The following is a 55,460-nucleotide window of genomic DNA, read 5'->3' as shown; positions in this document are numbered from 1 at the left end:
GTAGAGGCCGGAGGCGGGCAGCGCCACATGCCGCATGCCGTACGCGCCGATCCAGCCGATGGCCAGCCCGATGGCGGCACCGATCGCCAGCTCCAGGGCGATCTCGCCCATCAGCAGGTACCAGTGCTCGAACGGCCCGGAGGCGGAGAACGCGACGACGAGGATGACCACCGGAGCGTCGTTGAAGCCCGATTCGGCTTCCAGGACACCGGTCAGCCGTGAGGGCAGCGGCACACTGCGCAGCACGGAGAACACCGCGGCGGCGTCCGTGGAGGAGACCACGGCGCCGATCAGCAGTGCCTGCCGCCATTCCAGGCCGGCCAGATAGTGGGCGCCGGCCGCCGTGACGCCCACACTCACCGCGACGCCGAGCGTGGAGAGCAGGGCGGCCCGGGGCAGCGCCGGCCTGATCTCCTTCCACTTGGTGCCCAGGCCGCCCTCGGCGAGGATCACGACCAGGGCGGCATAGCCCAGGAGTTGGGTCAGCCCGGCGTTGTCGAAGACGACTCCGCCGAGCCCGTCCTGCCCGATGGCGATGCCGATCCCCAGGTAGATGAGCAGGCTGGGGAGCCCGCTGCGCGAGGAGAGTCGTACCGCGGCCACCGCGACGAGCAGTACGAGCGAGCAGATCAGCAGGAGTTCGTTGAGGTGGTCGACAGTCAGGAGCTGATCCTTCCGCGTGCGGTGTCCTGGGTGGGCATTCCTTACCGTATCTAGTTACTGAGTCTAACAATTTACCATTACTTGAATATTGAATGCGCTGGCGATGCCTCCGCCTGGGGAGCGTCGAAGCGGTGCGCCTATGGTTGCTCCAGCACTCCCACCCTGCCCCTCGAAGGACAGAGATGCCCGCCAACAAGTCCGGCCCAGTCCCCAAAAAGAAGAAGAAGGGGCGGCGCGGCCGCCTCGTCGCGATCACGGTCGTGCTGCTGCTCGTGGCGGGCATCGGCTCGGGCGCGTACTGGGGCGTCGACGCCGTCCGCGCGTCCTTCCCCGAGACCACCGGCTCCCTCAAACTCCCGGGTCTGTCCGCTCCGGTGGACGTCACCCGCGACGCCAACGGCATCCCGCAGATCTACGCGGACACCGACGAGGACCTCTTCCGCGCCCAGGGCTTCGTCCAGGCCCAGGACCGCTTCTGGGAGATGGACGTACGCCGCCACATGACCTCGGGCCGGCTGTCGGAGATGTTCGGCAAGAGCCAGGTCAAGACCGACTCGTTCCTGCGCACCCTCGGCTGGCACGACATCGCGCAGAAGGAATACGACACCAAGCTGTCGGCCGGCACGAAGAAATACCTCCGGGCCTACTCCGAGGGCGTCAACGCCTACCTCAAGGACCACGAGGGCTCGGCGCTGTCCCTGGAATACACGGCGCTGGACTTCGAGAACGACTACGCGCCGGAGAAATGGACGCCCGTCGACTCGGTGGCCTGGCTCAAGGCCATGGCCTGGGACCTGCGCGGCAACATGCAGGAAGAGATCGACCGCTCCCTGCTGACCAGCCGCTTCACCCCGGCCCAGATCAAGCAGCTCTACCCCGGGTACCCGTACAAGCGCAACAAGCCGATCGTCGAGGGCGGCGCGGTCGACCCCGCCACCAAGGAGTTCGGCCCCAAGACCCCGGCCGCCGGAGCCCGCAACGGCACCGGCCCCACCGCCGGCCTCCAGTCGCAGCTCTCGTCGCTGTCCAAGACCCTGGACGACATCCCGGCGCTGCTGGGCCCCAACGGCAACGGCATCGGCTCCAACTCCTGGGTCGTCTCCGGTGAGCACACCACCACCGGCAAACCGCTGCTGGCCAACGACCCGCACCTGGCGCCCCAGATGCCCTCGCTCTGGTACCAGATGGGCCTGCACTGCCGCAGCACCGGCGACCGGTGCAACTACGACGTTTCCGGCTTCACCTTCTCCGGAATGCCCGGCGTCGTCATCGGCCACAACCAGGACATCTCCTGGGGCATGACCAACCTCGGCGCGGACGTCTCCGACCTGTACCTGGAGAAGATCGACGCCGACGGCTACATCTACGACAACAAGAAGCGGCCCTTCACCATCCGCAAGGAGACCATCAAGGTCGCCGGCGGACCCAGCCGCGACATCACCATCCGCGCCACCGACAACGGGCCCCTCGTCTCCGACCGCGACCCCGAACTGTCCGACGTGGGCAAGGACGCCCCCGTCGGCAACGCCGCCCCCGACCGCGGCGACGGCTACGGCGTATCCCTGCGCTGGACCGCGCTGAGCCCCGGCAGGTCCATGGACGCCGTCTTCGAGCTCAACCGCGCCAAGGACTTCACCGGCTTCCGCAAGGCCGCCGCGCACTTCGAGGTCCCCGCCCAGAACCTCATCTACGCCGACACCAAGGGCAACATCGGCTACCAGGCCCCCGGCACGATCCCCGTCCGCGGCAAGGGCGACGGCACCTACCCGGCGCCCGGCTGGGACCCGGCGTACCGCTGGACCGGCTACATCCCGCAAAAGGCCCTGCCCTACGAGTACAACCCCGCGCGCGGCTTCATCGTGACCGCCAACCAGGCCGTCATCGACGAGGAGAAATACCCCTACCTGCTCACCAAGGACTGGGGCTACGGCTCCCGCAGCCAGCGGATCAACGACCTCATCGAGTCGAAGATCAAGGACGGCGGCAAGGTCTCCACGGACGACATGCAGACCTTCCAGAAGGACAACAGCAGCGAGATCGCCCGGCTGCTGACGCCCTACCTGACGAAGATCGACATCAAGGACCCGTACGTCCGCGGCGCCCAGCAGCTCCTGGAGGGCTGGGACTTCACCCAGGAGCCCGACTCCGCCGCGGCCGCCTACTTCAACGCCGTCTGGCGCAACACCCTCAAGCTCGCCTTCGGCAACAAGATGCCCAAGGAACTGCGGGTCGACGGCCAGTGCCTCAACGTCCGCCCGGCCAACGAGACCGGCCCCGCCGACGACCTCGACCAACTGGTGCGCGAATGCGGCGAGCGGGCCGCGGACTCCGCGCAGCCCGACGGCGGCGACCGCTGGTACGAAGTGGTCCGCCCGCTCCTGGAGGACCCCGGCAACGACTGGTGGAAGACCGAGGACCGCCCCGGCCGCCCCGGTGACGAGAACCGCGACCAGCTCCTGGCGCACGCCATGAAGGACGCGCGCTACGAGCTGACCTCCAAGCTCGGCAAGAACATCGACAACTGGAGCTGGGGCCGCCTGCACCAGCTCTTCCTGAACAACCAGACGCTGGGCACCGACGGACCCGGAATGATCCAGGGCCTGTTCAACCGCGGCCCCTGGAACGTCGGCGGCGGCGAGGCGGCGGTCGACGCGACCGGCTGGAACGCCGCGGGCGGCTACAAGGTCACCTGGGTCCCGTCGATGCGGATGGTCGTCAACCTCGCCGACCTCGACAAGTCCCGCTGGATCAACCTCACCGGCGCCTCCGGTCACGCCTACAACGCCCACTACTACGACCAGACCGACAAGTGGGCCAAGGGCGAACTGCTGCCGTGGGCCTACAGCGCCGAGGCCGTCAAGAAGGCGGGCAAGGACACGCTGACGCTGTCGCCGTAAGGCGGCGGGGGCCGCGCACCCGGCGGGATGCGCGCACACCGCCACAGCGCACGCCGCGGGGCGGGCCGGGAACTTCCGGCCCGCCCCGCGGCTTTCGTGGCGCTCAAGAGCCGCCCTGCCTCAGCCGCGCTCCCCGTGGTGCGACCGCGCGAACCGGTGCACCCCCGACGGCGTCACCGCCGCGTGCACCTGCCGGTCGTGCGCCTCGGCCGGCACCCGCTCCAGCACCTCCGTGTCGTACAGCAGCACCACCAGCGCCGGATCGGCCCCGGCCCGCTCCAGCCGCGCCAGCACCCGGTCGTAGGAGCCGCCGCCGCGCCCCAGCCGCACGCCCCGGCCGTCGACCGCCAGGCCCGGCAGCAGCACCACATCGGCCTTGGTGACCGCCTCGGGGCCCAGCCGCGGCCCGGCCGGTTCCAGCAGCCCGCGGCCCGCCGGCCGCAACCGCCCGGCGCCCTCGTACGCCGCCCAGTCCAGGTCGTTGTCCGGCAGCAGCACCGGCAGCAGCACCGGCGCCCCGGCCGCCCACAGCCGGTCCAGCAGAGAGCGGGTGGGCGGCTCGTTGCCGATGGAGACATAGGCGGCGACGGTCGGCAGCGCGGCCGCCGCGGCCGGATCCCGGGGCTCGTCCATGACGTGCGCGGCGCCGGTCTGCCGCGCCGGCCGCAACTCGTCCAGCTCCAGCGCCCGTCCGGCCAGCGCGACCCCCGCCCCCGCCACGTCACCCGGCGGCAACGATCTTCTTACCTCCAGGAGATCGCGCCGCAACCTGCGCTTTCTATCGTCGTCACTGCTCACTGTGTGCCCTTGCTCCCGCTCTCGTGCTCTATTGACCGGACCCTCATCATCCTTCCGATAGGGCCGGTTATGGTGTCGCGCATGACTCCATCGCACACACGGATCAGCAAGGCTGTCATTCCGGCGGCCGGCCTCGGTACGCGCTTCCTGCCCGCCACCAAGGCCACACCGAAGGAGATGCTGCCGGTCGTCGACAAGCCCGCCATCCAATACGTGGTGGAGGAGGCCGCCGCCGCCGGCCTCTCCGACGTCCTGATGGTCACCGGCCGCAACAAGCGCCCGCTGGAAGACCACTTCGACCGCAATTACGAACTCGAAGAGGCCCTGCACCGCAAGGGCGACGAATCACGCCTCGCCAAGGTCCAGGAATCCAGCGACCTGGCGACCATGCACTACGTCCGCCAGGGCGACCCCCGCGGACTGGGCCACGCCGTCCTCTGCGCCGCCCCGCACGTCGGCGACCAGCCCTTCGCCGTCCTCCTCGGCGACGACCTCATCGACCCCCGCGACCCGCTGCTCCAGCGCATGGTCGAGGTGCAGGAGCAGCACGGCGGTTCCGTCGTCGCCCTGATGGAGGTCGACCCGGCGCAGATCCACCTCTACGGCTGCGCGGCCGCCGTCCCCACCGGCGAGGACGACCTGGTCGTCGTCTCCGACCTGGTGGAGAAGCCCGACCCGGCCGAGGCGCCCAGCAACCTCGCCATCATCGGCCGCTACGTCCTGGACCCGGCCGTCTTCGAGGTGCTGCGCAAGACCGAGCCGGGCCGCGGCGGCGAGATCCAGCTCACCGACGCGCTCCAGGCCCTGGCCGCGGACCCGGCGCTGGGCGGCCCCGTCCACGGCGTCGTCTTCAAGGGCCGCCGCTATGACACCGGTGACCGTGGCGACTACCTGCGTGCCATTGTCAGACTGGCATGCGAACGTGAGGACCTGGGACCGGACTTCCGGACCTGGCTGCGCAGTTACGTCACCGAGGAGATGTAAGACGTTGAACGGCACCACCGACCAGACCAGCCACCAGGACCGCGTCTGGTCGGTGGCCGAGCACCTCGACGACGTCCTGTCCAAGATCCAGCCGCTGGAGCCGATCGAGCTGCAACTCCTCGACGCCCAGGGCTGCGTCCTGGTCGAGGACGTCACCGTCCCCCTCGCCCTGCCGCCGTTCGACAACAGCTCCATGGACGGCTACGCGGTCCGCGTCGCCGATGTCGCGGGCGCCACCGAGGAGTTCCCCGCCGCCCTCACCGTCATCGGCGATGTCGCGGCGGGCAGCGGTGACCTGCCGGCCGTCGGCCCCGGCGAGGCGGCCCGCATCATGACCGGCGCCCCCCTCCCGCCCGGCGCCGAGGCCGTCGTCCCCGTGGAGTGGACCGACGGCGGCACCGGCCAGGGCCCGGCCGCCACGATGCGCGCCCACAGCGCCGCCCCCCAGGACGCGGCCGGCGAGGTCCGCGTCCACCGCCCGGTCACCGCGCGCGCCCATGTCCGCGCCCGGGGCAGCGACGTCGGCGCGGGCGAGCCGGCGCTCAAGGCCGGCACGGTGCTCGGCCCCCCGCAGATCGGCCTGCTCGCCGCCATCGGCCGCGGCACGGTCCGGGTCCGCCCCCGCCCCCGCGTCGTCGTGATGTCCACGGGCAGCGAACTCGTCCAGCCCGGCGAGGCGTTGGGGCCCGGCCGCATCCACGACTCCAACAGCTTCCAGCTCACCGCCGCCGCCCGCGACGCCGGAGCCATCGCCTACCGCGTCGGCGCGGTCGCCGACGACGCCGACACCCTGCGCGCCACCCTGGAGGACCAGCTCGTGCGCGCCGACATCCTCGTCACCAGCGGCGGCGTCAGCGTCGGCGCGTACGACGTGGTCAAGGAAACCCTCACCGACCTGTCCGCCGAAGAGGGCCGGGTGGAATTCCGCAAGCTCGCCATGCAGCCCGGCAAGCCGCAGGGCTTCGGCCTCATCGGCCCCGACCGCACCCCGCTGCTCGCGCTGCCCGGCAACCCCGTCAGCGCCTACGTCTCCTTCGAGCTGTTCGTCCGCCCCGCCATCCGCACCCTGATGGGCCTGCCCGAGGTGCACCGCACCACCACCCGGGCCGAGTGCACCGATGCCCTGGCCTCCTCACCCCGGGGCAAGCGGCAGTTCCTGCGCGGCTCCCACGACCCGGCCGCCGGCACGGTCACCCCCGTCGGCGGCGCCGGATCCCACCTGATCAAGGCCCTGGCGCACGCCAACGCCCTCATCGTCGTCCCCGAGGACGTCACCGAGGTGGCGGCGGGCGACGCCGTCGAGGTCGTCCTGCTCGGGTAGCGCCGGGCCGCTGCGGGTACGGTGTCGTCGCACAGGCGGCAGTCCGGACCGGGAGAACGATGAGCAGCGGCCAGCACCACCTCACCCACCTCGACGCGGCGGGCGCGGCCCGGATGGTCGACGTCTCGGGCAAGGACGTCACCGCCCGCACCGCCCGCGCCCGCGGCCGCGTCCTTGTGTCGCCGCGCGTGATCGAGCTGCTGCGGGGGGAGGGCGTCCCCAAGGGCGACGCCCTCGCCACGGCCCGCATCGCCGGCATCATGGGCGCCAAGCGCACCCCCGACCTGATCCCGCTGTGCCACCCGCTCGCCGTCTCCGGCGTCACGGTGGACCTCACCGTCGCCGACGACGGCGTCGACATCACGGCCACGGTCAAGACCACCGACCGCACCGGAGTCGAGATGGAGGCCCTGACCGCCGTCTCGGTGGCGGCCCTGACCGTCGTCGACATGGTCAAGGCCGTCGACAAGGCGGCGGTGATCTCCGACATCCGCGTCGAGGAGAAGACCGGCGGCAAGTCCGGCGACTGGAGCCGGCCGTGACCTCCCCCCGCGCCCTGGTCGTGACCGCCTCCAACCGCGCCGCGGCCGGCGTCTACGAGGACAAGGGCGGCCCGCTGCTCGTCGATGGCCTGACGGCCATGGGCTTCGCGGTCGACGGACCACGGGTCGTCCCCGACGGCGACCCCGTCGAAGAGGCCCTGCGCGCCGCCGTCGCCGCCTCCTACGACGTGGTGCTGACCACCGGCGGCACCGGCGTCTCGCCCACCGACCGCACCCCCGAGGCCACCCGCCGGGTCCTGGACTACGACGTCCCCGGCATCCCCGAGGCGATCCGCGCCGCCGGCCGGGAGAAGATCCCCACCGCGGCGCTCTCCCGGGGCCTCGCGGGCGTCGCCGGCCGGACCCTGATCGTCAACCTCCCCGGCTCGACGGGCGGCGTCCGCGACGGCCTCGCCGTCCTCGCCGCCCTGCTGCCGCACGCCGTCGACCAGATCCGCGGCGGCGACCACCCCAGACCCTCCGGGAGTCCGAGCTGAACGCGCCCTGGCCGGTGGTCCTGACGGACGGAGAGGTCACCCTCCGCCCCATAAAGCTGCGCGACCAGCGGCTCTGGCGCGAGGTCAACCGGCGCAACCGCGACTGGCTGCGGCCCTGGGAGGCGACGGTCCCGCCGACCCCGCCCGGCGTTCCCCCGCCGCACCGGCCCACGTACCGCCAAATGGTCCGCCACCTGCGCGCCGAGGCACAGGCCGGACGGATGCTGCCCTTCGTGGTGGAATACCGCGGCCGACTCGTCGGACAGCTCACCGTCGCCGGCATCACCTGGGGGTCCATGTGTTCGGGCCATATCGGCTACTGGGTGGACCGGGACGTCGCCGGGCGCGGCGTCATACCGACCGCGGTGGCGCTCGCCGTCGACCACTGCTTCCGCACCGTCGGCCTGCACCGCATCGAGGTCTGCATTCGGCCGGAGAACGTTCCCAGCCGCCGCGTGGTGGAGAAACTCGGCTTTCGCGAGGAGGGCGTCCGCCCGCGCTATCTGCACATCGACGGGGCCTGGCGCGACCACCTCGTCTTCGCGCTGACGGCGGAAGAGGTGCCGGAGGGCCTGCTCAACCGCTGGCGCCGCGAGCGCCCCGGCACACCCCATAAATGAAATAAACGTTCGATTCCAATTCACGGCTTGACCGGATTCGTGAACTGCTGATCTCAACAATCACAAAAAAAGTTCGAGATATCAGCCAGATCGTGCGACACACCGGCTCAATTGGCGGATGGCCCCACGCAAACCCCTCTACCGTGTGAGTTGTGAGAAGCAGCGGCCTCATCTACGCAGTCATCGTCGGGGCCTGGGCCGCCTATCTGGTGCCGATGTGGCTCCGTAGGCAGGACGAGCTCAACGAGGCCCGTCCCACCGAGCGCTTCAGCACTGCCATCCGGCTCCTGTCGGGACGTGCGGCCATGCAACGCCGCTACGCCAAGGGGCTGGAGGAGTGCCCCGCCGACGATGACGGCGACGAGCAGGACCCGGACGCCGCGGCCGACCAGGCCGGCGCCCGGTCCTTCGGCGACCCCGCGCCCGCCGCGCCGCCCGCACTCGCGGACGAGCCCGCGGACCCGCCCGCCGCCACCCACACCCGCGTCCAGGCCACCGCGCCGCGCCCCTCCGCCGCCGAGCGGACCAAGCGCGCCAAGGTCCTCGCCCGCCGCCGGCGCACCATCACCGTCCTCTTCCTCGCCTTCACCGTCGGCGCCATCGTCGCCGCGGTCGGCGGCATCGCCTTCCTGTGGGCCCCCGCCCTGCCCGCCCTCCTCCTGACCGCGTACATCATTTACCTCCGCGCCCAGGAGCGCCGCCGCTTCACCTTCACCATGGACCAGCGCCAGGCGGAGGCCGCCGCCCAGCGGCTGCGGGAAGGCCGCGCCCGCCCCCAGCAGGCGGCCGAGCAGCCGCTCGCCGACGACCACCCCGCCGACGACCCGGCCGCCCACCCCCGCTCCGACCTGCCCGCCGCGGCCGACCCCGCCCCGCCGCCCGCGCCCTCCGCCGGCCGCCGGGCGCTCGTGGAGGAGACCGACCACGCCGAGTGGGTCGACCAGCAACGCGAGCGCGAGCGCCCCCGCCCCGCCTCCGGGAGCTGGGAACCGGTCCCCGTCCCCCTGCCCACCTACGTCACCGCACCGGTCGCCCCGCGCGCCACCAGCCACGTCGACCTCGACGCCGACGGCGCCTGGAGCTCCGCCCGCTCCAGCGCCGCCCCCGACCACCCCGAGGCCGCCGCCCAGGACCGCCCGGCCGCCCCCGGCCGCCGCACCCGCGGCCGCACCCCCCTCTTCGACCAGTACGAAAACGAGGACCGCCCGCGCGCCGCCAACGAGTGACCCCCTCCGCTGACCAGCACCGGAAGCGATTTCCGAGCACCGCGACCGAGATGCTAGAGTTTCACTCGTCGCAAGGGCCTGTGGCGCAGCTGGTAGCGCACCTCGTTCGCAACGAGGGGGTCAGGGGTTCGAGTCCCCTCAGGTCCACCGCACGTCAAAGCCCCCACCAGGGAGATCTGGTGGGGCTTTTTCGTGCTGTACAGCAGCGAAGTACAGCAACTACGTGGGACCCGCCTGGTTGCCAAGGTGCTTGCCCAGCTTCCGCAGAGCCTTCCGCGTCGACGCCGACGGCACGTGCGTGTAGATCTCCATGGTCACCGCGATCTTGCTGTGCCGCAGGATCTGCATCGCGATCCGAGGGTGTACGTCGAGTGCGGCGAGGAGCGATCCGCAAGTGTGCCGGGTGTCGTGCAGACGAATCTTCCGAACGCCGGCCTTGGCCGACCGGGCAGCGAACTCCCGGTTGAAGTTCCTCGGCTCGATGGGGGTGCCGTAGCGCGTGGTGAACACGAAGCCGGAGTCCGTCCACAGTTCGCCGGCTGCCTGCTTCACCGCTTCTTGCGCCTCCTGGCGGAGCTGAAGGGCCGTCACGCAGATGTCCGGCAGCGGCAGCATCGCGGTTGATGCCTCAGTCTTGGTCTCGTCATGCACCAGGCGCCGGGCAACCCGCTGCAACTGCCGTTCCACCGTAACCTCTCCCGCATCAAGGCCCGCGCACGGCGCGGGCGCGCGCCGCCTCTGCGGCGCGGCCTGCCTCCTGTCTCCGCCCCGGCTGGCCGCGCCCGGCGGCGCGCTACGTGCAGCGGGCAGAGTGGGAGAAACCCTCTGTGGCTGGGGCGGTCGGCTCCACGGCTTTAGGCAGCCACTGTGGGGCGAGCCTCTAAGATCATGGCCCCGATTCGGGCTTTTGCGGGCAGGCTAGGTGCTGCCCGAATCGCGGCCAGCGTAAGGGGCCATGATCACTCGCCCCAAAGCAGCTCCAGCCCAAAGCCGCTCCGCCGACCTACATCTTCGTCATCCGCGAGCGAACCAATAGCTGGGACGATCTTGACGGCGCATGCGAGCCTTCCGTGCATCAAACTTGAGGCGAGCCAGGAGCGCCTTCTCCGCCTCAGCGAAGTTCCAAACGGGCTTGAACTTATTCCGGTCTCGGAGGCCAGTGATGGCCGCGTGCGTGAGGAAGCTGTGCTGGAGGCCAAGCGCCATTACGGCCTGCATGGCGGCCTCCTGCTCGGCTCCCCCCACAGGCGGAACACGGATCTGCACTGCATCAAGGACCTGATCGATTCGAAGCAGGGTCGGCTCGTCGATCGGACCTGGCACCTGGGCGGCCAGGACTGTTCGCAGTTGGTCCGCCAGAACCCCTGTCTGCAGCAGCGCCTCCAGGGCGGACCCATCGCTCACCACAGGCTCGCCACGTGCGTGGGCACGACTCATGAGCTGAACGAACGAGGCAGCGAGGCGGGCATCAGCCTCGGCGGCCGCGACACGGGCCAGACGACGCTCCTCACGCCACTTCCCCATGAACTGAAAGAGCGCTACCAGCACCGCAGCGGAGATTGTGGCCGCGCCGGTGACGATTGCTGTGGTGATCTTCGGATCCATCCTCCGAAACGTATCCGAGCCAAGTAGATTTTGTTATCGCCTTCAGAGACCTCGGGGCCGTCGCCGGGGAACTTCTCGCTGGGAAGCCGGTCAGCTGCACACCAGCGACCTAGAAGTGCCCGTGCCCGGCCGTGCCCGATCGGGCGGGAACTGACGGGGATCTGTAGCGTAGGTACACGCTGCTAGAGGATCGGGGTGACCTTGAAGGACACGATTACCCAGGTAGTTACAGCCTTCTCACCGGTTGTGATCGCGCTGATTACTGGGTTCTTCGGGGCCCGTCTGGGGCGTCGAACAAGGTCAGACAAGATCATGGAGCGGCTGAAGGCTGAGATCGAAGCCTCGGACACACTGCCTGATGGGTCGGTGGCCAAGGAGGCGCTGCTGACTCAACTCGATGCCACGGCAAGCAAGTACAAGGAAACGTGCAAGCACGAGGACACGTTCCGTCGAGACTCGTTTGGCGTCATTCTGGGGCTCATCCTCGGTGGAGTGGGCATTGCTCTCGGGAGCTGGGCTGCCCTTGCCGGGGGTGCTTACCTGTGGTGGTGGGTGCTCGCCATTCCTCTGATCATCTTCGGTGTGCCTGGATTCTTCTATGAGATGGCAGGCGGGAAGAGTAGAGAGGCACCCGCGACGGCTCCGACCGAGTCTGACGCTGCGAGCACCTGATCCTAGGTGCCGCGAGCCACACACCCGCCTGGACAGGGCAGGGCGACTACCGCGCTTGGAGACTCTCTGTCAAGACCGTCCGCGAGTGCTGACATCAAGCCTGACACCAACGAGCCCGGACGCTTGCGTTCGTTCCGGGACGTCGCTGAACAGCACGCGGCTGAGTAGCGAGGTCTGACCGATGCCAGTTGGTCCCCATGATCGACCTGATAAGGATGAGGCTCGAACCTGTTCCAGGCGGGGCGCCGCCCAATCGGTGGGCGACGCCCCGTTGGCTTGACTCGGCCATTGAGACTCCGCCGACCGCGCGGAGATGCGCGGGCGATTGGGCCATCAGCGCCCCAACCGCCCACGTCTGCCCGCTACTTCCGGCGCAGAAGGACGCGAAGGACTTCAGTGATGTCCTTGCGGTTGCAGCGCAGGAGAGCCAGTGGCGGGGCGTCGCAGCCATGGCCGTGATCGCGGCGGTACTGCTGCCGGCGCTGACGGCCTTGGGCCTGCGTTTCTTCAAGCCGTCGGTCTGGTGAAACGGCAACGGCAGTATTCGTAGCAGCCGGGCACGCGATCCGCTTCACCTTTCCGGCCGCTCTCGCCTTGTGCGACCTCATACGCGAACGCAGCCACGCCGCCCCGCGCATCGGGGCTTTTTCGTATTCGCGTCGCCGGGTGTGCTGAAGGAGTGTCAGGTGGAGGAGAAGGCAGTCGGGGTGCTGGGGTGATCACGCGGTACGGGCCTTCGGGAGCGCCTCGGTCACCCTGGAGAGGCCGTCCTCGGTGGTGAGGTGGTGGGCGGCCCGGGTGGCGGATTCGCGGTAGGTGGGGTCGGTCGTGGCCTGGGTGAGGGCCGCGGCCAGGCGGGTGACGGCGTCCTCGTCGGGGAGCCGGCTGCCGGGTGCGCCGGTGAGGGTGGCCAGGGGGAGGGGCGCGGGGGCGGCGCCCAGGGAGGCCAGGCGGGCGGCCCAGAAGGGTTGGTCGGCGGTGACCGGTACGGCGACGGTGGGCACGCCGGCGCGCAGACCGGCGGCGGTGGTGCCCGCGCCGCAGTGGTGCACGACCGCGGACATCCGGGGGAAGAGGAGGGCGTGGGGGAGGTCGCCGACGGTGAGGATGTCGGGGGTCTCCGAGGCGGGGGCGGCGGACTCGGTGGTGAGGCCGGCCCAGCCGGACTGGAGGATGCCGCGGACCTTGGCGCGGCGCAGGGCGCGTACGGCGAGTGCGCCGAGCCGTTCGCCGTCGCCGGCCGCCATGCTGCCGAAGCCGATGAACACCGGAGGCGGGCCGGCGGCCAGGAACTCCTCCACGGCGGGCGGGAGTTGGGCGTCCGGGGCGTGCCATGGCCACCAGTTTCCGACGACGTCCAGGCCGGTACGCCAGTCCGCGGGGCGGGGTACCAGGACTTCGCTGAAGCCGTGCAGCACCGGCCAGTGGGCCGCTTCGGTGCGGCGGCGGACGGCCGCGGGGGTGGCGGGCGGCAGGTCGAGCCGGGTGCGCAGATCGCGGACGGCGTCCGCGTAGAGGCGGTCGACGACGCGGAGGGAGAGGCGGCCGGCGGCGCGGTTCGCCCAGCGGCCCAGGGAGCGGCCGCCGCTGACGACCGGGGCGAAGTCGCCCGTGGGGGCGTTCGGTTGGAGGGCCAGGCCGAGGGACGGGATGCCCTTCGCCTCGGCGAGGTGCCAGCCGAGCGGGGCGGTGGTGGAGGAGAGCAGGAGAAGGTCGGTGTCCTCGGCGACGGCCTCGGCGATGCCCCCGCCCAGTTCCCGGATGAAGGCGGCGGCCCTGCGCATCAGGTCCCGCTTGCCGGCGGTGGCCGGCGTACCGGCCCGCTCGCCGTCCGGGCGGGCCGCGCGCGGGTCGGCCGGCAGGCGGCGGAACTCCAGGCCGGCGGCCCGTACGAGCGGGGCGTAGGTGTCGTGGGTGGCGAGTGTGACGTGGTGGCCGGCTTCGCGGAGGCGGGCGCCGACGCCGGTGTAGGGGGCGACATCGCCGTACGATCCGGCGGCGGTGAGGAGGATGTTCATGGGGTGTCCGGGTGTCCTGAAGGGAGGAGGCCCGGCCCGGTTTTCGGGCTGGGCTTCGGCGGGGCTCGGGCGCGTGCGGGCGGGGCGGTCGCGGGGGCCGGGCTCAGGTGGGGCGCGGGGTGGCCTGGCGGACCGCGTTGGCGTGTACGGCCGTGCGGAGATACGCCGCGAGGCCGGGGCGCTGTTCGGTCGGCGGGACGATCAGGGCGAAGGCGCGGGGGTCGGCGGCGAAGTCGTCGGCGATGCGGCCGTGCATGTCGGTGGGGCACGGGGTGAACCAGCGGCTGACGTGCCGGCGGTGTTCCTCCGCGAGGTCCATCGCGCGCGTGCCGTCCGCCGGTTCCTCGGCATCGAAGGCGGCGGTGAGCCGTCCCCGCCATGCGGCGGCCTCGGCCATGATCCGCGTCCAGTCCTCCTTGGAGTGGGCGGCGGCCCGGGCCATGGAGTTCCGGTGGCCCTCGCTGTGCCGCCACTTCAGGTGGGCCTCGGTGGCGTAACTGAGGTCGAAGGTGACCTCGCCGAAGACCTCGAACCGTTCCTCGGGCGTCAGTTCCACACCGGTCTGCTGGACCTCGATGGCCTGTTCCGCGACCTCCACGAGCCGGCGCAGTTTGGCGATCTCCTCGTTGAGGAGGCGGTGCCGGGCGCGGAGTTGGTCCAGGGCGTTGGCCTGGGGGTCTTCCAGGATGGTGGCGATCTCGTCCAGGGGGAAACCGAGTTCCCGGTAGAAGAGGATCTGTTGCAGCCGGGCGAGGTCGGCGTCGCTGTAGAGGCGGTAGCCGGCGGGGGTGCGGTCGCTGGGGGAGAGCAGCCCGGCCTTGTCGTAGTGGTGCAGGGTGCGCACCGTGATTCCCGCGAAGCGGGAGACCTGTCCGACCGAGTAGCTCATCGCGGGGCCCTTCGTCCTGTCCGTCCGTCGTTCCGGCGTCGCCCAGGTTGCGGCCTGACGTGGGGTGAGGGTCAAGGGAGGGAGGGCAGGTGGAGCCCAGCGGACGAGCCGGCGGAGGATCCCGCCGTCCCGGTTCCCGAACGACCGCTTCAGTCCTGCGGATACCGGTCTTGCAGGACCGAGTTCAGCAGCGCCTGGACGTCCTCGCGGTCCAGGCCCTCGGTGCGGGCGCGGTCCATCCAGGAGCGCAGTTCCTCGCGCAGGAGGGCGTCCGCGGCGGACTTGGGGCGGGCGAGGGTGCGGCTGACGAAGGTGCCCAGACCTGGGCGGGGTTCGACCAGGCCCTCGCGTTCCAGCTCGCGGTACGCCTTGAGCGTCGTGTTCGGGTTCACCTTGGTCGTGGCGGCGACCTGCGCGGCCGTCGGCAGGCGGTCGCCCTCGACCAGGATGCCCAGCCGCAGGGCCTGCTGGACCTGTTGGACGATCTGGAGGTAGGTGGCGACGCCGCTGCGGCGGTCGATGCGGAACTCGATGGCGCTCACCACCTCTCTGTCTCTTCCGCCGGGGCGGCCGGCTCTTCCGCCGGGGCGGCTGTCTCTTCCGCCGGGGCGGAGGCGGCCGGCCGGTCCGACCGCTTGATGATCGGGCCGCCGGTGCGGGGTGTCAAAGCGCCGTCCGGGGTGGGGCGCGGGGCGCCGGACGGCCGCGCGGCCGGGTCGCCGCCGACCGCCCGCGGTCCGTCGTACGCGGGGCGGTTCAGAGCGGCCGCCTACGGGCCTGCCACACGACCAGCGTGAGGACGACGGCGGTCAGCGCCAGCAGGATGCCCGCGCCGAGCCACTGCATGCCGGCCATCTGGTCGTAGCCGAAGTACTGCGTCAGCCGGTTGACGATGCCCAGTTTGGCGCGGCAGGCGTCGGCGTCGGCGTTGACGCAGGTGCCGTAGCCGAAGAGCTTGCCGTCGGCGGTGGCCACCCAGTCGTCGATCCGTACGGCGCCGGGCGGGAGGTCGGGGCCGTCGCCGTTGTAGGGGTAGGTGACGCCGCGCAGCGAGCCGAGCTGGTCGCGTACCTTCTCGGCCCAGATCATGCTGGTCACCGCGGCGAAGACGGCGGTGGCGACCATCGCCGCGACCACCCGCTTGATCAGCATGCCGAGGGCGATGCCGCAGACGGTGAGGAAGAGGGTCTTGGCGACGAGGACCGGGCCGGTGGTGTCGAAGGGGCCGTCGTTCAGCCAGTCGCCGGAAAGGGCGAGCTCGTGGGCCGGCTCCCACAGCCAGTGGAAGGTGAGGGACAGCAGGGTCGTGCACAGCACCACGACGGCCAGCGGCAGGCCGAGGGTGACGGCGAGCCAGCGGCCGCGGCCCGTCGACTGCGTGGAGACGAGCTTGATGGTGCCCTGCTCCTGCTCGCTCGCGATCAGCGGGGCGCCGAGGAAGACGCCGAAGAGGGTGGGCAGGTACCCCAGGAACTGGACGTCGCCGCTGAACGTGGAGTTGAACCGGCTGTGGAACTCGGCGAGCAGGGTCTCGTCGTCCGGCGAGGAGCCCTTGGTGTGCAGGAAGTCCATCACCTGCATGCGCTGGTAGGCGTAGAGCGCGCAGGCGGCGACGGTGAACAGCAGGGCGAGGCGGAGGGCGCCGCGGTGCCGGCGCCAGACCAGCCAGGGCAGGCCGCGCAGCGGGCCGGGGCGCGGGCCGGGGTTCGTGGCGCGGTTCGTGGCGCCGTCCGTGGCGGGGCCCTTCGCCGGTGCGGTGCCGTCGGCCGGCGCGGCGCTCGTCATGCTCGTACCACCCATGCTGTCCGTACTGTGTGAGCTGCTGCTCGTGCTGCCCGTGGTGTTTGGGGTGCTCGTGGTGCTCGTGGTGTTTGGGGTGCTTGTGCCGTTCGGGCCGGGGTCCTCGCTCGCGCCGTTCACGCCGCGGCCTCCCCGGTTCCGTCGAGGCAGGCCTCGTCCGTGATCAGAGTGGGGGCCTCGGGCGAGCGCAGGTACGCGAGCAGGACCTCCTCCATGCTGGGCGAGAGGGCTTCCCAGCTATCGGGGAGCGGGCCGCCCGGCCGGATGAGGGCGGTGAACTGCCGCCCGGTGACGCGGGATTCGACCACGGTGTGCAGCCGGGCCAGTTCGGCGGGGACGCCGCCGTCGTCGGCCACGCCCGTCACCAGCCGGTGCGCGGGCACCAGGTCGTCGGTCCGGCCGGCCATCCGCAGTCGGCCCTCGGCCAGGACGATGAGGTAGTCGCACATGTCCTCCATCTCGGAGAGCATGTGGGACGACATCAGGACGGTCGTGCCGTGCTCGGCGGCCTCGGCCATCAGCAGTCCGGACAGCTCGTGCCGGGCCAGCGGGTCGAGGTCGGACAGCGGCTCGTCGAGCAGCAGCAGCTCGGGCCGCTTGCCGAAGGCGAGGGCGAAGGCGACGCGGGTGCGCTGGCCGCCGGAGAGGGTGCCGACGCGCGCGGTCAGCGGCACCTTGCCGGACCGCACGATCCGCTCGGCGAGCGCCTGGTCCCAGCGGGGGTTCAGCTCCCGGCCCAGGCGCAGGGTCTCGGCGACGGTGAACCGCGGGTAGAGGGGCTTGTCCTGGGCGAGGAAGGCGACGCGCTCCAGGACGGCGGGGTCCGAGACGGGGACGCCGAAGAGCTTCAGCGTCCCGGTCGTCGGCTGCACCAGCCGGGTCGCGGTGCCCAGGAGCGTGCTCTTGCCCGCGCCGTTGGGCCCGACGAGGGCGCAGACGTGGCCGGCGGGGAGGCGGAAGGAGCAGGCCCGCAGTGCCCAGCCGCGGCGGTACTTCTTCCCCAGGCCGTCGGCCTCGATCGCCCATGGGATCGGGTCGCTCACCATGAGTCCCCCCTTTAGCTAGTTGATTAGTGGAATGAGTATGGGGAGCGGTTCGGAGGGCTGTCAAACAGCAAGGGTGATCAGTCGTCCGACAAGGGTGATCGGTCGCCCGACAAAGATGATCAGTCGTCCTACAAGGGTGATCAGTCGTCCTGCAAGGGTGATCAGCCGTCGAGCAGCGACTTCGCCATGCAGCGGCTCTGCTCGTACGTCCGGTAGAGGCCGAACTTCTCGACCAGGCGATAGCCGCTCGACGCGTACAGCGCGAGGGCCTCCGGCTGCTCGGTGCCGGTCTCCAGCACCATGCGGGTGCGGCCGGCGGCCCGCGCGTCCGCTTCCAGGGCCGCCAGGATGCGGCGGGCCAGCCCCCGGCCGCGGGCCTCCGGCAGCACGAACATCCGCTTGATCTCGGCGTCGCCGACCGCGTACCCCTCCGCGGCGTCCTCCTGCCGCCGCCAGCCGCCGGTGGCCAGCGGGCGCTCGTCCTCGTAGGCCAGGAGGTAGATGCCGTGGGGCGGTATGAACATCCGCGGGTCCAGCGGGGTCATGTCGCCGTCGCCGTAGCGGCGGACGTACTCCTGCTGGACCAGTTCGGCGAGCTTGACCGCGTCGGGGTGGTCATAACGGACCGGGCGAATCTCCATTCGAGGAATCGTACGGGTGAGCGGGTGGGGCTTGCGAGAGTGCCGGCGGGCGGCTCGGTCGAGGCCCTAGCGCACGGGGTGGGGCGGTCTCGTGGGGCGCGGGGGTCTTGCCGGCGGCGGGGCCGCCGGCGCGGGTCTCCCGGTCGCCGGTCTGCCGGGGGACTCCTGGGTGAAGCGGGCCCGGTCGTCGAGGGACGGCTCGTAGCGCGCCCGGCCGCCGGTGCACGAGCACGTCCAGTGCCACTCCCTCGGGCTGCGGTAGGTCGCGGTGGTGTCCTTCCACATGAGCCGGCCGCAGCGCGGGTCCGGGCAGGTGGGTGGCAGGCGCATGGCGTCTCTCCTCGGGGGCGCGGGCGGGCGCGCTCACGGCGTCCGGCGTCCTCAGCGTCCAGCGCCCGCCCGCCGCCGGGGGTGCGGAGCGCGCCGCACTCACTCGAAGGGGTGGCGGGCGGACCGGCGGCGCGCGGGGCCGGCCGGGTCGGTATCGTGCCGGGATGCTCACCGTGACCTCTGTGAATGTGAATGGACTGCGTGCCGCGGCCAAGAAGGGCTTCGTGCCGTGGCTGGCGGGGACCGACGCCGATGTGGTGTGCCTTCAGGAGGTACGTGCCGAGACGGCGCAGTTGCCCGAGGAGGTGCGGGAGCCCGACGGGTGGCATGTGGTGCACGCGCCGGCCGCCGCCAAGGGGCGGGCCGGGGTGTCGCTCTACAGCCGGCGGGAGCCGGAGCGGGTGCGGGTGGGCTTCGGGTCGGCGGAGTTCGACGGGAGCGGGCGGTACGTCGAGGCGGACCTGCCCGGGGTGACCGTCGCCAGTCTCTACCTGCCGTCCGGCGAGGTGGGCACCGACCGGCAGACGGAGAAGGAACGCTTCATGGCCGACTTCCTGCCGTACCTCGTCGCGCTGCGGGAGCGGGCGGCGGCGGACGGCCGGGAGGTCGTGGTGTGCGGCGACTGGAACATCGCGCACCAGGAAGCGGACCTGAAGAACTGGAAGGCGAACCAGAAGAAGTCCGGCTTCCTGCCGGAGGAGCGGGCCTGGCTGAGCGAGGTGCTGCGCGAGGACCGGGGCGGCTACGTCGACGTGGTGCGCGGCCTGCACCCGGGCGTCGAGGGGCCGTACTCCTGGTGGTCCTACCGCGGCCGCGCCTTCGACAACGACGCCGGGTGGCGCATCGACTACCAGATCGCGACGCCCGGGCTGGCAACGAAGGCCGTCAAGGCGTACGTCGAACGGCCCGCCACCTATGCCGATCGATGGAGCGACCACGCGCCCGTGACGGCGGTATTCGACCTGTAAGCGACAGAAGAAAGCCCCGCCCGGCTGTCTTGCTCGCCGTCACTGATCCGGTCGGGGGACTTACCCGAGCGTCCGCCACAGGGATGACGGTCGTCGGGGGCTTCTACGCATGCTTCACGGCATCTGGCGGGACCGACCACTCAGTGCCGCCGCCTTCGGGCCACAAGAACGCCGTAGACCGCTCACGGCGCTCTCCGGGCGGGTCTGCCGGGTCCACGTAGTCCGGGATGACATCCCGCAGGATGCCGACTCGTCCGGCCGCGTCTTCCACACGCCTGCCAATATCAGCACGCGTGATCATCAGTGCCCCTCTGGATGACGCCGCAAGTACACGTTGCAGTCGGACACCGTGGTCATGTCGCCGCCCGCTCGCGCACGGTCGCGCACGGCGGCGAGTTCAGTGCAGCCGGCGCATCCCGCTACAGGCTTCGGTTCATCCCTCGGCAACACGAGGTGAACCGGTGTGCTCATGGTCGTCTTTGGGTCCGCCATCGCGCGCTCGCCCATCCTCTCCGCTGACACCGTGACTTCGTGATCGTCGCTGTGGTCACGGGGACGGGGGAACCTCGCACGTTCCCCATTTCGGGACGTCCTGCACCGGGTAGAACGTCCCTACCAGCGCCTGGATTTGGGGGAGACACTGACCATGCCGAACGAACGCCTGCGGGCCGTCATGGCGTCCGGAGGGTGGACGCACGCAGACCTTGCCGCCGCAACGGACGTTGATCCGAAGTCCGTTGAACGGTGGGTCAATCTCGGACGCACCCCACGACGGGCGACAGCACTGAAAGCCGCCGAAGCATTGGGGGAGGAGGTCCACGCATTGTGGCCAGCACTCCGGCAGGCGAGAGCCGCGAGGGCTGTCAGCCCGGAACTCGTCACGCTGTACGAGCAGCGGGCCGACCTTCCTGTGTCGGTCTTCGTTGAACTCCTCGCACAGGGGCGCCAGCGGATTGACGTGCTGGTGTACGCGGCTGTCTTCTTGCATGAGGCGTACCCCCGGCTCAACGACCTGTTGCGCGAGCGAGCCGCCGAAGGCGCCACGGTCCGGATCGCTCTGGGGGACGCAGACAGCCCCAACGTCCAGCAGCGAGGCCGCGAAGAGCGGTTCGGCCACGGTATCGAGTCACGTTGCCGCCTCGCGCTCCTGCACTACCGGCCGTTGATCGGCACGCCCGGCATCGAGCTGCGGACGCACGGCACGACGCTCTACAACAGCTTGTATCGCGCCGATGATCAGGTGTTGGTCAATGCTCACGTGTGGGGCGTCAACGCGTACGCGGCGCCCGTGTGGCACCTGCGACGCACCAGGGAAGGGGGCATGTTCGACACCTACGCGGAGAGCTTCCATGCGGTATGGGAGACAGCCCGACCAGTGGAAGGCTGAACGTATGGGACGGACCGAGTATTACGACGACCCCCACGCGCCGAAGCCCAACAGTTTGGTTGTGGCGGCCTCTGCCGTGGTCACTGACGACAAGGGCCGCATTCTGCTTCAGCGACGGCGAGACAACGATCTGTGGGCTCTGCCGGGTGGTGGCATGGACATGGAAGACTCACTGCCCGGTACGGCCGTGCGTGAGGTCAAGGAAGAGACCGGCCTCGACGTGGAGATCACTGGCCTTGTCGGTACGTACACCGACCCCCGACACGTCATCGCGTACAGCGACGGGGAGGTACGCCGACAGTTCAATGTGTGCTTCACGGCACGCGTGGTCGGTGGTGCATTGGCCATCTCGGACGAGAGCACGGAACTCCGCTTCGTGGGCCATGGAGAACTCGACTCGCTGCCCATGCACCACACACAGCGACTCCGGCTTGAGCACTTCCTAGAGCACCGGAAAACGCCGTACTTGGGGTAGAGAACAAGACGCTTCGGCAGTGGGGAGCTTGAGCCGGGGTCGCCGGCTGCGTGTCCGCTGAACGCCTCCGGGCGAAGGGCAGGGCTTCGGGCGAGCCGCACGGGAGCCGCTGGTGGAGAGCTGGTGGGGAACGGATTTCCCGCGGGTCCCGCACGGTGGGCGTAGGTGGCAGACGCCCACCGGAGGCCCTAGCGTGTATTGCCGTGTACATGACGCGGCTGTGGTCCGCCGCCATCCAGGGGGTCTTTTCTTCATGCGTTCGGCAACCGTACTTCTGCTGCTTGCCGCCCTGCTCGGGGGCGCACCGGCCACGGCCGCGTATGCGGCGCCGCCGAACGACTCGGTCCCGTACGTCGCGTACGGGCGGGGCGGGAGCGGCAGCCACGGTGCTCCCCTCGGCCGTCACAGCGATCTCGGCGGCGCCGGCGTCAGCACGGTGGAACTCGCCTACAAGAGCCGCAGAATAGGGACGGGCGGTCACTCCCACAGCCTGAAGGAGCCGTGGGAGGTGATCCTGGTCCTCGTCGTTTTCCTCGGCTTTTTCGGCTACGTGGGCTACCGCGGCGTCCAGAAGGTGCGAGGGCTCTTCCGGCGGAACGGCTGACGCCTGACGCCTGGCGCCCGGGGGCCCCGGGCGGTGGGCGGGCGCCGGCCGGATGGTCGGCCTTCGGAGTATCGGTGGCTTTCGGCACGCTGCTCGCGTCGTTCATATTTGCGCGAGGGGTGGGGCGGGCCCGCACGTAATACAGGGTGCAGGGTCGTCGCGGCGTGGGTGTGACGGGCTGCGGACCGCCGATGTGAACCGGGGGCGTTTGTGGATGCCAAGAATCTCTTCGAGACCAAGACCACATCTCTCTTACACCGACTGGAATGGCTCGCCGCGCTCGCCGTGGCGGTGACGGCCGCATTGCTGCATCTGTCCGAGATCCGGTGGTGGCTTTTCCTCGGGCTCTTTCTGATCATTGACGTGGTGGGTTACCTTCCCGGTGCCGTCGCTTATCGCAGAAGCCCGGACGGGCGTATCGGGCGGGGTTTCTACGTCGCCTACAACGCGATGCACAGCCTGTTCACCTGGGCCGTGTTCGCGGGGCTGTGGGCCTGGTGGGTGGGGCCGGAGTGGGCACTTCTGGCGCTGCCGATCCATTTGCTGGGCGACCGCGCCCTGTTCGGGAATTCACTGAAGCCGTTCGGGGTTCCTTTCGAGCCCGTGGCGCATCCCGCGTTCGACGCTTTCGAGCGGGCGTACGCGGCGGCGGACCGGCCGGCTCCTTCGCGTGACGAGGGGAGGCGGCATGCGGTCGGCGCTCGCGGCGATCTCGGCGCACGGTGACAATCCCAGCGCGTTCCTGGCACTCAACGGCGGCAACGAACACTTCCGCGACGAGCGGTTCGACGGCGTGTGCGCCTACCGCGCGGCCGGGCGGCACGTCCTCCAGTTCGGCGGGCCGTTCGCGGCGCCCGGACAGCGCGCGGAGCTGCTGGACGCCTTCGTCGCGCACACCGCGCCGCGCCGGGTGATCGCCGTCCAACTCCAGGAGGACGACGTCCGGTTGTACGCCGAGCGGGGCTTCACGGTCAACCAGCTCGGGGCGTCCTACGCCGTCGATCTGGAGCGCTTCACGCTGCGCGGCAAGCCGTTCGTCCGCCTCCGGAACAAGATCTCCCGGGCCCGTCGGGCCGGGGTGGAGGTCACCGAGCTCACGCCCGGGCAGCCTTGCGCCGACCTCGACCGGATCGACCGGGACTGGCTGCGCGGAAAAGGCCGCGGCGTGAAGGAACTGCAATTCCTGGTGGGCCAGCGCAAGGGCCCGCACAGTGCGCACCAGCGCATTTTCGTGGGTCGAATCGAAGGGCGCGCGGTCGGCTACATCAGCTATTCACCGGCGTACGGGAGCCGGCCCGGCTGGTTGCACGATCTCAGCCGCCGCGACGCCGAAGCGCCGCCCGGAACGATGGAGGCGCTCAACGCCACCGCGATCGAGCGGATGACCGCCGAGGGAAGCAACTGGCTGCACTTCGGATTCACTCCCTTCGTCGGTCTCGACCCGGCCTGGGAAATGCCCGGCGCCAGTAAGTTCTTCGCCCGGTGCGTACGGCTGCTCGCCGAGCACGGTGAGCGGATCTACCCGGCCGCCGCGCAGCTCGACTACAAGGAGAAGTGGGCGCCGCACGTCACGCTTCCCGAATACATCGCCTTTCACGGCGGATTGCGCCCCGGCGCCCTGTGGCGACTGGTCCGGGAGACCAACGCGCTGTAATTCCTTCCCGCTCACGCGCGGTGCACCTTCTCTTAAGGAACGAAGCATGAGATTTCTTGACCGTGAACGGGCTGCCCTGACGCGCCTGTTGCCCGGCCTGGGGGAAGCCCTTTCCGCCTGTCCGCTGATGGATTTGGAACAGCCCGGCGGACCCGGTATCGAATTGTTCCGCAAATTCGGCGGGCCCGGCCTGCTCGTCCCCACCGAATACCGGGGACGCGGCGCGACCGCGCTGGAGGCGCTCCAGGTGCAGCGCGCGCTCGGCGCCCTGTCGCCGTCGCTCGCCGTGGCGACGACCATGCACCAGTTCTCGATGGCGTCCCTGCTCGGGCTCGGCCAGGCCGGCGACGGCCTGGAGTGGATGCTGGTCGAGGGGATCGCCGCCGACAACCGCGTCATGGCGTCCGGCTTCGCCGAGGGCCGTCCCGGCGGCGGCATCCTCAGCCCCACGATGACGGCCACACAGACGCCCGAAGGCGTACGGATCAGCGGCGTCAAGCGGCCGTGCAGCCTGGCCGGCTCCATGGACCTGCTCACCGCGAGCGTCCTGGTGCCGCGCGAGGACGGCGAGGGCCAGGAAATGGCCGTGGCGATGGTGCCGGTGGGCAGCGAGGGACTGACCGTCGAGCCGTTCTGGAACAGCCGGTTCCTCGCCGGCGCGGAAAGCCACCAGGTCACGCTCACCGACGTGCTGGTGCCCGGCGAACTGGTGGTGCGCACGGACGCGGGCCCAGGACAGCTCGACGCGTTGCAGACGGCCGGGTTCGTCTGGTTCGAGCTGCTGATGACCGGCAGCTACCTCGGGGTCGCCAGTGCCCTGGTCGAGCGGGTCCTGCGCAACGACAAGGTGCCCGAGCCCGACCGGATCCGCCTGCTGGTGGAGATCGAGGGCGCGATGGCCGCGGCCGAGGGCATCGCCCGCCGCGCGATGGCCGAGGACGGCCTGGACGAGACGGCGCTGGCCGACTCCCTGTTCATGCGCTACAGCGTCCAGGACGCCCTGGCCCGGGTCGTGCCGCGCGCCGTGGAACTCCTGGGCGGCATGGCATTCATGGGCGGCGACGAGGTCGGCTACCTCGCCGCCTGCACCGGCGGCCTCGGCCTGCACCCGCCCGCCCGCACCAAGATGACCGGCCCGCTGGCCCAGTGGCTGGCCGGCGGCCCACTGACCATCACCTGACAGGGGGACACCACCATGACATCGAGCACCGCACGCCCCACGCTCCTCCTCAGCGGAGGCACCGGGGTCGTGGGCCGCGCCCTGATGGACGAGCTGGCGGACGACTACGACATCGTCTGCCTGCGCCACCGCACGCCCGTCGAGGACCCGCGGGTACGGGCGGTCGAGGCCGACCTGACCGCGCCCGGCCTCGGCCTGGACGCGGCGGCCCGCGACCGGCTGGCCGCCGAGGTGGACGTGGTGCTGCACTGCGCCGCCGCCACCAACTGGCGCGCCGAACCGGCGGAGATCCGCCGGATCAACCTGGCCGGCACCACCACCATGCTGGAGATGGCCGCCCGGGCCGGCGCGCCGCTGTACTTCATGAGCACCGCCTTCGTCGCCAACCCGCTCTCCGCCGCCGACGCCCGGCGCTTCCCCGGCGCCGGCGCCTACCTCGCCTCCAAGGTCGAGGCCGAGCAGGCCGTACGGGACGCCGACGTACCCGGCGTGATCCTGCGCCCCTCGGTCGTCATGGGCGACTCCCGCACCGGCCACATGGCCGGCGCGCAGGGCTTCACCAAGGCGTTCGGCGCGGTCATCAAGGGACAGGTGCCGGTGCTGCCCGGCGCCCCCGACGCGCGGATCGACGTCATCCCGCAGGACCTGGTGGCCACCGCCACCGCCGACCTCATCCGCTCGGGCGTCACCGCCGGGGAGTTCTGGCTGACGGCGGGCGAGCACGCCATCCGGCTCGACGAGGGCGTCGAGATGTGCCTGGACTTCGCCGAGAACTACGGGCCGCGCCCGCACCCGCCCCGGCTGATCCCCATCGAGGCGGTCGACCGGCTGCTGCTGCCGATGCTGGAGGGCGCCAACCTCCCGCCCTCGATCCGCACCCGGTTCCGCGAGTACACCGAACTGCTGCTGGTCTTCCAGCAGGAGCTGCCGTTCGCCTCCTCGCTCGGGCAGCCGCACTGCGGCAGCGCCCCGACCCGCGAGCTGATCCGGTCGGCGCTGGAGCTCACCGTCGAGCAGTGGGCGCGCGGCCCGCGCGGTCTGCCGGCCGCCCGCGCCACCGTCCCCGCGGGCAACGCGACCACCGTGCTGGGGGCGACGGCGTGAGCGTCCTCGGCAGCGTCGAGCACACCACCGGGCCCGTCGAGGCCGAGGTGCTGGAGCAGTACCGCGCCCACCTCGGCCGCGGGCGCGCGGTGGTGGGCTCCGTCCTCGGCGGCATGGTCGAGACGGGCTCCGAGGGGGCGTGGGTGAGCGTCGCGGACGGCCGCCGCTTTCTGGACCTGGGCGGCTACGGCGTCTTCATCCTCGGCCACCGCCACCCCGCCGTGGTGGCCGCCGTCCACGCCCAGGTGGACCGGCACCCGCTCGCCACCCGCCTCTTCCTCGAACCGGTCGCGGCCCGCGCCGCCGCCGCCCTCGCCGAGCAGGCGCCGCCCGGCCTGGACCAGGTCCACTTCGTCAACTCCGGCGCCGAGGCCACCGAGGCCGCGCTGAAACTGGCCCGGGCCGGCGGCCACCACGCCCTGATCACCACCCGCGCCGGATTCCACGGCAAGACGCTGGGCGCGTTGAGCGTCACCGCCAACGCCACCTACCAGAGCCCCTTCGAACCGCTGCTGCCGGACACCACCCAGGTCCCCTACGGCGATATCGGCGCACTGCGCGAGGCGCTGGCCGCGCGCGGCGAGCGGGCCTGCGTGATCCTCGAACCGGTCCAGGGCGAGGGCGGCGTCCGCATCCCGCCGCCCGGCTATCTGCGCGCGGTCGCCGATCTGTGCCGCTCCCACGGGGCGTTCCTGATCGTCGACGAGATCCAGACGGGCCTGGGGCGGCTCGGCTCCTGGTGGGGCGTCGACGCCGAAGAGGTGGTGCCCGACGTCCTGCTCGTGGGCAAGGGGCTCAGCGGCGGCGTCGTCCCGGTCGCCGCGATGCTGGCGACCGAGAGCGCCTACCGTCCCTTCGGCCGCGATCCCTACCTGCACACCTCCACCTTCGGCGCCTCACCGATCGCGTGCGCCGCCGCGTACGCCGCCGTACGCGCCATCGACGAGGAGGGCGTGGTGGAGCGCGCCGCGGCGCTCGGCGAGCGGCTGCGCTCCCAGGTCGAGGCGGTCTGCGCGCCGTACACCGGCGGGCTGGTGCGGGAGGTGCGCGGCCGCGGCCTGCTGATCGGCGTGGAGTTCGCGCGGGAGCAGGCGGTCGGCGAGACGGTGCTGGAGCTGGTCAACCGCGGCGTGCTGGTCAACCACTCGCTCAACTCCAACCTGGTCATGCGGCTGACCCCGCCGGCCGTCCTGAGCGAGGAGCAGACCGAGCTGTTCGCCTCGGCGCTGGCCGAGTCCCTGGCCGCCGTCGCCACCCGCATGGCGCGCTGAGCACCGCCGCCGGGGCGCCGCTCAGGCACCCGCGATTTCCGATACCCGACACCAAGGAGCACCGCCATGCGTGAGGTAACCATCCGGGTGGCCACCCGGAACCGCTCGGCCCTGGCCGCCTACGAACTCGTCAGCGACTTCCGCCGCTACCCCGAACTGACCGACAAGGTCTCCGAGATCACCGTCCACCCGCCCCAGGCCGACGGCTCCCTGCTGTCCGACTGGAGCGTCATCTTCCGCAACGGCCTGATGCGCTGGAGCGAGCGCGACACCTTCTCCCCCGAGCGGCTGACCGTCACCTTCGAGCAGACCAAGGGCGACTTCGACGTCTTCCGCGGCTCCTGGGTGTGCGAGCCGGACGGCGACGGCGCGACGGTGACCTTCACCGCCGCCTTCGACCTCGGCATCCCCACCCTGGCCGAGATCCTCGACCCGGTCGCCGAGGACACCCTGCGGGAGAACATCGTGCGCATTCTGGAGGGGCTGCTGGGGGAGATCACCGTGGTCGAGCTCGCCGACGCCCGCCATGGCTGACCCGGCGGTGGCGCTGCGGGCCGGGCCGCACGACGCCCCGGCCCCCGCCGCGCCGGCGCCCGGCGCGTGCCTGGACCTGTACGCCCAACTGGCGTCCGGCGTCTGCGTCGTGACCGCCCGGGCGGAGCACGGCCCGGTGGGCGCCACGGTCTCCACCGTCACCTCCCTCTCGGCCCGGCCGCCCCTGCAGTCGCTGTGCCTGGACAACGGCTCGCGCACCCTGGCCGCGATCCGGGCCGCCGGCGCCTTCGGCGTCCACCTGCTGCACGAGCGGCAGCGCGGCTGGGCACGGCGCTGCGCCGACCCCTCGGTGGCGGCCGCCGAACGCTTCCGCGCGCTGGACGTGCGCAGCGTCCTGGGCGTGCCGGTCCGGGCGGATGTCCTGGCCTGGTCGGTGTGCTCGGTGGAGGACCTGCGCCGCTACGGCGACCACCACCTGGTCGTCGGCCGGGTGCGCGCCGTCCACGTCGGCGCGGGCGAACCGCTGTTGTGGCACGACCGCGGCTTTCACGTACTGCACCGGCCGGCCGTACGCGCCGTGCCCTACGACGACGGCCCGGGCGGGCCGGGGGGAGAGGAGAGCGGATGAGCACCGCGCATCCGCCGTCCCCGGCGGGCGCGGCCCAGTTGGTCCAGGGCCCGCCCTGGCAGCGCGGCGGCCCGCCACCCGGCGCGCCCGCCACCCTGTCCGCGCCGCCCGTGACCGGCGCGCTGACCGCGGACGTCACCGTGGTCGGGGCGGGCCTGGCCGGCCTGTCCACGGCCTACCACCTGGCGCGCCTCGCCCCCGGCACCGACATCGCGGTCATCGACGCCGCGGGTCCGGCGGCGGGCGCCAGCGGCCGGGGCACCGGGCTGCTCGGCCCGCGCGCCGGGCCGCCGGCCGACCGTGCCGTACGCCGCTTCGGCCCGGCCGTGGCGCGGCGGATGCACCGGGCCAGCCAGGACGCGGTGGCCCGTACCACCGAGCTGTGCGCCGCGCTGGGCGTCCCGGTGCGGGCCGGTGAACAGATCGTCGCGGCCCGGTCGGCCGCGGGCCTGGCCCGGCTGTCCCGCCAGGCGCGCGCCTATCAGGCGCTGGGACTGGACGTCCCGGTCCTGGGCGCCGCCGACATCCGGCGGCGGGTGGACCTGCCCTACCAGGCCGGTCTCCTCTACCGGGAGGCGGCCACGCTCGACCCGGCGGCCCTGACCACCGCTCTCGCGCACGCCTGCGCCGCCCAGGGGGTGCGCCTGTACGGCGGTTCGCGCCTGGTGGCCTGGCACGCCGGGCGGCCGCGCGGTGCCGAACTCGCCTTCCCGCACGGCGGGATCCGCACCCGCGCCGCCGTCCTCGCCGTCAACGCGGGCGCCGCGGCGCTGGACCTGCCGGTCGGCACGGTGCTGCCCCTGGACGTGCACGCCCTGGCCACCGAACCGCTCGCCCCCGAGGCCGTCGCGGCGCTGGGCGGACCGACCGGCAGCGCGCTGATCGGCGCCGTCCCCCTGACCCCGTACTTCCGGCTGACGCCCGACGACCGGCTCGTGATGGGCGGCGGTCCCGCCACCCTTCCCGGCGACGACACCACCGCCGCCCGGCGATGGCTGGAGGAGCGGCTGCGGTCGCTGCACCCCCTGCTGGCCGAGGTGGTGGTCAGCCACCGCTGGACCGGCCGGATCGCCATGACCGGCGACGACCTGCCGGTGGTCGGGCCGCTCGCCGGGGCGCCGGACATCTGGTACGCGGGCGGCTGCTGCGGGCACGGCCTGGCCCTGTCCGTCGCGCACGGCGCCCACCTCGCCGAACGGCTGCTCGGGCGCCTCCGGGGCGCCGCCCCCGCGGACGACACCGGCGGCGGGCGGGACCTGCCCTGGCACCGCGCCGCCGCCCCCACGCTCCCGGTGGGCCGCGGCCCGGGGCGGGCCGCACTGCGCGGCTACCTGGCCGCCCTGGAGCGCGCCGCGCGTCGCGCGCACTGACCGGCGGGCGACTCCGGATCCGTCCGAGGGTGCGCCGCGCACCGACCGTAAAACCAGTGAGAGACAGGAAAGGGGAACGGGGATGCCCGGCACGATTGCCAGAAGTCCGCACGACGTGCTCCAGGACAACTTCCGCAAGCCGGACGGGGTGGCCGGCGCGCTGGTCGGGCACCTGATGACGGTGCAGCACCGCAGCCTGACCCGGTGGACGATCGAACACCTCGACGTCCGCCGCTCCCATCACGTCCTCGACATCGGTTGCGGCAGCGGCATGGCGGTCGAGCTGCTGTCCCGCCGCGCCACCCTGGGACACGTCGCCGGCGTCGACTACTCCCCGGCCATGGTCCGCCAGGCCGTACGCCGCAACGCCGCCGGCATCGCCCGGCGGCAGGTGACGATCCAGCAGGGCGACGCCGGCCGACTCCCTTACCCCGACGCCACGTTCGACCGGGTCAGCGCCATCGAGACGTTCTACTTCTGGCCCGACCCGATGCGGGGACTGGCGGAGGCGCTGCGGGTGCTCAAGCCCGGCGGGCGCCTCGCGGTCACGCTGGAGATGAGCAAGGAGGCCGCGGACCGGCCGACACCCGTGCAGCGGGCCTTCGGCAAGCGCTTCACCGAGCGGTCCGAGCGAGACGGGCTGCGCATCCTCTCGGGCGCGGAGCTGACCGGCATGCTGGACCGCGCCGGATTCCAGGACACCCGCCATGTCGCGGAGCCCCGCCGGTCACTCGGCTGGGTCTGCGCCCTGGGCCGCAAGTAAGGGCGGATCATGCCGACACAGACCCTCACCGAACTCCCCGGCCTGCGCCAGCCCGCGCCCGAGGTGCGCGGACTGCCCGTGCTGGGCAGCGTCCTGGACTTCCGCCGCGACATCCTCGAAGCCCTGCACCAGGGCTGGCAGGAGCGCGGCGACCTGGCCCGCTACCACCTCGGCCCGGTGCCCGTGCACGGCGTCTCCAGCCCCGAGCTGGCCGGCGAGGTCCTCACCGACAGCCCCACCTACGGCAAGCTCGGTGCGGACAACCCGCTGCGGCTGGTGCTCGGCGAGGGCCTGCTGACCAGCGACAACCACGAGAGCTGGCTGCGTAATCGGCGGATGATGCAGCCGATCTACACCAAGCAGGCCATCTCCCGGATGTTCGGCACCATGTCCGCGGCGGTCGAGGACCACATGGCCCACCTGGCCGCCACCTACCGCACCGGCGACCCCGTCGACCTGCACACCGAGCTGATGCGGGTCACGCTGGACATCGTCAGCCGGTGCATGTTCAGCACCGACATCACGGACGACCTCGGCGATATCGGGCCCGAGGCCGTCGAGGTCGCCGTCAACTACGCCTTCGACCGCCTCCAGAACCCCTTCAGCCCGCCCACCGCGTGGCCCACCCCGCGCAACCGCAGGTTCCAGCGGGTGATGGCGGCCATCGACGAGCTGATCTTCCGGATCATCGGCGAGCGGCGGGCCGAATCCGGCGACGCCGGCCGCGGCGATCTGCTGGACATGATGCTGGCGGCCCGCGACGAGGACACCGGCGAGGGCATGAACGACCGGCAGCTTCGGGACGAGGTGATCACCACCTTCGCCGCCGGCCACGAGACCACGGCCGTCACCCTGAGCTGGACCTTCTACCTCCTCTCCCGGCACCGGGACGTGCTGGCGCGGGCCCAGCGGGAGGTGGACGAGGCGCTGGGCGGCCGTACGCCGACGGCGGAGGACCTGCCCGCCATGCCCTTCACCCTCCAGGTCTTCGAGGAGTCGATGCGGCTCTACCCGTCGGCGCCCATCGTGCCCCGACTGGTCCTGAAGGACACCGAGTTGGGTGGCTTCCGCCTGCCGCGCGGCTCGCGCGTCCTGGTCGACCTCTACAACATCCACCGCCACCCGGCCCACTGGAGCGACCCCGAGCGCTTCGATCCGGACCGTTTCGGGGTGGGGGCGCGCAAGGGACGGCACCGCTTCGCCTACCTGCCCTTCGGCGCGGGACCGCACCTGTGCATCGGCAAGCACTTCGCGCTCATGGAGGCGCATCTGCTGCTGGCCGCGATGATCCAGCGGTACGAATTCCGCCATGTGCCCTCGCACCGCGTCGTCAACCACGCCACCATCACGCTGCGGCCCCGCTACGGCATGGTCATGACGATGCATGAACGGCGCGGCACCCGGGGAGGCAAGGCCGAGGCCCCGCCGGCACCCCCGGCGGGGGCGAGCACGCCGCGCTGACCACCCTGCCGCCCGCCCCGCGCACCCAGCAGAACGGAGCACCCTCGATGGCGATGGAAACCGACAGCGCGCACACCCTGCCGCTCAACACGATTCAGTACCGCACCGGCCAACAGGCCGGCCACTACGAGAGCTTCTACCAACGCGGCAACCACCCCACCGAACCGCGCGCGTTCTGGATCAGGTACACGATCTTCAGCCCCGCCGGAATGCCGGACGCCGCGATCGGCGAGCTGTGGGCGATCTACTTCGACGGCGTCACCGGCCGGCACGTCGTGGCGAAGGAGGAACACCCGCTGTCCGACTGCGAGTTCACCGCCGGCTCGTTCGGCGCGCGGATAGCCGACCGGGTGCTGGAGGCGGGCCGGCTCAAGGGCGAGGCGAGCGGGCCCAACGGCAGCATCGGCTGGGACCTGCGCTACGACGGCGGGGAGCCGCCGCTGTTCCTGCTGCCGCGCGGGATGTACTCGGGCGGATTCCCCAAGGCCAAGAGCCTGGTCGGCATGCCGCTGGCGCGCTACGAAGGCAGCCTGGACGTCGACGGCGAATCGATCGCGATCGACGGCTGGACCGGCAGCCAGAACCACAACTGGGGCAGTCAGCACACCGATTACTACGCCTTCGGGCAGGTGGCCGGGTTCGACGACGCGCCCGACAGCTTCCTGGAGATCGTCACCGCCCGCGCCAAGATCGGTCCGGTGCGCACGCCGCTGGCCACCTTCGCGGTGCTGCGGCACGAGGACCGCGAATACGCGCCGGTCTCGCTGCGCAGGGCGCTCGGCGCGAAGGCCCGGTTCGGCTATTTCTACTGGGACTTCGCCACCGGCGACGACACCGTCGCGATCCGCGGCCGCTTCAGCGCCCGCGCGGAGCAGTTCGTCGGGCTCAACTACTACAACCCGCCCGGCGGTATCAAGCACTGCCTCAACACCAAGATCGGCTCGTGCGAGCTGGAGGTCCGTAACAAGGTCACCGGCAAGGTCAGCAGGCTGCGCACCGAGCACCGCGCGCTGATGGAGATCCTGACCGACGACCGGGACCACGGAATCGAGATCCGGGCATGAGCGGTGGCGCGGGGCAGCCGTTGGTGGTGTCGGAGAGCATCGTGGCGCGGGTCGACGCCGCGGAGGCGTACGCCACCGTCAGCGACGTCGCCCGTATGGGCCGCTGGAGCCCGGAATGCCGGGGCGCGTGGGTGGTGGGCCGCGACCGCACGCCGCGGGTGGGAATGCGCTTCATCGGGCGCAACCGGGCGGGATGGCTGCCGTGGGCGACGTCGTGCCGGGTGGTGGAGGCCGAACCGGGCCGCGCATTCGCCTTTCGGGTGTCTTTTCTCGGGATCGGGCTGGCGCAGTGGAGTTACCGGTTCGCCGCCACCGCCGACGGTTGCGAGATCACCGAGGAATGGCTGGACCGGCGGGCGGGAATCCTCGCCCGCGTTCTGGTGATCCTCACTCCGCTGGTCACCGGAGTGGTCCGGCGCGTCGACCGTAACCGCGAGACGATGCGGGCCACGCTCCGGGCCCTGCGGGACGATCTGGAATCCCGGAGCGGATGACGGCGGGCGCCGCGTCGCCGGCCGTCGGCCTTCTTCCTTGAGCCGCAGTTCCCTCCGGGGGCTGCGGCTCTCGGCTTGTCAAATAAATAAACCCTTGAGAGTCAATGCTCCGAATGTGGATGGGCTGTGGAAGATTGCGTAACAAGATCTACGAGCTCCCCGACGCCCCGGGTTGCTTGATAGGGTTGTCTATAGAAAAGGTAAAGGGGGCGGTCGGCCCCGGGCTGTGGCGTAGGTAGCGTAACGTTCTGCATTGGGGGAGTGTTGAATTTACGGGGTGGCGCACTCGGATATTCTGCCGCAGATTGCGGAGAACCCCGGACGCGTGTGCCGTGGTGTGAAATCATCGCCCATCGCGACCGGCTCACAAGAATTGTCCGCAGACGCCTTTCCGATCCTCAGGATGTCGAGGACTGCGTCCAGGAGACGATACTGCGGGCCGCGTCCAGCGCGGACCTCGACCGGTCGCGTATCGGGCAGTTCCTGACGTCGGTGGCGCTCCGGCTGTGTATCGACCAATACCGCTTCGTGGATCGCAACCGCCGCCTCGCCCAGCGAGCCGCGCCCGCCATGGAATCGGAGGGGCCGGAGGAGTCGGTCTGCGACGAAGCCTTCGGCCGCTGGCTGTTTTCCCAGCTCACCCACCTCAAGGGGCGTGAACGTGAGGTGATGCTGGCCCGGGTGCGCGGTATTTCCACCGCCGAATTCGCCCGGCACAACAATATTACGGTCAAGGCCGCCGAATCCGCTTTCACGCGGGCCCGGGCCCATCTCAGCCGCGTTTCACGAAGAGAGTTGTACGCCGCCTGAGCCGGGCCCGATCAATTCCCTTACCTCATCGGTTTCCGCGGCCCTCACCGTGTCGAGGGCCGCGGCCGCCGTCGGGGCGTAAGGGGCCGTCACCGCAAGCGTCGCCAGAATCTGGTCCACCAGCCACCGCTGGAGAATGTCCCGGCCCGGCCGGCGCGTCTGGAGCCAGTTCAGTGCGGTGGTCTCCGCGACGGCGATCCAGGACCGCAGCGCCAACTCCACCATCGCCTCCGGTTCCCGGATGTCGAGATGCCGGCGGAGTTCGCGCAGGGCGGCGCGCCGAATGTCGTCGACCATCACGCCCAGTTGGTTGGTCTCCGTGACGAATCCGCCGCGGAGCAGGGCGGTGAAGCCGGCGCCGTGCTCCTCGATGAAGTCGAAATAGCGCTCCAGCACACGTGCCAGGCGGGCGCTGGGCGGACCGTCGAGCGGTTCCTCGAAGCGCCACATCAGTTCGTCGGCCGCGCGCCGCAGTACCGCCTCGCGCAACTCGTCCTTGCCCTTGAAATAGCGGTAGACCAGCGGCCGCGAGGCGCCGCTTTCCGCGGCGACATCGCTGAGGGAAACGCTCTCCGGCGCCCGGCGCCCGAACAGCTCCAGGGCGGCCTCGATGATTTGCTCGCGTCGTTCGTCGACACTGAGCCGGCGGCGGATCGTCTCGGGCATAAGCGCAACTCTAACCGCGGCAGGGGGAGTTGAATAGTGCGACGGATTCCGCCGCCGCGGCCCCCGGGGAGTTCAGCGCGCGCCGTTCCCCGCCTCGCCGCTTCGGCCCTCTTATCTTCCGCCCGCCCCGCTTTCGCCGCCCGCCGCCTCCCCGTCCTCGCGCGCACCGAGCCAGGTGTCCAGCTCGCGGCGCGTCCGCCGGTCCATGGCCAGGGAGAGTTCGGCCTCGACGACGCCCTTGGACAGCGGGCGGAGCTTGTCCATGGTCTCGGCGATGCGGTCGATGTCGTGCGGGCCGGGCGGCCGGCCGGCGCAGGCGTGCTCCAGCACGTCGGGCAGGACGTGGGTGCGGATGAGGGTGGTGAAGATGTCGGCGAGGGCGTCGGCGTGGACGCGCACCCGGCGGCCGGCCTCCAGGACGGCGGCGAGCGGGACGCCCTTGTCGACGAGTTCGGTGGAGGCGTCCAGCAGGCGGCGGCTGATGTGGACGAACTCGTCGCCGTCGACGGCGAGGTAGCCCATGTCCAGGGAGGTGGCGAGGTTGTCGGCGGTGATGTCCTGGCTGAAGTGGTCGGCCAGTTCCTCGGGCGTGAGGCGGACCGGGGTCTCCTCCGACCAGGACGGCACGAGGGTCTGGTCCAGGCCGAGCAGTTCGCCCACGTCCCGGCCGCTTTCGAAGGCGGAGAGGAGTTCGGCGATGCCGCCGAGGGTGTGGCCGCGTTCGAGGAGGGTGCCGATGATGCGCAGCCGGGCCAGATGGTGCTCGTCGTACCAGGCGATCCGGCCCTCGCGGCGGGGTGGCGGGATGAGCTTGCGTTCGCGGTAGAAGCGCAGGGTGCGTACGGTGATGCCCGCTTCCTCGGCCAGCTCGGCCATCCGGAATTCGCGTGCCCGGCGCTGCTCGCGCTCCTCGTTCGCGTTCTCGTTGGCTGCCACCCGCTCACCCTATGCCGGGGGCGGGCCGCCGATCCGGGGTGCAACCGGCGGTAACTTCCCGGCGCCCGACCCCTACCGCTCGGTACGTCACTGCCCTACTCTCCATCGTGCCAGCGATTGCTGGCGCGATTGAGCGAACTCGGGAGGCGGCGGCATGGCCGAGCGCGAGCAGGAGCACAAGCGGGTGGCGGTGATCGGATCGGGGTTCGGCGGCCTGGGGGCTGCCGTACGCCTGCGCCGCCAGGGCATTACGGACTTCGTCGTCCTGGAGCGGGCCGGCTCGGTCGGCGGCACCTGGCGGGACAACACCTATCCGGGATGCGCGTGCGACGTGCCCTCGCATCTGTACTCCTTCTCCTTCGCGCCCAACCCGCGATGGCCGCGCAACTTCTCCGGTCAGCCGCACATCCGCGCCTACCTCGAACACGTCACGGACACCTTCGGGCTGCGCCCCCACCTCCGCTTCGACTCCGAGGTCCAGAGCCTGCGGTGGAACACCGAGGAACTGCACTGGGAGATCGAGACGGCGAGCGGGGCCCTCACCGCGGACGTGGTCGTCTCGGCCACCGGCCCGCTCTCCGACCCCAAGATCCCCGAGATACCGGGCCTGGAGACCTTCCCCGGCAAGGTCTTCCACTCCGCGCGCTGGGACCACGACCTCGACCTGCGCGGCAAGCGCGTCGCCATGATCGGCACCGGCGCCTCCGCCATCCAGATCGTCCCGGCCATCCAGCCCGAGGTCGACCGGCTCACCCTCTTCCAGCGCACACCGGCCTGGGTGCTGCCGCGCGCCGACCGCAAGATCACCGCCGCCGAGCGCTGGCTGCACACCAAGGTCCCCGCGACCCGCGCGGCCCGCCGCGGCCTGCTGTGGGGCATCCGGGAACTCCAGGTCAGCGCCTTCACCAAGCGCCCCGACGAGCTGGGACTGATCGAGGTCCTGGCCAAGGCCCACATGAAGAAGGCGGTCAAGGACCCGGTGCTGCGCGCCGCCCTCACCCCCGACTACCGCATCGGCTGCAAGCGCATCCTGCTCTCCAACACCTACTACCCGGCCCTGACCCGGCCCAATGTGGAGGTCGTCGCCGCCGGGCTGAAGGAAGTGCGCGGCAGCGTCCTGGTGGGCTCCGACGGCAGCGAGACGACGGCCGACGCGGTGGTCTTCGGCACCGGCTTCCACGTCACCGACATGCCGATCGCGCACCGCGTCACCGGCGCCAACGGCACGACGCTGGCCGAGGAGTGGAAGGACGGCATGGAGTCGCTGCGCGGCGCCAGCGCGGCCGGCTTCCCCAACTTCCTGACCATCATCGGCCCCAACACCGGCCTCGGGAACAGCTCGATGATCCTCATGATCGAGGCGCAGCTCAACTACCTGGCCGACTTCATGCGGCAGCTCGACGTCCTCGGCGGCAAGATCGCGCTCGACGCCCGGCCGTCCGCCGTACGGCAGTGGACGGCCGGAATCCAGAAGCGGATGGAGCGCACGGTGTGGAACACCGGCGGCTGCGATAGCTGGTACCTGGACGCCGCCGGCCGCAACACCACCGCCTGGCCGGGCACGACGGGCGAGTTCAAGCGGGTCACCCGGCAGGTCGACCTCGCCGAGTACGAAGTGCTGCGGCCCCCGGCCGCGCGGCCCGCCACCGCCGGCGACAAGACCGCGGAGGTGGCCGCGTGAGCCGCCCGCCGCACGTCACGACCGGGCCGTACGCGCCGCCCGCCCCGCGCGAGGAGCTGACCGTCACCTCCGTTGACGGCTCCCGGCTGTACGCCCAGATCCACGGCCCCCAGGACGCCCCCGCCGTCGTCCTCGCCCACGGCTGGACCTGCTCGACGGCCTTCTGGGCCCCCGTCGTCCGCGCCCTCGCCGACGACCACAAGGTGGTGCTCTACGACCAGCGCGGCCACGGCCGCAGCCCCGCCGCCGGGCCCGGCGGCTACAGCACCGACGCGCTCGCCGACGACCTCGCCGCCGTCCTGGACGCCACCTTGCAGCCCGGCGAGCGGGCCGTGCTGGCCGGCCACTCCATGGGCGGCATGACGGCGATGGCCGCCGCCGGCCGGCCGCAGTTGAGCGAGCGCGCCGCGGCGGTCCTGCTGTGCAGCACCGGCAGCGCCGACCTCGCCGCCGACTCCCGGGTGATCCCGCTGCGCACCCCCGGCGGCCGCCGCCGGGCGCACCGGCTGATGCTGACCTCCCGTGTCCCGCTCGGCCCGGTCACGCCGCTGGGCAAACGCGCCTTGAAGTACGCCACGATGGGCCCCGGTGCCACGGCCGAGCAGGTCGAGGCGTGCGCCCGGATCGTGCACGGCTGCCCGCCCGGCATACGGTCCCGCTGGGGCAGGGTGCTGGCCGGGCTCGAACTGACCGGCGACCTGGCCCGGTTGCACGTGCCCACCGCCGTCATCGCCGGCACCGCGGACCGGCTCACCCCCCTCGTCCACGCCCGCCGGCTGGCCTCCGTACTCCCCGATTTCCTCGGACTGACCGAGCTGCCGGACATCGGCCACATGACCCCCGTCGAGGCGCCGGACGTGGTCGGCGGACGCATCCGCGACCTCGTCCGGGACCATCTGCACACCCTCAAGCCCCCGCCCCGGCCGGTTCCCCCGGCCCGGCGGGGCGGCAAGCGGCACACGAAGGAGAAGACGGTATGAGCGCGAGCGGGAAGCTTCAAGGGCAGGTGGTCGTCGTCACCGGCGCCGCCCGCGGGGTCGGCGCGCTGCTGGCGCGCAAGCTGTCGGCGCGCGGCGCGACGCTCGCGCTGGTGGGCCTGGAGCCGGACGAACTGCGCGCCGTGGCCGCCTCGTTGCACGGCCCGGCGCACCACTGGTACGCCGATGTCACCGACCACGAGGCGATGGCCAAGGTCGCCGGGGAGGTCAAGGACCGCTTCGGGAAGGTCGACGTCGTCGTCGCCAACGCCGGGGTGGCGACCGGCGGTCCGTTCGTGGACTCCGACCCGGTCGCCTGGAAGCGGGTCATCGAGGTGAACCTCATCGGCGGCGCGGTCACCGGCCGCGCCTTCCTGCCGGTCCTGCTGGAGTCGCGCGGCTACTTCCTCCAGATCGCCTCGCTGGCCGCCCTCACCCCCGCGCCGATGATGACCGCGTACTGCGCCTCGAAGTCCGGTGTCGAGGCGTTCGCGCACAGCCTGCGCGCCGAGGTCGGCTACAAGGGCGTACGCGTCGGGGTCGGCTACCTGAGCTGGACCGACACCGACATGGTGCGCGGCGCCGACCGGGACGAGATCATGCGCGAACTGCGCTCGCGGCTGCCGTGGCCGTCGAACAAGACCTATCCGCTGGGCCCCGCGGTCGACCGGATCGTGGCGGGCATCGAGCGGCGCTCGGCGCATGTGTACGGCCAGTGGTGGCTGCGCGGTATGCAGTCGCTGCGCGGCTACCTGCCGGCGGTCATCGGGTCGGTGGGCCAGCGCGAGATGCGGCGGTTCGGCGACCGGATCGACGGGATGAGCGTGGGGCTGGTCGGCGCGGGCGGGGAGGCCGACGAGAAGGCGCGAACCAACCGCTGAGGGTGCCGTGGTGGGGGTCCCGGGGGCTCCGGGCGGACCGGTCGTCGTGCACGGAGAGTGGCGCTTCGTGATCGAAATGCGACGAATGTCCGTTCATGTCACGCTGGTCGAGCCCGATCCCCGAACCCCCACAGGAGTGAACAGTATGGGCATCCAGGACCAGTTCAAGGACAAGGCCGAGCAGCTCAAGAACGACGCGCAGCGCCGGATGAGCGACGCCAAGGAGCGTGGCCAGGGCAAGCGCGAGAAGCGTGATCAGCAGGGCGGCGAGAGTGACCGGAAGGCCCGCGAGCGTGCCCAGCGGGCCCGCGAGGAGGGCCAGGACACGCTCGACGACATCGATGACCGCTTCTAGAGCTGACGTGGCAGGTCGTTGAACGCCGCGCGGGGCCGCCGCCCCGCGCGCACGAGGGGCGCACCCGTACATCCGGGCGCGCCCCTCGGTGTGCTCGCGCCCGCGGCTACCCGGTGGGCTCGTCGAGCCCCGCCACCACGCGCCCCAGCAGCTCCCGCAGTTGGCCCGACCCGTCCTCGCCGACGGCGTCCGCCATCCGCGCCTCGACCGCGAGGGCCGCGGCGTCCGCCTTGCGCAGCAGCGCCCGGCCGGCCCGGGTCAGGCGGGTGACCAGCACCTGGGCGTGATGCTCCGACGGTGTGCGCGCGATCAGGCCGCGCCCTTCCAGGGCGGTGAGCAGCGGTCCCATGCTCTGCGGAGTGACCTGGCAACTGCGGGCCAGGCGCGCGCCGGACATGTCGGGGGCGACGGAGAGCGCGTACATCGCCGCGTACTGCGGGACGGTCAGGCCGAAGGGGCGCAGCGCGCGGGTCTTCGCGGCGATCATGGCGTGCTCGGCCCGCTTGAGGTGGGTGCCGAGACGAGCCTCGCCCGCCTGTCGAAGGCGTTCCTCGGCGTTCATCGAGCTCCCGGTCCCGTCCGCTGCCTGCTGCCTGTCTGGTGCCCGCAGCTTAACGCGCCGCCGGGAGACCGTCGGCGGCGCGCTGGACAAGTTCCCGTCCGCGCATCAAGATATGTCCAGTCCATCAGGGTCCTGTTGGTTAACAAGGTCCGTATAGACGCGGGCCTGGACACATGTGAGGAACAGACATGGGCAGTGCCGAGGTCCCCCTTGCCGGCGGCCTGAGCCGGGTCGGCTACCTGCGGACCGGCAGCGGTCCCGGCCTGGTGCTGGTGCCCGGCACCGGCGCCACCGGCCAGGCCAACTGGGCTCCGCTGATCGAGGCGGTGCGCGACCGCTTCACCGTCGTCGCGCCCGACCTGTCCGGCAGCGGTGAGACCACCGATCCCGGCGGGCCGCTGAGCGTCGAGGACCTGGCGGCGCAGGTCGAGGGCGCGGCCGCGGACGCGGGGCTGACCGGCTACCACCTGGTCGGCCACTCGCTGGGCGCCGTGGTCGCGGCCGCCGTCGCCGCCCGCCGCCCGCCCGCCGTACGCTCCCTCGCCCTGCACGCGGGCTGGATCACCACCGACCCGCGGATGGCCTTCCAGTTCGACCTGTGGGCCCGGCTGGTGCACGTCGACCCCGAACTCCTCGCCCGGCTCCTCCAGTTGACGGCGATGAGCGCGACGGGCCTGGCCGCCCGCGGCGCCGGCGACTTCGACGAGGCGGTGGCCGGCTTCACGTCGCTGATCGACACCCGCATCCTGCGGCAGATCGCCCTCGACGCCGTCGTGGACATCGCGCCGTTGGTCGGCCGCATCACCGCCCCCACCCTGGTCATCGCCGGCGCCGACGACCGGATCGTCCCGCCGCCGCACCAGCGCGAGCTGGCCGAACGCATCGCGGGCGCCACCTACGTCGAACTCCCCGGCGGTCACGCGATGCCGTTCGAGGACCCCAAGCCGCTCACCGACACCCTCGTCGCCCACCTGGACCGGCACAGCCGCTGAGCACCCGGCCCGCGCCACCCGGCCCGCCTATGGGCGGCCGGTCGGCGCGCGGTCAGCCCTCGCGCGGCGGGAGCGGGGGGCGGCGCAGGTCGGGTACGTCGGACAGGTCCGGCGGGGTCGCCGCCGGATGGCGTTCGAGCAGTTCCAGGGCGGTGCGCACGGCCACGCCTAGCTGGGGGTGGCGGCCCTCGGCCCAGTGCAGCGGCGAGCGGAGCGCCTCGATGTCGACCTCCACGCCGTGGTTCTCCACCCCCCAGCCGTAGAGCTGGAACCAGGCGGCGTTCATCGGCACGGTGATCGAGGTGCCGTCGCCCAGCCGGTGCCGGCCGGTCATCCCGACCACCCCGCCCCAGGTGCGCATGCCGACCACCGGACCGATGCCCTGGAGCTTGAACGCCGCGGTGATCATGTCGCCGTCGGACGAGGTCATCTCGTCGGCGACCGCCACGACCGGGCCGCGCGGCGCGTTGCTGGTGTACGACACCGGCTGCGCGTCGCGGGTCAGGTCCCAGCCCATGATGTGCCGGGTCAGCTTCTCGATCACCAGCTCGGAGATGTTGCCGCCGGCGTTGCCCCGGACGTCCACGATCAGCGCGGGCCGAGAGACCTCCATCCGCAGGTCCCGGTTGAACTGCGCCCAGCCGGAACCGCCCATGTCGGGGATGTGCAGATAGCCGCACTTGCCGCCGCTCAACTCCCGTACCACCGCCCGGCGTTTGGCCACCCAGTCCTGGTAGCGCAGCGGGCGTTCGTCGATGAGCGGCACGATGGCGACCCGGCGCGGCGGCCCGCCGTCGGGCGGCGCGAAGGTCAGCTCGACGGTGGTGCCGCCGGCCGCCGCCAGCAGTGGGTAGGGGCCGGCCACCGGATCGACCCGGCGGCCGTCGACATGGGTGAGGGCCGCGCCCTCGCGGATGCCCGTACCGGCCAGCGGCGAGCGGGCCTTGGAGTCGGAGGACTCGCCGGGCAGGATCCGCCGCACCACCCAACGCCCGTCGCGGCGGACGAAGTTGGCGCCGAGCAGGCCCATCGCGCGCTGGTAGTGCGGCGGGCCCTCGTTGCGGCGGGCGCCGGTGACGTAGGCGTGCGAGGTGCCCAGTTCGCCCAGCACCTCGCGCAGCAGATCGGCGAACTCGTCGGGGGAGGCGACCCGTTCGAGCAGCGGGCGGTACTGCGCCAGCACCGCGTCCCAGTCGATGCCGCACATCCCCGGCTCCCAGAAGTACGCCCGGACGATCCGGCCCGCCTCCTCGAATGCCTGGTGCCATTCGGCCTCGGGGTGGACCTCGTGGAGGATGCGCCGCAGGTCCAAAAAGACCGTCGAGTCGCTGTCCGGCGTCTCGGTCGCCGGCACCGCCCGCAGATCACCCTCGTCGTTGACGACCAGCCGGGTGCCGTCGCCGCTGAGCGCGAACCCGTCCAGGGAACTGGTGAGTTCGGTACGCCGGGCCTTGACCAGGTCGAAGTGTTCGAGGGTGGGCTGGCCCGAGGTGTCGGCGGGGTTGGCGAACGTCTCGCCCAGCGCGCCGGAGATCGGCCAGCGCAGCCAGACCAGGCCGCCGCCGCTGACCGGGCGGAGGGAGGAGTACTTGGACGCCGCGACCGGGAACGGCGTGACCCGGTTGGCCAGCCCCTCCACCTCCACCAGCAACGGCCCCTCGCCCACCGGCGGGTTCTCCGCCGGGTCCAGACCCCCCGCCGCCGGCCGCCCCTCGGGCGACAGCGCGAAGGGCGAGGGCGTCGCGGACGACAGCGGTACGAGATACGGCCGGCAGCCCAACGGGAAGGACAGGTCGCCGGTGTGCACGTCGTAGACCGGGTCGAAACCGCGCCAGGACAGGAACGCGAGATAGCGGCCGTCGCGGGTGAAGACCGGCTGCTCGTCCTCGAAGCGGCCGTTGGTGACGTCCACGATGTGCCGGTCGGCGAGCCGGGCCATCTTGATCTGCCGCAGCGAACGGCCGATACCGGGGTGCGACCAGGTCAGCCAGTCCGAGTCGGGGGAGAACGCCAGGTCGCGGACCGGGCCGTTGTCGGAACGGACCAGCTCGGTGACCTCGCCGGGCCCGGGGAGGGCGTCCGGCCCGGCGGCGGGCAGGAGGCCGCCGCCCTCTTCCGCGCCCGGCGGCGCCCCGGGCCCGGCGGCCGCCTCCGCCGCGCCGCTTTCGGCCTCCTCCGGTACCGCCTCCGGCTCGCCCGGTTCCTCCTCCGGCACCTCGTCCGGCATCGTCTCCGCCGGCTCCTCGTCCGGCGGGGCGACGTTGACCAGCAGCAGCCGGCCGTCGTGGGCGGCCACCGCGAGGCGTTCGCCGTCCGGGGAGGAGACCATCTCGTGGACCCGGCCGAGCCGCCCGGCGGCCAGCCGGCGCGGTTCGCCGGGGGCGCTGGCCCGGGGCAGATCGCAGATCTCGATCGCGTCGTCGCCCTCGGCGTCGGTGACGTACGCGATCCGGCCGGTCGAGCCGAGCATCTCCGGCAGCCGCACGCGGACGCCGGGGATGTCGTGGATGGCGCGGGCCGGGCCGTCGCGGTGGGTCAGCCAGTACAGGCTGCCGCGGACGGCGACCGCGCTGGCCCGTCCGGTGGCGTCCACGGCGAGCGCGGTGACGTGCGAGGCGGCCGGGACCTGGTAGGTGCGGCGGCCGGCCCGCGGCCCGCCGAGCCGTACGGTCAGCTTGCGCGGCGCCGCCCCCGGGCCGAGGTCGTCGATCAGCCAGAGGTCTCCGGCGCACTGGTAGACGATGCGCGAGCCGTCGGTCGAGGCGTGCCGGGCGTAGAAGTCGGCGTGGTCGGAGTGGCGGCGCAGGTCGGTGCTGTCGGGCAGGCAGGAGTAGACGTTCGCGGTGCCCTCGTGGTCGGAGAGGAACGCGATCCGACCGCCGACGAACATCACCGAGTCGAGGTGCCCGTGCAGCTCCGGCATCAGCCGGGTGCCGTGCAGCCACATCCGGCCCGTCGCCCCGCCGCGATAGCGCTTCCAGGCGGCCGGCTCATGCGGCGGCTTGCCGCTGAGCAGCAGGGTGCGCCGCTCCCCGTCGAAGTCGGCGACGGCGATGTCGGAGACCGGGCCCCAGGGAAGCTGCCCGCCGGGGCTGCCGTCGGTCGGCAGGCTGTAGGCCCAGGAGTAGTACGAGAAGGGCTGGCCGTGCGAGGAGACGGCGAGGATGTGGGCGGTGCCGTCCTTGTCGGGCGGCGTCCAGCCGCAGACCCGGGCGTCCGTGCTGCCCCAGTACGTCAGCCGGCGGGCCGGGCCGCCGTCGACCGGGGCGAGGTGCACCTCCGGGTCCAGGCTGCGCCAGGTGGTGAAGGCGATGTGCCGGCCGTCGGGGGAGAAGCGGGGGTGGCTGACGCGGGTGCGGTCGACGGTCAGCCGCCAGGCCCGGCCGGGCTCCTCGCCGGCCGGGGCGAGCGGGGCCACCCACAGGTCGTCCTCGGCGGCGAAGCAGAGCAGGTCGCCGTGCAGATGGGGGAAGCGCAGGTAGGAGCCGGGCGGGGGGCCCGGCTCGGTGGGCATTCTGCGCAGCCGGCCGGGAGGTCCGGCGGGGTCCTGCTCCGGGTGCGGTCCGACGGTCTGCGTTGCGTCGCTCACGCACCCATCGTTTCGGGACGGGCATGCCCCGGCAACTCGGCCTGGTGACGCAGACCACCCGGCGAATCGTCTCCCGGTCCGCCGGACGCGGGGTACGGTCGTGGTGTACGAAACCGTTTCGTTCACATCTCGTTCACCGCCCGGACGCGCCGCCCGGAGCGCGGTGTCTCACGCCCGGCCAGGAGGTGCGCGTCATGGCACGCGGCAGGCTCACGCCCGAGCGGGAGGCCGAGCTCTACGCCGCCGTGCTCGACCTGCTCCGCGAGGTCGGCTACGACGCGCTGACCATGGACGCCGTCGCGGCCCGTACCCGCTCCAGCAAGGCCACCCTCTACCGCCAGTGGCAGGGCAAACCGGAACTGGTCGCCCAGGCGCTGCGGCACCGCAAGCCGCTCAGCACCCAGGACATCGACACCGGCAGCGTGCGCGGCGACTTCGCCCAGTGGGTGCGGCGCGCGGACGACCGGCAGATGGCGAAGGACTCCGCCCTGATGCGCGGCCTGGGGCAGGCCGTCCACGGCAACCCCGACCTGCACCAGGCGCTGCGCGAGGTGCTGTTCGACCCGGAGGTGACGGGGCTGCGGACGATGCTGCGGCGCGGCGTCGACCGGGGGGAGATCGCCCCGGACCGTCCCGCGCTGGCCTTCGCCCCGCACATGCTCGTGGGCGCGCTGCTCGCCCGCCAGCTCATCGAGGGCCGCAGCGCCGACGCCGCGTTCCTGTCCGCCTACGTCGACGCGGTGATCCTGCCCGCACTCGGGGTCTGACCCGGCCGGAACCCCGGCCGCCGGCCCCCACCCCCAGACCTCCGGGACCGTTGCATGAGCGGAGCGGCACCCCGGAGCAGCGCCCGCCCGTGGGGACGGGAGCGGCGCGCGAGAAGAGCCCGGCGACGGACCCCCCGGGGGGACGGGATCCGTCGCCGGGCCACCGCCTTGCCGCTTATGGGCCGATCAATGGGTCTTTGTCCCTAGAGGGAGGAGCCGGTACACCCCCCTCGCCTGTTTCGCGTCGCAGGCGCTCTTGCAACATATTCGCAACAGGCACCACCATTGGGGGGTTGCGAACCTGGAGCGGAGAAGTCTGAGATGCACGTACCCGACGGATTCATCAACGCGCCGGTGTCGGTGGCGACCGGCGCGGTCGCGGCCGCCGCCGTCGCGGTCAGCCTGCGCGGCGCCCGGCGGGAACTGGCGGGTGCGACCGGCGGCGGCCACGCGGCGGAGCGCACCGCCCCGCTCGCCGGGCTCGTCGCCGCGTTCATCTTCGCCGTCCAGATGCTCAACTTCCCCGTCGCGGCCGGCACCAGCGGCCACCTCCTGGGCGGCGCCCTGGCCGCCATCCTCGTCGGCCCGTACACCGGCGTGCTCTGCGTCTCCGTCGTGCTGCTCATGCAGGGCGTGCTGTTCGCCGACGGCGGGCTCACCGCGCTCGGCGTCAACATCACCGACATGGCCCTTGTGACGACCGTCGTGGCCTACGGCCTCTTCCGCGGACTGGTCACGGTGCTGCCGCGCCGCCGCAGCTCGGTCACCGCCGCCGCCTTCGTCTCCGCCCTGGTCTCGGTGCCCGCCGCCGCGGTCGCCTTCACCGGGCTCTACGCCCTGGGCGGCACCGCCGACGTACCGCTCGGCAAGGTCTTCACCGCCATGGTCGGCGTGCACACCCTGATCGGCCTCGGCGAGGCCGCGATCACCGCCCTGACCGTCGGCGCGGTCATCGCCGTCCGCCCCGACCTGGTGTACGGCGCCCGCGGCCTGGCCAAGCCCCTCGAACTGCGCACCACGCCGGTGACGGTGCCGGCCGCGCCCGCGCCGGCGGCCGGCGGCCTCGGCACGGCGGCCCGCACGCGGCAGCCCGCGGCCCAGCCCGCGGCCCAGCCCGCGGCCGCGCTCGACACGAAGCCCGCCACGGAGCCCGCCACGGAGCCCGCCGCCCCGCCCGCCGAGGCCGCCCCCGCCCCGGCCTTCGCCCCCCGCCGCTCCGCCCGCCCCGTCTGGCTGGCCGGGCTCGCCGCCGCCCTGCTGTGCGCCGGCGGCCTGAGCTACTACGCCTCCGCCAGCCCCGACGGCCTGGAGAAGGTCGCCCACGACCAGGGCATCGACGCCCGCGCCGAGGACCACGCCGCCAAGGACTCCCCGCTCGCCGACTACAGCGTCAAGGACATCACCGACCCGCGCCTGGCCGGCGGCCTCGCCGGGGTCATCGGCGTCGGCGCCACCCTCGCCGCCGGCACCGGCGTCTTCGTCGTCCTGCGCCGCCGCAACGCCGCGGCCCGCGCCACCCCGGGCGCGCACCGCCCCGCGGAGGAGAGCTGAGATGGGCGCGGGCCACGCGCACAAGCTCTACCGGCACGGGCACTCGCCCGTGCACGCCCTGCCGCCGCACTGCAAGCTCGCGGCCGTCTTCTGCTTCGTCCTGATCGTCGTCTCCACACCCCGCGAGGCGATGTGGGCCTTCGCGCTGTACGCCCTCCTGCTCGCGGTGGCCGCCGACGCCGCCCGCGTGCCGGCCGGCTTCCTCCTCAAGCGGCTGCTCATCGAGGTGCCGTTCGTGGCGTTCGCCGTGCTGATGCCGTTCGTCGCCGAAGGTCCGCGCGTCGACGTCCTCGGGCTGAGCCTGAGCACGTCCGGCCTGTGGGGCGCCTGGAACATCCTCGCCAAGGGAACCCTGGGCGTCGCCGCCTCCGTGCTGCTCGCCGCCACCACCGAACTGCGCGAACTCCTCCTCGGCCTCCAGCGGCTCAAGATGCCCCCGATGCTGGTCCAGATCGCGTCCTTCATGATCCGTTACGGCGATGTCATCACCGACGAGATGCGGCGGATGCGTATCGCCCGCCTCTCGCGCGGCTTCGAAGCGCGCGGCCCGCGCCAGTGGGGGGTGCTCGCCAAATCCGCGGGCGCCCTGTTCATCCGCTCCTACGAGCGCGGCGAGCGGGTGCACCTCGCCATGGTCAGCCGCGGCTACACCGGCACCATGCCCGTCCTCGCCGAGACCACCGCCACCCGCGCACAATGGACCCGCGCGGCCGCCCTGCCCGCCGCCGCCCTCGCCGTATGCCTCCTGGGATGGACCCTTTGAGCACGCCAACGCCCGCCCCCTCCCTCGCCGTCTCCCAGCTCGCCTACGCCTACCCCGACGGCCACCAGGCGCTCTTCGGCGTCGACCTCACCGTCGGCCGCGGCGAGCGGGTCGCCCTGCTCGGACCCAACGGCGCCGGCAAGACCACCCTCGTCCTGCACCTCAACGGCATCCTCGAAGCGGGCGCCGGCTCTGTCACCGTCGCCGGTCTGCCCGTCGGGAAGAAGCACCTCGCCGAGATCCGCCGCCGGGTCGGCATCGTCTTCCAGGACCCCGACGACCAACTGTTCATGCCCACCGTCCGAGAGGACGTCGCCTTCGGCCCCGCCGCGGCCGGACTGCGCGGCGCGGACCTCCAGGCGCGGGTCACCGAGGCGCTGGAGCGGGTCGGCATGGCCGGCTTCGCCGACCGCCCGCCGCACCACCTCTCCTTCGGGCAGCGCCGCCGGGTCGCCGTCGCGACGGTCCTGGCCATGCGCCCGGAGATCCTCGTCCTGGACGAGCCGTCCTCCAACCTGGACCCGGCCTCCCGCCGCGAACTCGCCGACATCCTCCGCTCGTTGGACGTCACCGTCCTGATGGTCACGCACGACCTGCCCTACGCGCTGGAGCTGTGCCCGCGCTCCGTCGTCCTCTCCGGCGGCGTCATCGCCGCCGACGGCCGCACCCAGGACCTGCTGTGCGACACGGACCTGATGCGCACCCACCGCCTCGAACTGCCCTTCGGCTTCGACCCCCGCTCGGTGACGCTTCCCGTGTGAGAGGCACCGGCGGTCGGCCCTGTGACGAACCCCACGGGGCCAGGCCCTGGTCATCAGCACTGATTCCCGCGTTGCACCATTGATGGGTCACCAAAGCGGCGGATGAGTGGAAGCGGGAATCAGTGGTGGACGTCCAGGGCACGGTCGAGGACGGCTTCGAGCCGGTCCGGGACGCCTTCGCGGCCAACTTCGCGCAGCGCGGCGAGCGGGGCGCGGCCGTCGCCGTGTACCGGCACGGGCGCAAGGTCGTCGACCTCTGGGGCGGCGCGAAGCACGGTGACGGCGGCGGGGACGCCGCCGGGGCGCCGACCGCCCCCTGGGAGGCCGGCACCGCCCAGATCATCCGCTCCGCCACCAAGGGCGTCGCCGCCATCGTCCCGCTCCTGCTCCACCAGCGCGGACTGCTCGACCTGGACGCGCCCGTCGGCACGTACTGGCCCGAGTTCAAGGCCGCCGGCAAGGACCGCGTCCTGGTCCGCCACCTCCTCTCCCACCGCGCCGGCCTGCCCGTCCTGGACACCCCGCTCACCCCCGAGCAGGCCATCGACGGCGTCAGCGGCCCCGCCGCGCTCGCCGCGCAGGCACCCGCCTGGACCCCCGGCACCGACCACGGCTACCACGCGCAGACCTACAGCTGGCTGATCGGCGAACTCGTCCTGCGCGTCACCGGCCGCACCCTCGGCGGCTGGGTCGCCGACGAGATATCCGGCCCGCTCGGCCTCGACCTGTGGATCGGCCTGCCCGACGCCCTGCGCTCGCGCGCCGGCCGGCTCGCCGAAGTGGAGGCGCCCGCCCCGCCGGCCTCCGCGGGCCTGCGGGTACGGCCCAAGCCGGCGGTCGCCGACGCCTACCGCGATCCCTCCTCGCTGACCAGCCGCGCGTTCGGCGCCATCGCCCCGCCGCCCGACGAGAACGCCGACGCCTACCGCGCCGCCGAGCTCCCGGCCTCCGCCGGCATCGCCACCGCCCGCTCCCTGGCGCGCTGTTACGCCGCCCTCATCGGCGCCGTCGACGACCACCCGCGCCTCTTCGCCCCGGCCACCCTCACCCTGGCCCGCACCGAGGAGTCCGCCGGCCCCGACCGCACCCTCGTGGTCAACACCCGCTTCGGCCTCGGCTTCATGCTCCACGGCCCCGCCTCGCCGCTCCTGGGCCCCGGCTCCTTCGGCCACCCGGGCCGCGGCGGCGCCCTCGCCTTCGCCGACCCCGAGAGCGGGATCGCCTTCGGCTACGTCACCAACGGCATGCGCAAGAACGTGACGGCGGACGCGCGTGCCCAGGCGGTGTTGCGGGGCCTGGCCGCCGCTTCCCACGTTGCCGGCTGACGCGCCGTAGTGCGTCTGTGGATTTCTCCCGCCTGCGGCGGGGCGGGGGTGCCCGGAGGCGTCAGGGGGCCGGTCAGCCTGTGTGGAGCATCAGGCCGATGCCGAGGACCATCAGGGCGGCCGCGGCGATGCGGGGGGTGCCGAAGCGTTCCTTGAAGAAGACGGCGCCGATGGCGGCGCCGACGATGATCGAGGACTCGCGCAGGGCCGCGACGGGGGCGAGCGGCGCGCGGGTCTGGGCCCACAGCACGAGTCCGTAGGCGAAGACCGACAGGACGCCGCCCAGCAGGCCGCGCGAGGCGACCGGGCGGAGCTGGGCGAGCAGGGCGCGGCGGCGGGTGGCGAGGGCGTAGCAGGGGATCGCCAGGCCCTCCAGGACCATCAGCCAGGCGATGTAGCCCAGGGGCGTGCCGGAGGCGCGTACGCCCAGACCGTCGACGGTGGTGTACGAGGCGATGGCCAGGCCGGTGGCGAGCGCGGCGGTGATCGCCGGCCAGTGGGGGCGGGCGCCGCCCGGGCCGCGGATGCCCCACAGGGCGACACCGACCAGGCCCGCCGAGGCGAGGGCGACCCCGGCCAGCGCCCACCCGTCGGGGATCTCGTGGACGAAGACGGCGGCGAGGACGGTGACTACGAGCGGCGCGGTGCCGCGCGCGATCGGATACATCTGCCCGAACTCGCCCAGTTGGAAGGAGCGCATCAGCAGCGCCTGGTAGAGGACGTGCAGGACGGCGGAGGCCAGCAGGAAGGGCCAGGCGCCGGCGGCGGGCAGGGGGGTGACGGCGGCGAGGGCGGCGCCGCAGGCCGCGCCGCCACCGCCGACGAGGGTGAAGGCGAGGAGCTGGTCGCGGATGCCGTGGGCGACGGCGTTCCAGCCGGCGTGGGTGACGGCGGCGAGCAGGACCGCCGCGACGACCAGCGGCGTCACGCGGTGCGCTCGCGGGCGTCGCCGGCCCGGCCCGGGGCGTGGTCGTGGGGCGGTATGCCGCCGGTGGTCGGTGCGCCGCGGTCGGTCCCGGAATCGCTCATGGCCCGCACGCTAGCGAAAGCTGTACGGGCCATGCGAACGGGTATCCGGTCGCGGGGCGCCCCGGGTGGCCGGAAGGGCGCCCCTCGCGGTCAGCGCGCGGTGAGGAGGGCGCGGACCACCGGGCCGGCGTTGGAGCCGCCGTGGCCGCTCGCCGGGACGACGGCCGCCGCGGCGAGGTCGTCGCGGTAGGCGGTGAACCAGGCGTTGGGCTTCTTCTGGCCGTCGACCTCGGCGGAGCCGGTCTTGGCGCCGGTGTCGCCGCCGATCCCGGACATCGCCTCGGCGGCCGTACCGGAGGCCGCCGTCAGCCGCATGAGGGACTTCAGGCCCGACGCGGTGCCCGGCTTCATGGCGCGCGGGGCCTTGGCGAGGCTGCGGTGGTCGAGCGCCGGCGAGACGATGTACGGCTGGTGGAAGGCCCCGGCCCGCACCGTCGCGGCGAGCGAGGCGACGGTGAGCGGGTTCATCCGCACGCCGCCCTGGCCGATCAGCGAGGCGGCCATCTGCGCGTCGCTCTGCACCGGCACGTTGCCGTCGAAGGAGGGGATGCCGGTCTGCCAGTTCAGGCCGATGCCGAAGACGTCGCGGGCCTCCTTCGTCAGGTCGTCGTCGCTGAGCTTCTCCGCCTGCGAGATGAAGGCGTTGTTGCAGGACGCGGCGAAGCTCTGCGCGAAGGTGCCGTGCGGGATCTCGGACTTGTCGAGGTTCTGGAACTTCCAGCCGCCGACGGTGACGTACTTGGGGCACGGGTGGGACTTGCCCGGTGAGGTCATGCCCTTGTCCATGAGCATCGCCGCCGTCACGATCTTCATCGTGGAGCCGGGGGCCAGCGAGCCCTGGGTGGCGACGTTGAAGCCCTTCTCCGGGGAGTTGGCGATGGCCAGGATCTCGCCCGTGCTGGGCTTGATGGCGACCGCGGACGCCCGCGACTTGGTCTTGACCGCCTTCTCCGCGGCCGCCTGGAGCGTCGCGTCGAGCGTGGTCTTCAGGGTGCCCGGGGTGCCCTTGGAGAGCACCTTCAGCGTCTTGTCGGGCTGCTGGGCGGCGGCATCGGCGTTCTTGGCGCGGTGGATGGACAGCTCCACGCCGGGCTTGCCGTCGGTCTTGGCGCCGAACTTGTCCCGCAGGCTCGCCAGCACCCCGGCCAGCGCCGGGTGCTCGCGCGGCGTCAGTTCGGCGCCCGCGCGGTCCACGGCCTTGATCGGCGGGGCCTCGGCCTCGCCGGTGCGCAGCACGTCGCCCTTGCCCAGGCCCGGGTGCAGGACCGCCGGCTGCCAGGCGACGAGCGGCTTACCGGTGGCCTTGTCGCGCCGTACCGTCGCTTCCGTGCGGTAGCTGTAGGGGGCCTTGGTGCCCTTGTGGTCGATCTGCGCGTCGACGGTGTACGGCACCTTGTCGCCGGCCGGCGTGCCCGGCGTCAGCTTCACCGTCGAGAAGTGCGCCTGGTCGGCGAAGCGCTCCAGCTCGCCCTTGGCGGTGTCGGGGCTGTCCGTCAGGGCGGCGGCCGCGGCGGCGTCGCCGGACTGCCAGGCGGTCAGGAACTTCTGCGCCGTCGTGCGGACCTCCTTGGCCGTCAGCGGGCCGGTCCGCACCCCGGGGCTGCCGCCCGTCTTGGCGTCGGCCGACCTGACCGCCTGCGGCGACGGCTCCTGCGAGCCGTCGAACAGCGTGAAGCCGCCGACGACGCCCGCCACCAGGGCCACCGATCCGCCGATCAGCCCGTACTTCACCTCACGGCGCATGCCACCTATTCCCTCCCAGAGCGTCGTCCTCGAATACGTACACAAGAACGTGCCTGGCACTCTAAGGGACACGGGGAGGCCGTGAGTCTCGATCAGGGCACGGTCCGGTGACACGCTGTCGTCCGGCCGTGACGTGCGGGGGTCGTCGTGACGTCCGGGGGGTCAGCCGCCCGCGGCCGGCCGGCCAGCCGCGTCACCGGTCAGCAGCGCGTCCGCCGCACGCCACACCCGGTCGGCGAAGCGCGCGGCCTGGGGGTGCGCGCCGTGCGAGGGATGGGCGAGGTGGGCGCGGACGGTGGGGGCGCCGGTCAGCGGCACGAGATGGACGCCGGGGTGGGTGTAGCGCCGGGCGGCGGAGACCGGAGCGGTGCCGACGCCCAGGCCGGCGGCCACCTTCTCCAGCCACTCGTCGAAGTTGCGGCACTCGGCGCCGATCACCGGCTGCCGGCCGTCCTGCCACATGTCCGGGAACGTGGTCCCGCTCACGGTGTTGATGATCAGCGGCCACTCCGCCAGCTCCGCCCAGTCCAGCTCGCGGCGTTCGGCCAGCCGCCAGCTCGCGGGGACGGCCGCGATCCGGGACTCCTCATAGAGGAACACCCCGCGCAGCCCCTTGGGCAGGCTCTCGCCCCGCAGCAGTCCCAGATCGACCACGCCGGTGTCCAGCCCGGCGAGGGGGGTGTCGCAGCGGACGAACTCGACTTCGATCCCGGTTTCCTCCGCGAACCGGGCGGCGAGCCGCGATAACCCCTCGGGCAGTCCCCAACTGAACCCGATGCGAAGTTTCTCCCCTTCGCGCAGATCCGTCAGGACCGAGTCGAGCTGGTGCAGCAGCGGGGCGACCGCGTCCCGCAGCACGCCGCCCTTCTCGGTCAGCTCGGTCCTGCGGGTGGTGCGTTCGAACAGCCGCACGCCCAGCGACTCCTCCAGGGTCCGGATGTTGCGCGTCAGGGTCGGTTGGGCGAGATGGAGCCGTCGGCCGGCGGCGGTGAAGCCGCCCTCCTCGGCGACCGCCAGAAAGCAGCGGAGATGGCGTAGATCGATGTTCATTCTTTTAGCGTATAGGTGCTTCAGCAATGTCATTTCTCCAACCCCGGCAGGCTGTCTAGGCTTCTGGTGTCACCGAGCGGACGGGGTGCCCGGCGAAGTGCGTAGCAGGCCGGTACCCGAAGCGTTGCCCAGGTGCCCAGCCATGTGTTCAACGGGGGTAAGTCATGCAGAAATTCCGGTGCACGCCTTTGGTCGGCGGAGCGGAAAAGCTGGACAAAGAAAACGCAAAGGAATCCGGCTGCCGCTCCGGCGGGGTGGCAGGCTGATGCGCCGGTGGGGCGGTGTGCCGCGAGGTCCCGGCGCCGGTCGGCGGAGGGTCGCGGTCGCGCGCTTCCGGTAAGCGGGCCCGCGCGCCCGAACCGCGAATTTTTCTTTCCCGGGCGCTTCCCTGCCCGTCACCTTCCCGTGCGTTTCCGTTTCTCCGCCGCGCTCTCTTCGGCGCGCCCTGCCGCGCCCCTCTTCTCTCCTTTCTCCTTCCTTTAGGCGGCGGCCCCTGCCGCGCGCCCCGCCGCGTTAATCAACGGTAATGCGGCGTGTTCGCGGGATCGCTCTGCGTATTTGAAAGTTCAGTGGTCAACTACCTATTTTCCGTTGCCGGAATGTCCATTCTGATGCCCAAAACACCGAGAAGGATATTGATGTGCCGATGATCGAGACCCGCAACGGTCCCCTCGAACACGTCGTGATCGACGGCGACCCGGACCTGGCGCCCCTGGTCTTCCTGCACGGCGGCCTCGGCTGCATCGCCGCCTGGGGCCGTTTCCCCGCCCGGCTCGCCGCCGCGACCGGACGCCGCGCCCTGGTCTACTCCCGCCACGGCAACGGCGGTTCCGGCCCCGACCCGCTGCCGCGCACCCCCCGCTACATGCACCAGCACGCCCAGGAGGTGCTGCCCGAACTCCTCGACGCACTCGGCATGCACCGCCCGGTACTCGTCGGACACAGCGACGGCGCCTCCATGGCCCTGCTGTACGCCTCCGTACGGCCGGCCGAAGCCGTCGTCGCCATGGGGCCCCACATGTACTTCGAGGAGCAGAACCGGCTGGGCATCGAGGCCGCCCGGGCCTCCTACGCGGCCGGACCGCTCGCCAAGAAGATGGCCCTGGTGCACAACGACCCGCGCACCGTCTTCGACCGCTGGAGCGAGGTGTGGCTCTCGCCCGGCTTCCGCGACTGGTCCATCGAGGACGACCTCGACGTCACCGCGCCGGTCCTGCTGATCCAGGGCGACGCGGACGAATACGGCTCCCTCGACCAGATCGACTCCGTACAGCGCTCGGTGCGCGGCCCCGTGCGGCGCCTGGTCCCCGAGGGCTGCGACCACTACCCGTACCTGGTCTGCCCCGACCTCGTCATCGACACCACCCGCGACTTCCTCGCCGCGCTCGCCGCCGGCACTGTGGTGGAGGCGGCCCGATGACCGACACCACCACGACGCGGCTCGACGCCCTGCTGGCCCGCGCCGCACACCTGCACCCCGACCGCCCCGCCCTCGAAGGCGCCGGCGAGAGCTGGACCTACGCCCGGCTCGACCGCGCCGTCGACGCGCTGGCCG

At 72.1% G+C, this 55,460-nt stretch carries 55 protein-coding genes and 1 tRNA gene (2 of these 56 running past the window's edge); 39 read left to right on the top strand and 17 right to left on the bottom strand.

Annotated features, from left to right (window positions below):
* A protein-coding gene (locus tag ACZ45Z_RS12400) for a potassium/proton antiporter (protein ID WP_468360797.1) crosses the window boundary here: on the bottom strand, positions 1-663 show its 5' end (the start). The gene continues 897 nt to the left of window position 1, outside the view; the window shows 663 of its 1,560 coding nt (coding positions 1-663); it begins with the start codon at positions 661-663; the stop codon falls past the left edge of the window.
* 182 nt (positions 664-845) lie between these two features.
* Here ACZ45Z_RS12400 and ACZ45Z_RS12395 point away from each other — a divergent pair, with 182 nt between their 5' ends.
* Positions 846-3,560: a penicillin acylase family protein gene (locus ACZ45Z_RS12395; RefSeq protein ID WP_468360384.1), complete on the top strand. Its 2,715-nt coding sequence runs from the start codon at positions 846-848 to the stop codon at positions 3,558-3,560.
* A gap of 120 nt (positions 3,561-3,680) precedes the next feature.
* Here ACZ45Z_RS12395 and ACZ45Z_RS12390 read toward each other — a convergent pair whose 3' ends face one another.
* Positions 3,681-4,358 (bottom strand): 5-formyltetrahydrofolate cyclo-ligase, encoded by a 678-nt coding sequence (locus ACZ45Z_RS12390; protein WP_468360381.1) that lies wholly within the window; start codon positions 4,356-4,358, stop codon positions 3,681-3,683.
* Positions 4,359-4,439: 81 nt separating this feature from the next.
* Between ACZ45Z_RS12390 and galU the strand changes: the two genes are divergently transcribed.
* The 7 genes from galU (at position 4,440) to ACZ45Z_RS12355 (ending at position 9,695) form a co-directional block, all read left to right on the top strand.
* Positions 4,440-5,342, top strand: a complete 903-nt coding sequence (gene galU / locus ACZ45Z_RS12385; protein ID WP_468360378.1) for a UTP--glucose-1-phosphate uridylyltransferase GalU — start codon at positions 4,440-4,442, stop codon at positions 5,340-5,342.
* A 4-nt stretch (positions 5,343-5,346) separates the two neighbouring features.
* Positions 5,347-6,663 (top strand): molybdotransferase-like divisome protein Glp, encoded by a 1,317-nt coding sequence (gene glp, locus ACZ45Z_RS12380; protein ID WP_468360375.1) that lies wholly within the window; start codon positions 5,347-5,349, stop codon positions 6,661-6,663.
* A 59-nt stretch (positions 6,664-6,722) separates the two neighbouring features.
* A complete protein-coding gene (moaC, locus tag ACZ45Z_RS12375; protein ID WP_468360372.1) occupies positions 6,723-7,205 on the top strand; it encodes a cyclic pyranopterin monophosphate synthase MoaC in 483 nt (160 codons plus the stop codon).
* On the top strand, positions 7,202-7,702 hold the full coding sequence (locus ACZ45Z_RS12370; protein WP_468360368.1) for a MogA/MoaB family molybdenum cofactor biosynthesis protein: 501 nt from the start codon (positions 7,202-7,204) through the stop codon (positions 7,700-7,702). Before moaC ends, ACZ45Z_RS12370 begins: the two co-directional genes overlap by 4 nt.
* 14 nt (positions 7,703-7,716) lie before the next feature.
* Positions 7,717-8,322, top strand: a complete 606-nt coding sequence (locus tag ACZ45Z_RS12365; RefSeq protein ID WP_468360365.1) for a GNAT family N-acetyltransferase — start codon at positions 7,717-7,719, stop codon at positions 8,320-8,322.
* A 152-nt stretch (positions 8,323-8,474) separates the two neighbouring features.
* Positions 8,475-9,548 (top strand): divisome protein SepX/GlpR, encoded by a 1,074-nt coding sequence (sepX, locus tag ACZ45Z_RS12360; RefSeq protein ID WP_468360362.1) that lies wholly within the window; start codon positions 8,475-8,477, stop codon positions 9,546-9,548.
* Positions 9,549-9,622: 74 nt separating this feature from the next.
* A tRNA-Ala gene (locus ACZ45Z_RS12355) sits at positions 9,623-9,695 on the top strand.
* Positions 9,696-9,767: 72 nt separating this feature from the next.
* Here the strand turns inward: ACZ45Z_RS12355 and ACZ45Z_RS12350 are convergent.
* Both ACZ45Z_RS12350 and ACZ45Z_RS12345 read right to left on the bottom strand, forming a co-directional pair.
* Positions 9,768-10,358 (bottom strand): site-specific integrase, encoded by a 591-nt coding sequence (locus ACZ45Z_RS12350; RefSeq protein ID WP_468360794.1) that lies wholly within the window; start codon positions 10,356-10,358, stop codon positions 9,768-9,770.
* A gap of 204 nt (positions 10,359-10,562) precedes the next feature.
* A complete protein-coding gene (locus ACZ45Z_RS12345) occupies positions 10,563-11,153 on the bottom strand; it encodes a hypothetical protein (RefSeq protein WP_468360359.1) in 591 nt (196 codons plus the stop codon).
* 195 nt (positions 11,154-11,348) lie between these two features.
* Here ACZ45Z_RS12345 and ACZ45Z_RS12340 point away from each other — a divergent pair, with 195 nt between their 5' ends.
* Together ACZ45Z_RS12340 and ACZ45Z_RS12335 are read left to right on the top strand one after the other, a co-directional pair.
* The gene (locus ACZ45Z_RS12340) at positions 11,349-11,825 is read left to right on the top strand and encodes a hypothetical protein (RefSeq protein ID WP_468360356.1); all 477 of its coding nucleotides are present in this window, start codon (positions 11,349-11,351) and stop codon (positions 11,823-11,825) included.
* Between the two features lie 197 nt (positions 11,826-12,022).
* Positions 12,023-12,352 carry a hypothetical protein gene (locus ACZ45Z_RS12335; RefSeq protein WP_468360353.1) on the top strand — a complete coding sequence of 110 codons (330 nt, stop codon included), beginning with the start codon at positions 12,023-12,025 and terminating at the stop codon, positions 12,350-12,352.
* A 192-nt stretch (positions 12,353-12,544) separates the two neighbouring features.
* Here ACZ45Z_RS12335 and ACZ45Z_RS12330 read toward each other — a convergent pair whose 3' ends face one another.
* The 6 genes from ACZ45Z_RS12330 to ACZ45Z_RS12305 all read right to left on the bottom strand — a co-directional run bounded on the left by ACZ45Z_RS12330 (position 12,545) and on the right by ACZ45Z_RS12305 (position 18,219).
* Positions 12,545-13,843 carry a glycosyltransferase gene (locus ACZ45Z_RS12330; RefSeq protein WP_468360350.1) on the bottom strand — a complete coding sequence of 433 codons (1,299 nt, stop codon included), beginning with the start codon at positions 13,841-13,843 and terminating at the stop codon, positions 12,545-12,547.
* A 103-nt stretch (positions 13,844-13,946) separates the two neighbouring features.
* Entirely contained in the window at positions 13,947-14,732 is a 786-nt protein-coding gene (locus ACZ45Z_RS12325; protein ID WP_468360347.1) for a MerR family transcriptional regulator, read from the bottom strand.
* Positions 14,733-14,881: 149 nt separating this feature from the next.
* Complete coding sequence (locus tag ACZ45Z_RS12320; RefSeq protein ID WP_468360345.1) at positions 14,882-15,277, bottom strand: GntR family transcriptional regulator; 396 nt, start codon at positions 15,275-15,277, stop codon at positions 14,882-14,884.
* Positions 15,278-15,488: 211 nt separating this feature from the next.
* Positions 15,489-16,517: an ABC transporter permease gene (locus tag ACZ45Z_RS12315; RefSeq protein WP_468360342.1), complete on the bottom strand. Its 1,029-nt coding sequence runs from the start codon at positions 16,515-16,517 to the stop codon at positions 15,489-15,491.
* A gap of 131 nt (positions 16,518-16,648) precedes the next feature.
* On the bottom strand, positions 16,649-17,578 hold the full coding sequence (locus tag ACZ45Z_RS12310) for an ATP-binding cassette domain-containing protein (RefSeq protein ID WP_468360339.1): 930 nt from the start codon (positions 17,576-17,578) through the stop codon (positions 16,649-16,651).
* Positions 17,579-17,739: 161 nt separating this feature from the next.
* Positions 17,740-18,219 (bottom strand): GNAT family N-acetyltransferase, encoded by a 480-nt coding sequence (locus tag ACZ45Z_RS12305; protein ID WP_468360336.1) that lies wholly within the window; start codon positions 18,217-18,219, stop codon positions 17,740-17,742.
* Between the two features lie 494 nt (positions 18,220-18,713).
* Here ACZ45Z_RS12305 and ACZ45Z_RS12300 point away from each other — a divergent pair, with 494 nt between their 5' ends.
* From ACZ45Z_RS12300 to ACZ45Z_RS12220, 17 genes are all read left to right on the top strand, one after another.
* Entirely contained in the window at positions 18,714-19,517 is an 804-nt protein-coding gene (locus tag ACZ45Z_RS12300) for an exodeoxyribonuclease III (RefSeq protein WP_468360333.1), read from the top strand.
* A 646-nt stretch (positions 19,518-20,163) separates the two neighbouring features.
* Positions 20,164-20,904 (top strand): helix-turn-helix domain-containing protein, encoded by a 741-nt coding sequence (locus ACZ45Z_RS12295; protein WP_468360330.1) that lies wholly within the window; start codon positions 20,164-20,166, stop codon positions 20,902-20,904.
* Positions 20,905-20,908: 4 nt separating this feature from the next.
* Entirely contained in the window at positions 20,909-21,379 is a 471-nt protein-coding gene (locus tag ACZ45Z_RS12290; RefSeq protein ID WP_468360327.1) for an NUDIX domain-containing protein, read from the top strand.
* A gap of 253 nt (positions 21,380-21,632) precedes the next feature.
* Positions 21,633-21,983, top strand: coding sequence for a hypothetical protein (locus ACZ45Z_RS12285; protein WP_468360325.1), 351 nt, complete (start codon positions 21,633-21,635; stop codon positions 21,981-21,983).
* A gap of 210 nt (positions 21,984-22,193) precedes the next feature.
* The gene (locus ACZ45Z_RS12280) at positions 22,194-22,709 is read left to right on the top strand and encodes a hypothetical protein (protein ID WP_468360322.1); all 516 of its coding nucleotides are present in this window, start codon (positions 22,194-22,196) and stop codon (positions 22,707-22,709) included.
* The gene (locus tag ACZ45Z_RS12275) at positions 22,672-23,637 is read left to right on the top strand and encodes a bifunctional lysylphosphatidylglycerol flippase/synthetase MprF (protein ID WP_468360319.1); all 966 of its coding nucleotides are present in this window, start codon (positions 22,672-22,674) and stop codon (positions 23,635-23,637) included. The genes ACZ45Z_RS12280 and ACZ45Z_RS12275 overlap by 38 nt, the downstream gene beginning before the upstream one ends.
* A gap of 46 nt (positions 23,638-23,683) precedes the next feature.
* Positions 23,684-24,817 (top strand): acyl-CoA dehydrogenase, encoded by a 1,134-nt coding sequence (locus ACZ45Z_RS12270; protein WP_468360316.1) that lies wholly within the window; start codon positions 23,684-23,686, stop codon positions 24,815-24,817.
* A gap of 15 nt (positions 24,818-24,832) precedes the next feature.
* Complete coding sequence (locus tag ACZ45Z_RS12265) at positions 24,833-25,921, top strand: SDR family oxidoreductase (RefSeq protein ID WP_468360313.1); 1,089 nt, start codon at positions 24,833-24,835, stop codon at positions 25,919-25,921.
* Positions 25,918-27,192, top strand: coding sequence for an aspartate aminotransferase family protein (locus ACZ45Z_RS12260; protein WP_468360310.1), 1,275 nt, complete (start codon positions 25,918-25,920; stop codon positions 27,190-27,192). Before ACZ45Z_RS12265 ends, ACZ45Z_RS12260 begins: the two co-directional genes overlap by 4 nt.
* A gap of 66 nt (positions 27,193-27,258) precedes the next feature.
* On the top strand, positions 27,259-27,726 hold the full coding sequence (locus ACZ45Z_RS12255) for an SRPBCC family protein (RefSeq protein ID WP_468360307.1): 468 nt from the start codon (positions 27,259-27,261) through the stop codon (positions 27,724-27,726).
* Positions 27,719-28,315: a flavin reductase family protein gene (locus ACZ45Z_RS12250; protein ID WP_468360304.1), complete on the top strand. Its 597-nt coding sequence runs from the start codon at positions 27,719-27,721 to the stop codon at positions 28,313-28,315. Before ACZ45Z_RS12255 ends, ACZ45Z_RS12250 begins: the two co-directional genes overlap by 8 nt.
* Positions 28,312-29,685, top strand: a complete 1,374-nt coding sequence (locus ACZ45Z_RS12245; protein ID WP_468360302.1) for an NAD(P)/FAD-dependent oxidoreductase — start codon at positions 28,312-28,314, stop codon at positions 29,683-29,685. Before ACZ45Z_RS12250 ends, ACZ45Z_RS12245 begins: the two co-directional genes overlap by 4 nt.
* A gap of 82 nt (positions 29,686-29,767) precedes the next feature.
* Positions 29,768-30,448, top strand: a complete 681-nt coding sequence (locus ACZ45Z_RS12240) for a class I SAM-dependent methyltransferase (protein ID WP_468360299.1) — start codon at positions 29,768-29,770, stop codon at positions 30,446-30,448.
* A 9-nt stretch (positions 30,449-30,457) separates the two neighbouring features.
* Positions 30,458-31,909, top strand: a complete 1,452-nt coding sequence (locus ACZ45Z_RS12235) for a cytochrome P450 (protein WP_468360296.1) — start codon at positions 30,458-30,460, stop codon at positions 31,907-31,909.
* A gap of 47 nt (positions 31,910-31,956) precedes the next feature.
* On the top strand, positions 31,957-32,973 hold the full coding sequence (locus tag ACZ45Z_RS12230) for a hypothetical protein (RefSeq protein WP_468360293.1): 1,017 nt from the start codon (positions 31,957-31,959) through the stop codon (positions 32,971-32,973).
* A complete protein-coding gene (locus tag ACZ45Z_RS12225; RefSeq protein WP_468360290.1) occupies positions 32,970-33,467 on the top strand; it encodes an SRPBCC family protein in 498 nt (165 codons plus the stop codon). Before ACZ45Z_RS12230 ends, ACZ45Z_RS12225 begins: the two co-directional genes overlap by 4 nt.
* Before the next feature lie 327 nt (positions 33,468-33,794).
* Complete coding sequence (locus tag ACZ45Z_RS12220) at positions 33,795-34,277, top strand: RNA polymerase sigma factor (protein ID WP_468360287.1); 483 nt, start codon at positions 33,795-33,797, stop codon at positions 34,275-34,277.
* Here the strand turns inward: ACZ45Z_RS12220 and ACZ45Z_RS12215 are convergent.
* Together ACZ45Z_RS12215 and ACZ45Z_RS12210 are read right to left on the bottom strand one after the other, a co-directional pair.
* Positions 34,251-34,943 (bottom strand): TetR/AcrR family transcriptional regulator, encoded by a 693-nt coding sequence (locus ACZ45Z_RS12215; protein ID WP_468360284.1) that lies wholly within the window; start codon positions 34,941-34,943, stop codon positions 34,251-34,253. The genes ACZ45Z_RS12220 and ACZ45Z_RS12215 overlap by 27 nt on opposite strands.
* Positions 34,944-35,054: 111 nt before the next feature.
* Positions 35,055-35,819 (bottom strand): MerR family transcriptional regulator, encoded by a 765-nt coding sequence (locus ACZ45Z_RS12210; protein WP_468360791.1) that lies wholly within the window; start codon positions 35,817-35,819, stop codon positions 35,055-35,057.
* Between the two features lie 214 nt (positions 35,820-36,033).
* On the opposite strand from ACZ45Z_RS12210, the gene ACZ45Z_RS12205 reads away from it, so the two are divergent.
* The 4 genes from ACZ45Z_RS12205 to ACZ45Z_RS12190 all read left to right on the top strand — a co-directional run bounded on the left by ACZ45Z_RS12205 (position 36,034) and on the right by ACZ45Z_RS12190 (position 39,773).
* Entirely contained in the window at positions 36,034-37,560 is a 1,527-nt protein-coding gene (locus tag ACZ45Z_RS12205; protein ID WP_468360281.1) for a flavin-containing monooxygenase, read from the top strand.
* The gene (locus ACZ45Z_RS12200; RefSeq protein WP_468360278.1) at positions 37,557-38,540 is read left to right on the top strand and encodes an alpha/beta fold hydrolase; all 984 of its coding nucleotides are present in this window, start codon (positions 37,557-37,559) and stop codon (positions 38,538-38,540) included. Before ACZ45Z_RS12205 ends, ACZ45Z_RS12200 begins: the two co-directional genes overlap by 4 nt.
* Positions 38,537-39,418 carry an SDR family oxidoreductase gene (locus ACZ45Z_RS12195; RefSeq protein WP_468360276.1) on the top strand — a complete coding sequence of 294 codons (882 nt, stop codon included), beginning with the start codon at positions 38,537-38,539 and terminating at the stop codon, positions 39,416-39,418. The genes ACZ45Z_RS12200 and ACZ45Z_RS12195 overlap by 4 nt, the downstream gene beginning before the upstream one ends.
* A 145-nt stretch (positions 39,419-39,563) precedes the next feature.
* Positions 39,564-39,773 carry a hypothetical protein gene (locus ACZ45Z_RS12190; protein ID WP_468360273.1) on the top strand — a complete coding sequence of 70 codons (210 nt, stop codon included), beginning with the start codon at positions 39,564-39,566 and terminating at the stop codon, positions 39,771-39,773.
* Between the two features lie 106 nt (positions 39,774-39,879).
* Here the strand turns inward: ACZ45Z_RS12190 and ACZ45Z_RS12185 are convergent, their stop codons facing one another.
* Positions 39,880-40,335, bottom strand: coding sequence for a MarR family winged helix-turn-helix transcriptional regulator (locus ACZ45Z_RS12185; RefSeq protein WP_468360270.1), 456 nt, complete (start codon positions 40,333-40,335; stop codon positions 39,880-39,882).
* 188 nt (positions 40,336-40,523) lie between these two features.
* On the opposite strand from ACZ45Z_RS12185, the gene ACZ45Z_RS12180 reads away from it, so the two are divergent.
* Positions 40,524-41,327 carry an alpha/beta fold hydrolase gene (locus tag ACZ45Z_RS12180; protein ID WP_468360267.1) on the top strand — a complete coding sequence of 268 codons (804 nt, stop codon included), beginning with the start codon at positions 40,524-40,526 and terminating at the stop codon, positions 41,325-41,327.
* Between the two features lie 52 nt (positions 41,328-41,379).
* Here the strand turns inward: ACZ45Z_RS12180 and ACZ45Z_RS12175 are convergent, their stop codons facing one another.
* Positions 41,380-44,841, bottom strand: coding sequence for a S41 family peptidase (locus ACZ45Z_RS12175; RefSeq protein ID WP_468360788.1), 3,462 nt, complete (start codon positions 44,839-44,841; stop codon positions 41,380-41,382).
* Positions 44,842-45,110: 269 nt separating this feature from the next.
* Here ACZ45Z_RS12175 and ACZ45Z_RS12170 point away from each other — a divergent pair, with 269 nt between their 5' ends.
* The 5 genes from ACZ45Z_RS12170 (at position 45,111) to ACZ45Z_RS12150 (ending at position 50,083) form a co-directional block, all read left to right on the top strand.
* On the top strand, positions 45,111-45,683 hold the full coding sequence (locus tag ACZ45Z_RS12170) for a TetR/AcrR family transcriptional regulator (RefSeq protein ID WP_468360264.1): 573 nt from the start codon (positions 45,111-45,113) through the stop codon (positions 45,681-45,683).
* 321 nt (positions 45,684-46,004) lie between these two features.
* Positions 46,005-47,234: an energy-coupling factor ABC transporter permease gene (locus ACZ45Z_RS12165; protein ID WP_468360261.1), complete on the top strand. Its 1,230-nt coding sequence runs from the start codon at positions 46,005-46,007 to the stop codon at positions 47,232-47,234.
* Between the two features lies 1 nt (position 47,235).
* Positions 47,236-47,997 (top strand): cobalt ECF transporter T component CbiQ, encoded by a 762-nt coding sequence (gene cbiQ, locus ACZ45Z_RS12160; RefSeq protein WP_468360258.1) that lies wholly within the window; start codon positions 47,236-47,238, stop codon positions 47,995-47,997.
* Complete coding sequence (locus tag ACZ45Z_RS12155; protein WP_468360255.1) at positions 47,985-48,758, top strand: energy-coupling factor ABC transporter ATP-binding protein; 774 nt, start codon at positions 47,985-47,987, stop codon at positions 48,756-48,758. Before cbiQ ends, ACZ45Z_RS12155 begins: the two co-directional genes overlap by 13 nt.
* A 122-nt stretch (positions 48,759-48,880) precedes the next feature.
* Positions 48,881-50,083: a serine hydrolase domain-containing protein gene (locus tag ACZ45Z_RS12150; protein ID WP_468360252.1), complete on the top strand. Its 1,203-nt coding sequence runs from the start codon at positions 48,881-48,883 to the stop codon at positions 50,081-50,083.
* A gap of 73 nt (positions 50,084-50,156) precedes the next feature.
* Here the strand turns inward: ACZ45Z_RS12150 and ACZ45Z_RS12145 are convergent, their stop codons facing one another.
* The 3 genes from ACZ45Z_RS12145 to ACZ45Z_RS12135 form a co-directional block, all read right to left on the bottom strand.
* The gene (locus ACZ45Z_RS12145; protein ID WP_468360249.1) at positions 50,157-51,011 is read right to left on the bottom strand and encodes an EamA family transporter; all 855 of its coding nucleotides are present in this window, start codon (positions 51,009-51,011) and stop codon (positions 50,157-50,159) included.
* A gap of 191 nt (positions 51,012-51,202) precedes the next feature.
* Positions 51,203-52,855: a penicillin-binding transpeptidase domain-containing protein gene (locus ACZ45Z_RS12140; RefSeq protein ID WP_468360246.1), complete on the bottom strand. Its 1,653-nt coding sequence runs from the start codon at positions 52,853-52,855 to the stop codon at positions 51,203-51,205.
* Between the two features lie 162 nt (positions 52,856-53,017).
* Positions 53,018-53,905 carry a LysR family transcriptional regulator gene (locus tag ACZ45Z_RS12135; RefSeq protein ID WP_468360243.1) on the bottom strand — a complete coding sequence of 296 codons (888 nt, stop codon included), beginning with the start codon at positions 53,903-53,905 and terminating at the stop codon, positions 53,018-53,020.
* Positions 53,906-54,551: 646 nt separating this feature from the next.
* Here ACZ45Z_RS12135 and ACZ45Z_RS12130 point away from each other — a divergent pair.
* A complete protein-coding gene (locus ACZ45Z_RS12130; protein ID WP_468360785.1) occupies positions 54,552-55,325 on the top strand; it encodes an alpha/beta fold hydrolase in 774 nt (257 codons plus the stop codon).
* Positions 55,322-55,460, top strand: partial view of an amino acid adenylation domain-containing protein gene (locus tag ACZ45Z_RS12125; protein WP_468360241.1) — the start only. It continues 1,430 nt past the right edge of the window; only the first 139 of its 1,569 coding nucleotides appear in the window; its start codon is at positions 55,322-55,324; its stop codon lies beyond the right edge, outside the window. Before ACZ45Z_RS12130 ends, ACZ45Z_RS12125 begins: the two co-directional genes overlap by 4 nt.

Source organism: Streptomyces sp. NPDC031210, from assembly GCF_055570395.1.
The sequence above is the reverse complement of the archived record's forward strand: the minus strand, read 5'-3'. Positions and strand labels throughout refer to the sequence as shown.

Coding starts and splice junctions, on each gene's coding strand:
- ACZ45Z_RS12140 (WP_468360246.1), bottom strand. CDS start 52,855: ATGCGCCGTGAGGTGAAGTACGGGCTGATCGGCGGATCGGTGGCCCTG.
- ACZ45Z_RS12215 (WP_468360284.1), bottom strand. CDS start 34,943: ATGCCCGAGACGATCCGCCGCCGGCTCAGTGTCGACGAACGACGCGAG.
- ACZ45Z_RS12325 (WP_468360347.1), bottom strand. CDS start 14,732: ATGAGCTACTCGGTCGGACAGGTCTCCCGCTTCGCGGGAATCACGGTG.
- ACZ45Z_RS12270 (WP_468360316.1), top strand. CDS start 23,684: ATGAGATTTCTTGACCGTGAACGGGCTGCCCTGACGCGCCTGTTGCCC.
- ACZ45Z_RS12135 (WP_468360243.1), bottom strand. CDS start 53,905: ATGAACATCGATCTACGCCATCTCCGCTGCTTTCTGGCGGTCGCCGAG.
- ACZ45Z_RS12230 (WP_468360293.1), top strand. CDS start 31,957: ATGGCGATGGAAACCGACAGCGCGCACACCCTGCCGCTCAACACGATT.
- ACZ45Z_RS12330 (WP_468360350.1), bottom strand. CDS start 13,843: ATGAACATCCTCCTCACCGCCGCCGGATCGTACGGCGATGTCGCCCCC.
- ACZ45Z_RS12305 (WP_468360336.1), bottom strand. CDS start 18,219: ATGGAGATTCGCCCGGTCCGTTATGACCACCCCGACGCGGTCAAGCTC.
- ACZ45Z_RS12225 (WP_468360290.1), top strand. CDS start 32,970: ATGAGCGGTGGCGCGGGGCAGCCGTTGGTGGTGTCGGAGAGCATCGTG.
- ACZ45Z_RS12285 (WP_468360325.1), top strand. CDS start 21,633: ATGCGTTCGGCAACCGTACTTCTGCTGCTTGCCGCCCTGCTCGGGGGC.
- galU (WP_468360378.1), top strand. CDS start 4,440: ATGACTCCATCGCACACACGGATCAGCAAGGCTGTCATTCCGGCGGCC.
- ACZ45Z_RS12310 (WP_468360339.1), bottom strand. CDS start 17,578: ATGGTGAGCGACCCGATCCCATGGGCGATCGAGGCCGACGGCCTGGGG.
- ACZ45Z_RS12165 (WP_468360261.1), top strand. CDS start 46,005: ATGCACGTACCCGACGGATTCATCAACGCGCCGGTGTCGGTGGCGACC.
- ACZ45Z_RS12185 (WP_468360270.1), bottom strand. CDS start 40,335: ATGAACGCCGAGGAACGCCTTCGACAGGCGGGCGAGGCTCGTCTCGGC.
- ACZ45Z_RS12155 (WP_468360255.1), top strand. CDS start 47,985: ATGGACCCTTTGAGCACGCCAACGCCCGCCCCCTCCCTCGCCGTCTCC.
- ACZ45Z_RS12130 (WP_468360785.1), top strand. CDS start 54,552: ATGATCGAGACCCGCAACGGTCCCCTCGAACACGTCGTGATCGACGGC.
- ACZ45Z_RS12210 (WP_468360791.1), bottom strand. CDS start 35,819: ATGGCCGAGCTGGCCGAGGAAGCGGGCATCACCGTACGCACCCTGCGC.
- ACZ45Z_RS12240 (WP_468360299.1), top strand. CDS start 29,768: ATGCCCGGCACGATTGCCAGAAGTCCGCACGACGTGCTCCAGGACAAC.
- ACZ45Z_RS12345 (WP_468360359.1), bottom strand. CDS start 11,153: ATGGATCCGAAGATCACCACAGCAATCGTCACCGGCGCGGCCACAATC.
- ACZ45Z_RS12265 (WP_468360313.1), top strand. CDS start 24,833: ATGACATCGAGCACCGCACGCCCCACGCTCCTCCTCAGCGGAGGCACC.
- moaC (WP_468360372.1), top strand. CDS start 6,723: ATGAGCAGCGGCCAGCACCACCTCACCCACCTCGACGCGGCGGGCGCG.
- ACZ45Z_RS12205 (WP_468360281.1), top strand. CDS start 36,034: ATGGCCGAGCGCGAGCAGGAGCACAAGCGGGTGGCGGTGATCGGATCG.
- cbiQ (WP_468360258.1), top strand. CDS start 47,236: ATGGGCGCGGGCCACGCGCACAAGCTCTACCGGCACGGGCACTCGCCC.
- ACZ45Z_RS12175 (WP_468360788.1), bottom strand. CDS start 44,841: ATGCCCACCGAGCCGGGCCCCCCGCCCGGCTCCTACCTGCGCTTCCCC.
- ACZ45Z_RS12170 (WP_468360264.1), top strand. CDS start 45,111: ATGGCACGCGGCAGGCTCACGCCCGAGCGGGAGGCCGAGCTCTACGCC.
- ACZ45Z_RS12190 (WP_468360273.1), top strand. CDS start 39,564: ATGGGCATCCAGGACCAGTTCAAGGACAAGGCCGAGCAGCTCAAGAAC.
- ACZ45Z_RS12290 (WP_468360327.1), top strand. CDS start 20,909: ATGGGACGGACCGAGTATTACGACGACCCCCACGCGCCGAAGCCCAAC.
- ACZ45Z_RS12245 (WP_468360302.1), top strand. CDS start 28,312: ATGAGCACCGCGCATCCGCCGTCCCCGGCGGGCGCGGCCCAGTTGGTC.
- ACZ45Z_RS12250 (WP_468360304.1), top strand. CDS start 27,719: ATGGCTGACCCGGCGGTGGCGCTGCGGGCCGGGCCGCACGACGCCCCG.
- ACZ45Z_RS12395 (WP_468360384.1), top strand. CDS start 846: ATGCCCGCCAACAAGTCCGGCCCAGTCCCCAAAAAGAAGAAGAAGGGG.
- ACZ45Z_RS12315 (WP_468360342.1), bottom strand. CDS start 16,517: ATGACGAGCGCCGCGCCGGCCGACGGCACCGCACCGGCGAAGGGCCCC.
- ACZ45Z_RS12195 (WP_468360276.1), top strand. CDS start 38,537: ATGAGCGCGAGCGGGAAGCTTCAAGGGCAGGTGGTCGTCGTCACCGGC.
- ACZ45Z_RS12235 (WP_468360296.1), top strand. CDS start 30,458: ATGCCGACACAGACCCTCACCGAACTCCCCGGCCTGCGCCAGCCCGCG.
- ACZ45Z_RS12300 (WP_468360333.1), top strand. CDS start 18,714: ATGCTCACCGTGACCTCTGTGAATGTGAATGGACTGCGTGCCGCGGCC.
- ACZ45Z_RS12275 (WP_468360319.1), top strand. CDS start 22,672: ATGCGGTCGGCGCTCGCGGCGATCTCGGCGCACGGTGACAATCCCAGC.
- ACZ45Z_RS12255 (WP_468360307.1), top strand. CDS start 27,259: ATGCGTGAGGTAACCATCCGGGTGGCCACCCGGAACCGCTCGGCCCTG.
- ACZ45Z_RS12295 (WP_468360330.1), top strand. CDS start 20,164: ATGCCGAACGAACGCCTGCGGGCCGTCATGGCGTCCGGAGGGTGGACG.
- ACZ45Z_RS12180 (WP_468360267.1), top strand. CDS start 40,524: ATGGGCAGTGCCGAGGTCCCCCTTGCCGGCGGCCTGAGCCGGGTCGGC.
- ACZ45Z_RS12335 (WP_468360353.1), top strand. CDS start 12,023: ATGATCGACCTGATAAGGATGAGGCTCGAACCTGTTCCAGGCGGGGCG.